General features: G+C 40.2%; 36 protein-coding genes. 12 read left to right on the top strand and 24 right to left on the bottom strand.

What is annotated here, in order from left to right; genetic code table 11:
• Nucleotides 1–519: 519 nt before the first annotated feature.
• From FTT87_RS11185 to FTT87_RS11160, 6 genes are all read right to left on the bottom strand, one after another.
• Nucleotides 520–981, bottom strand: a complete 462-nt coding sequence (locus FTT87_RS11185; RefSeq protein WP_180174869.1) for a Mov34/MPN/PAD-1 family protein — start codon at nucleotides 979–981, stop codon at nucleotides 520–522.
• Nucleotides 971–2,737: an E2/UBC family protein gene (locus FTT87_RS11180; RefSeq protein ID WP_373423522.1), complete on the bottom strand. Its 1,767-nt coding sequence runs from the start codon at nucleotides 2,735–2,737 to the stop codon at nucleotides 971–973. The genes FTT87_RS11185 and FTT87_RS11180 overlap by 11 nt, the downstream gene beginning before the upstream one ends.
• A gap of 4 nt (nucleotides 2,738–2,741) precedes the next feature.
• Nucleotides 2,742–4,043: a cyclic GMP-AMP synthase DncV-like nucleotidyltransferase gene (locus tag FTT87_RS11175; RefSeq protein ID WP_180174868.1), complete on the bottom strand. Its 1,302-nt coding sequence runs from the start codon at nucleotides 4,041–4,043 to the stop codon at nucleotides 2,742–2,744.
• 1 nt (nucleotide 4,044) lies between these two features.
• Nucleotides 4,045–5,145: a CBASS cGAMP-activated phospholipase gene (locus FTT87_RS11170; RefSeq protein WP_180174867.1), complete on the bottom strand. Its 1,101-nt coding sequence runs from the start codon at nucleotides 5,143–5,145 to the stop codon at nucleotides 4,045–4,047.
• A 403-nt stretch (nucleotides 5,146–5,548) separates the two neighbouring features.
• Nucleotides 5,549–6,031 carry a hypothetical protein gene (locus FTT87_RS11165; protein ID WP_180174866.1) on the bottom strand — a complete coding sequence of 161 codons (483 nt, stop codon included), beginning with the start codon at nucleotides 6,029–6,031 and terminating at the stop codon, nucleotides 5,549–5,551.
• 133 nt (nucleotides 6,032–6,164) lie between these two features.
• Nucleotides 6,165–7,037: a hypothetical protein gene (locus FTT87_RS11160; protein ID WP_180174865.1), complete on the bottom strand. Its 873-nt coding sequence runs from the start codon at nucleotides 7,035–7,037 to the stop codon at nucleotides 6,165–6,167.
• Between the two features lie 238 nt (nucleotides 7,038–7,275).
• Here FTT87_RS11160 and FTT87_RS11155 point away from each other — a divergent pair, with 238 nt between their 5' ends.
• Together FTT87_RS11155 and FTT87_RS11150 are read left to right on the top strand one after the other, a co-directional pair.
• Nucleotides 7,276–7,602, top strand: a complete 327-nt coding sequence (locus FTT87_RS11155) for a helix-turn-helix domain-containing protein (protein WP_180174864.1) — start codon at nucleotides 7,276–7,278, stop codon at nucleotides 7,600–7,602.
• A gap of 978 nt (nucleotides 7,603–8,580) precedes the next feature.
• Nucleotides 8,581–9,375, top strand: a complete 795-nt coding sequence (locus FTT87_RS11150) for a ComEC/Rec2 family competence protein (protein ID WP_373423521.1) — start codon at nucleotides 8,581–8,583, stop codon at nucleotides 9,373–9,375.
• 7 nt (nucleotides 9,376–9,382) lie between these two features.
• On the opposite strand, the gene FTT87_RS11145 is transcribed toward FTT87_RS11150, so the two are convergent.
• The gene (locus FTT87_RS11145) at nucleotides 9,383–10,366 is read right to left on the bottom strand and encodes a lysophospholipid acyltransferase family protein (RefSeq protein WP_180174863.1); all 984 of its coding nucleotides are present in this window, start codon (nucleotides 10,364–10,366) and stop codon (nucleotides 9,383–9,385) included.
• Nucleotides 10,367–10,497: 131 nt separating this feature from the next.
• Here FTT87_RS11145 and sppA point away from each other — a divergent pair, with 131 nt between their 5' ends.
• Nucleotides 10,498–11,523 carry a signal peptide peptidase SppA gene (sppA, locus tag FTT87_RS11140; protein ID WP_180081497.1) on the top strand — a complete coding sequence of 342 codons (1,026 nt, stop codon included), beginning with the start codon at nucleotides 10,498–10,500 and terminating at the stop codon, nucleotides 11,521–11,523.
• A complete protein-coding gene (locus FTT87_RS11135; protein WP_180081495.1) occupies nucleotides 11,520–12,323 on the top strand; it encodes an alpha/beta fold hydrolase in 804 nt (267 codons plus the stop codon). The genes sppA and FTT87_RS11135 overlap by 4 nt, the downstream gene beginning before the upstream one ends.
• Before the next feature lie 79 nt (nucleotides 12,324–12,402).
• Here the strand turns inward: FTT87_RS11135 and purN are convergent, their stop codons facing one another.
• Nucleotides 12,403–13,032 carry a phosphoribosylglycinamide formyltransferase gene (purN, locus tag FTT87_RS11130; protein ID WP_086196194.1) on the bottom strand — a complete coding sequence of 210 codons (630 nt, stop codon included), beginning with the start codon at nucleotides 13,030–13,032 and terminating at the stop codon, nucleotides 12,403–12,405.
• Between the two features lie 9 nt (nucleotides 13,033–13,041).
• Nucleotides 13,042–14,109 carry a phosphoribosylformylglycinamidine cyclo-ligase gene (gene purM, locus FTT87_RS11125; protein ID WP_086196193.1) on the bottom strand — a complete coding sequence of 356 codons (1,068 nt, stop codon included), beginning with the start codon at nucleotides 14,107–14,109 and terminating at the stop codon, nucleotides 13,042–13,044.
• A 134-nt stretch (nucleotides 14,110–14,243) separates the two neighbouring features.
• Here purM and cxpE point away from each other — a divergent pair, with 134 nt between their 5' ends.
• The 4 genes from cxpE (at nucleotide 14,244) to FTT87_RS11105 (ending at nucleotide 20,540) form a co-directional block, all read left to right on the top strand.
• Nucleotides 14,244–15,464, top strand: a complete 1,221-nt coding sequence (gene cxpE / locus FTT87_RS11120) for a chloramphenicol efflux transporter CxpE (RefSeq protein WP_180042195.1) — start codon at nucleotides 14,244–14,246, stop codon at nucleotides 15,462–15,464.
• Nucleotides 15,465–15,479: 15 nt separating this feature from the next.
• Entirely contained in the window at nucleotides 15,480–16,184 is a 705-nt protein-coding gene (gene hda, locus FTT87_RS11115) for a DnaA regulatory inactivator Hda (protein WP_086196191.1), read from the top strand.
• 118 nt (nucleotides 16,185–16,302) lie between these two features.
• Nucleotides 16,303–18,105, top strand: a complete 1,803-nt coding sequence (rbtA, locus tag FTT87_RS11110; protein WP_180174862.1) for a rhombotarget A — start codon at nucleotides 16,303–16,305, stop codon at nucleotides 18,103–18,105.
• Between the two features lie 17 nt (nucleotides 18,106–18,122).
• Nucleotides 18,123–20,540 carry a CSLREA domain-containing protein gene (locus tag FTT87_RS11105; protein WP_180081491.1) on the top strand — a complete coding sequence of 806 codons (2,418 nt, stop codon included), beginning with the start codon at nucleotides 18,123–18,125 and terminating at the stop codon, nucleotides 20,538–20,540.
• Nucleotides 20,541–20,600: 60 nt separating this feature from the next.
• Here the strand turns inward: FTT87_RS11105 and FTT87_RS11100 are convergent, their stop codons facing one another.
• The 5 genes from FTT87_RS11100 to FTT87_RS11080 form a co-directional block, all read right to left on the bottom strand.
• Entirely contained in the window at nucleotides 20,601–21,005 is a 405-nt protein-coding gene (locus FTT87_RS11100; protein ID WP_086196188.1) for a DUF3106 domain-containing protein, read from the bottom strand.
• On the bottom strand, nucleotides 20,995–21,315 hold the full coding sequence (locus tag FTT87_RS11095) for a hypothetical protein (RefSeq protein ID WP_180042201.1): 321 nt from the start codon (nucleotides 21,313–21,315) through the stop codon (nucleotides 20,995–20,997). The genes FTT87_RS11100 and FTT87_RS11095 overlap by 11 nt, the downstream gene beginning before the upstream one ends.
• Complete coding sequence (locus FTT87_RS11090) at nucleotides 21,312–21,926, bottom strand: RNA polymerase sigma factor (protein WP_086196186.1); 615 nt, start codon at nucleotides 21,924–21,926, stop codon at nucleotides 21,312–21,314. The genes FTT87_RS11095 and FTT87_RS11090 overlap by 4 nt, the downstream gene beginning before the upstream one ends.
• Before the next feature lie 167 nt (nucleotides 21,927–22,093).
• Entirely contained in the window at nucleotides 22,094–22,870 is a 777-nt protein-coding gene (locus FTT87_RS11085; protein ID WP_180081489.1) for an RNA methyltransferase, read from the bottom strand.
• Between the two features lie 56 nt (nucleotides 22,871–22,926).
• Complete coding sequence (locus FTT87_RS11080; RefSeq protein ID WP_180081487.1) at nucleotides 22,927–23,901, bottom strand: class 1 fructose-bisphosphatase; 975 nt, start codon at nucleotides 23,899–23,901, stop codon at nucleotides 22,927–22,929.
• A 186-nt stretch (nucleotides 23,902–24,087) separates the two neighbouring features.
• Here FTT87_RS11080 and FTT87_RS11075 point away from each other — a divergent pair, with 186 nt between their 5' ends.
• On the top strand, nucleotides 24,088–24,282 hold the full coding sequence (locus FTT87_RS11075) for an NF038105 family protein (RefSeq protein WP_086196183.1): 195 nt from the start codon (nucleotides 24,088–24,090) through the stop codon (nucleotides 24,280–24,282).
• A 38-nt stretch (nucleotides 24,283–24,320) separates the two neighbouring features.
• Here FTT87_RS11075 and pal read toward each other — a convergent pair whose 3' ends face one another.
• The 7 genes from pal to FTT87_RS11040 all read right to left on the bottom strand — a co-directional run bounded on the left by pal (nucleotide 24,321) and on the right by FTT87_RS11040 (nucleotide 30,918).
• A complete protein-coding gene (gene pal / locus FTT87_RS11070; protein WP_180081485.1) occupies nucleotides 24,321–24,890 on the bottom strand; it encodes a peptidoglycan-associated lipoprotein Pal in 570 nt (189 codons plus the stop codon).
• Between the two features lie 56 nt (nucleotides 24,891–24,946).
• Nucleotides 24,947–26,230, bottom strand: a complete 1,284-nt coding sequence (tolB, locus tag FTT87_RS11065) for a Tol-Pal system beta propeller repeat protein TolB (protein WP_180081517.1) — start codon at nucleotides 26,228–26,230, stop codon at nucleotides 24,947–24,949.
• Nucleotides 26,231–26,439: 209 nt separating this feature from the next.
• Nucleotides 26,440–27,735, bottom strand: coding sequence for a cell envelope integrity protein TolA (gene tolA, locus FTT87_RS11060; protein WP_180174861.1), 1,296 nt, complete (start codon nucleotides 27,733–27,735; stop codon nucleotides 26,440–26,442).
• Nucleotides 27,736–27,738: 3 nt separating this feature from the next.
• Entirely contained in the window at nucleotides 27,739–28,188 is a 450-nt protein-coding gene (tolR, locus tag FTT87_RS11055) for a protein TolR (protein ID WP_180042207.1), read from the bottom strand.
• On the bottom strand, nucleotides 28,188–28,886 hold the full coding sequence (gene tolQ / locus FTT87_RS11050) for a protein TolQ (protein ID WP_086196178.1): 699 nt from the start codon (nucleotides 28,884–28,886) through the stop codon (nucleotides 28,188–28,190). Before tolQ ends, tolR begins: the two co-directional genes overlap by 1 nt.
• A 25-nt stretch (nucleotides 28,887–28,911) precedes the next feature.
• Entirely contained in the window at nucleotides 28,912–29,322 is a 411-nt protein-coding gene (gene ybgC / locus FTT87_RS11045; protein ID WP_086196177.1) for a tol-pal system-associated acyl-CoA thioesterase, read from the bottom strand.
• A 240-nt stretch (nucleotides 29,323–29,562) separates the two neighbouring features.
• A complete protein-coding gene (locus tag FTT87_RS11040; protein WP_218954204.1) occupies nucleotides 29,563–30,918 on the bottom strand; it encodes an amidohydrolase in 1,356 nt (451 codons plus the stop codon).
• A gap of 303 nt (nucleotides 30,919–31,221) precedes the next feature.
• Between FTT87_RS11040 and FTT87_RS11035 the strand changes: the two genes are divergently transcribed.
• Nucleotides 31,222–31,803 (top strand): hypothetical protein, encoded by a 582-nt coding sequence (locus FTT87_RS11035; protein WP_180081481.1) that lies wholly within the window; start codon nucleotides 31,222–31,224, stop codon nucleotides 31,801–31,803.
• Between the two features lie 426 nt (nucleotides 31,804–32,229).
• On the opposite strand, the gene ruvB is transcribed toward FTT87_RS11035, so the two are convergent.
• The 3 genes from ruvB to FTT87_RS11020 all read right to left on the bottom strand — a co-directional run bounded on the left by ruvB (nucleotide 32,230) and on the right by FTT87_RS11020 (nucleotide 35,553).
• Entirely contained in the window at nucleotides 32,230–33,237 is a 1,008-nt protein-coding gene (gene ruvB, locus FTT87_RS11030) for a Holliday junction branch migration DNA helicase RuvB (RefSeq protein ID WP_166167252.1), read from the bottom strand.
• Nucleotides 33,238–33,490: 253 nt separating this feature from the next.
• A complete protein-coding gene (gene ruvA / locus FTT87_RS11025; protein ID WP_180174860.1) occupies nucleotides 33,491–34,093 on the bottom strand; it encodes a Holliday junction branch migration protein RuvA in 603 nt (200 codons plus the stop codon).
• A 122-nt stretch (nucleotides 34,094–34,215) separates the two neighbouring features.
• Nucleotides 34,216–35,553, bottom strand: coding sequence for a deoxyguanosinetriphosphate triphosphohydrolase (locus FTT87_RS11020; RefSeq protein WP_180082694.1), 1,338 nt, complete (start codon nucleotides 35,551–35,553; stop codon nucleotides 34,216–34,218).
• A gap of 534 nt (nucleotides 35,554–36,087) precedes the next feature.
• On the opposite strand from FTT87_RS11020, the gene purL reads away from it, so the two are divergent.
• Both purL and FTT87_RS16055 read left to right on the top strand, forming a co-directional pair.
• The gene (gene purL, locus FTT87_RS11015; protein WP_180082696.1) at nucleotides 36,088–39,924 is read left to right on the top strand and encodes a phosphoribosylformylglycinamidine synthase; all 3,837 of its coding nucleotides are present in this window, start codon (nucleotides 36,088–36,090) and stop codon (nucleotides 39,922–39,924) included.
• A 221-nt stretch (nucleotides 39,925–40,145) separates the two neighbouring features.
• Nucleotides 40,146–40,277, top strand: coding sequence for a KGW motif small protein (locus FTT87_RS16055; RefSeq protein WP_257230581.1), 132 nt, complete (start codon nucleotides 40,146–40,148; stop codon nucleotides 40,275–40,277).
• The last annotated feature ends 375 nt before the right edge of the window (nucleotides 40,278–40,652 follow it).

The raw sequence follows: 40,652 nt of genomic DNA, 5'->3' as shown, positions 1-40,652 counted from the left end.
AAGTATTTGGATTGTCACTGCTTGCTCCAAAGTTAACATGTTGAGCAGTCCAAAATGACCGCTATATTAACCAAGGGGGTCAGTTTTTAAATGCCATTAGGGGGTCATTTTTACACTGCCGCTAACATTTATTTTAATTTCTAATTTTTATTTATGGATAATAAAATAATTCGCTAAAGTTTTATTCTCTGTTAATCATGATTTTATTTATCTTTAGTTTCATAGGAAAGTACAGGTTTTTACTGAAAAATACTTTAAGCTTTTGTTTTTTAAATTGATCTATCACTCGATTTAAATATAGATTTTTTTATAGCTAAATACTTTAGTCTGTGATTTATTAATATTTATTTCAAGATAATTAAATTTTAGTAAGATCTTAATAGGACAAAAAATTCTAGAGGAGGTCAAGTAACCTATCATGAAGAGTCTTTGGTCAATGCGATTGAGTGCATAAACTAACTTATAAGTTATAAAAATAGACATTGAGTTTTTATTTTTGTCATACATTGTTACAATTAATTAAATTTGTTTTAATACCTCAAGATTGTTTTTTATTTTTTTTCCTACCCAAAAATGTGTTCGACCAACAATAATTAAAACCAATGGTAAATCTGATTTTAGGTTTTTGTGCCAACTGGTGTAGTCTGTTATGGATGGATTTGGTACATCTTCAGGATGTGTGTGCCACTCACCTAAGTAGTGCAATTCACCATTACTTTTTTTAAAAGCTTCATCAACAGTCTTTTGATGATGTTTGCTGATACGGTCTACCATGAATCTACTTCTAATATCGAACTTGCTAGGCTCTGAAAGGTCTTTTAAGATGATATGAGTATCTCTACGTTCACCGATAAGAACTCCGGCACTTTCAGGGCTAGAGGTGCCTATTTGGCGGTATGAAAATAATATATTCGCAACATTAGGCGAAATGACGAATAGAGATCCATCTAGGGCTTTGAAAACGAGTTCTCTATCGAACATTACAGATGTCACAAAAGTCTTGTTTTTTAATCCAAGTCGGTTTTTTAGTGCGACTGCCCATGAAAATATGTTCTTTATAATTCCAATCCCTATCATGCTCTAAAGTTGATAAAGCTGCTTCTTGGATCAAAGCAGCTGTCATAACACTGACTGCTGCATCATATGGTGTGTATGTATTACCACATGACACTTTCTTTTGGTTAACATCTAATATCTTCTCAAAACGAATATCAGTGCCATTTTTATAGAAAGCCGGATCACCGCATAGGCAGTTATAACAACCATCTGAGCTATCAATGAATACTTTTGATGCGATACCGTTACCATCATTGAATCCATGAACAATGATAGGTCTATCCTTAGCATCAATCTCTCGGATCACTTTTGCTAAGCGTTTTGATACAGGTCCTCGACCAGTGGTATCAATAACGATGTCATAATGTGATAAGAAAGACTTCATAATAGGAAACCCATATTTATGAGCTTTAACATTTGTCGTGAGGTGAGTTGAATCAATAAGCCTATCTTTCAATGCTATTGCTTTGTGATTACCGAAGTCTCTGCTACTCAATGTATGGCGACCAAAATTGTGCGGACCATAGGTATCATGATCATATAAATCTAAACTTTTGGTTCCCATGCCAGCACCGGCCCGAATCAAAAGCTCTGCCAGGTAACCCCCAATGGTTCCGCAGCCAATTAAAGCGATACGCTTTGTCCGCAGATCACCAATCTCAGGTCTAGATCTATTACGTGAGAGGATCGTATCTTTATCCGACTTTTCAAATGCAATTCTTTGGAATTTATTGAAAGCGAATTTACCCATGAGAACGCTACTTGCTCTTTCTAAATCAAATTTTCTTGCCCCTTTACCTTTTTTTCTTGGATTTGCGTAAGTCGTAAACTGTACTGCTTTTAGATTCAGTTCGAGTACTACCCCGAATGTATCTTGTTTATCTACATCCAATACGATCAAATGATGTTTAGTCGCAGGGTGGTCTACAAAATACTGAACTAAATGTGCTTTGGCATTGTGGTCTACTTTAGACAACCATTGAAATAGTGCCTTGGCATCTTTGGGTGGCCAATGAACACCAGAAAGCTTGGTAGGCCTAACCGTAAGACAAAAAACGTTGAGTTTCCGACTGTCAGTTTCTTCAAGTGATCTTTGGCTTAACCATTTTTCTTGAATATCTTTATCGTGGAATCCAAACAATAAGGATTCGGTGCGTTTAGAACCATCCTTAGCAGTGTTTCGAGTTAGATAAGCAACTTCACCATTCAATGAGTTTAGATCGGTCAATGCATAGGTCAGTCGTTCAGCTTTCCAGTAAGCGACAAATTCACCCTCAAGTTCAACCTGATCTACTTTGCCATTCTTTAAAGATTTAATTGAGTTATCTAATGTGCGTTGGATCTGGTGATCGATAGTCCTATATAAATTACTAAGATCATTAGGGTCCCAATCAGCTTCCATTTGTTCAACGTAGCAAAGATTCCCACTATTATTGATATGAGGAAGTAGCATATCGTCAAACTGTGATGGTTTACTGATGATATGCGCCCATGGCAAAATTGTATAAACGTCATAGTTTATTTCTAGAGCAATAGTGAATATCCCCTCAGAAGTCGAAAATTCTTTGAGGTAAACAGGATATTTTTCTGCAATTGAAGATAGAACTTTATATTTTTTTCGTTGCTTGGCTGTCAGGTATTCATACCCACAGCCAAGCATCACAGCATGTAATTCCGACACTCAATCAACCACTTTTCATTGAAGTGCTGATAATGGCAGCTTCTTTTGCTTTAAATGGAGTGCTTTCATAAGCAGGAGCTGCTGCTTGAGACACGATAAGACTTAGATCCTGAACACGATCACCGTATTCGCCATTAAGAATATCTAAAGCATCTTGCTTGGTATGTGCAGCGTATACAGATTCGAGGGAATCAACCAATTGCTTTAGCTTCTGTATAACTTCTTTGTGCTTAGGTTCATGCTCATAGTGTGGAGGGAACAAAGGGCGATCATCATTTTCATCAGGACTCTCTACGCCATTGTGGAAAGCATCTGGAAGTTTTCTTGCAACTGTCAGCATCAATAATCCAAAATCTTTAGAATCAACAGAAGTACGATCTAAGATGTCTACCACTGCTGCCATTAAAGAAATCGATGATGGACCATTACTTTCTTGCCAATCACCAGCATCACGCCATGCTTTAAGAATACGACAAACTTTTCGTAAATGCTGACCAGTCCGTTGACACGCATCTTGGAACCATAAATGGACATCTTTTGGATCGCTTTTAATCCATTTTGCATCATCCTTGCGTACAGCTAGATTTACACAGTCAGTTTCAATTTGATCATAAAGCGCATGATCTGCGGCTATGATACTGTCATACATTTCCATTGATAATCGTGTGTTTGCAGCCTCTTTTAGTAACACTTCTTTTTCTAGGAACTTCTCAAAAGGAATGGCATACATCGGTACATCTATATGGACGCTTTTGGCAGGGATTTTGATGCGTCCACATGTTTCTTTCGCTTCAAATGACCATCCATAACGCTCAACAGCCAAAGATTTAAGAGAAGCATCAACCAAGAGTAATAGAAGTTGATGTCCAATTGCTGGTTTATCTTCAAAGAATTGCATCGGCAGATATGTACCATCATCAATGTCCATTTCTTGAGTAGATTTATATGGACGATTTAACGTGTCATACATGAAGCTACCCTGTGTCCAAAAACGTGGACTTATCTTCATGAATTCTGCCTTTAGATCATCTGACAAATCCATAATAAGTTGGGATAGAGTTTTTTGATCATCTGCTGAAAGGTATTTGAAATGTGTATCGATGAACTCAGCTCGAAATGATAAAGCGGAGTGGTGCTGTTTAGAAGACTTAACAAGTTGTTTAGCTTCGTCAAAAACATCCCGTGTTCGTTCACGTACAATCTGACGTAATGCTTTGAGTGCATCTTTCTCATGATCACTAAGGATTAGCTGACCTATCAAGCCAGTATCACGATTGGTATAATAATTATGAAAATTCCAAGTCATGTCACATCCCCTGTAATAATGATGTATTAGTGTTAAATTTTTTAGCTGGTTTCAGGAAGAATTTTCGTAATTCCTCATTTTCAGTATAGCCTTCGGCACCTAATTTTTTGCCCATACCTTTAAGTTGCCTCAGGCTACTCTCAGAAGCATTATCAAGCGTAATATCGGCAGCAGCTTCGTTTGGAATCGTCTCATCGATTTCAACATAATTTTTCTCAATTCCCATGACTTTAAACTCACGAATTAACATGAACCTCTGCAAATGTTGGTTTGCAGTCATAGTACTCAAAACTAAACGTTCGCCCATGCCCCATAATCCCCAATAACCCTTGTTACATTTTTTAGAAAGAGTTTTGGGACCAATGCAATAATTTTCACTTAATGTTCCAATATTTAAAACAGAAACATCTTCAGGCTTCGCATTTGGAAAATCATTTTTCATATCAATCAGAACTTCACGCACGCCTATGAAGCTAGGATTATTTGCGACTAAACCACCATCAGCAAAATAGTGCCCCGCATCTTTGATAAAGTGAGGTTTGAAATAGGTTGGTGCTGCAGATGTGGCCATTGCAGCATCAATCAATCTGATCTCACGATCATAATTAAAATTAGGATTATGTGGAGTTTTAAAAAACTTTGGTTTTCCTGTAGAAAGATTCAGTGATGTAATCATTACGCGACGTTCCAAATCTTCAAATTTAACAGTATCACCAATCATACTTTTAACTGTTTCATACAATGGATCGCTTTTGTAGATAGGACGAAAAAGCGTCCAAAACTTCTTCCACTTGAACCGATCCAGAGGAAAAATACTAGATGCACTACTTTCAAATTTTTCCAATAACTCACGGGCGCTTTTACCACTTGCCAAACCAAGTGCCAAAATACCACCTATCGAAGTGCCAGTAATCAGATCAAAATAATCACCAATTTTTACACCAGTTCGATTCTCACGTTTTTCGATGATACTTTCGATTTCTGCTAGTAGACTAATCGTGAATAAGCCACGAACTCCACCACCGTTTAAGCATAAGATCTTAATTTTTTCTGAAGTCTCTAGCGATATATTCCCCACGTCAGATTGTTTTAATGTTGTCATTATGTATTCGCAGGTATTGTGATTATTTCGATATTGTGTCGGGAAAAGATATTTCAAGAGCAGTTAAGATTTTTAAAATTTTATTTCTAATACAGAGAAAATACATTGAACTTTTCAACAGTAAATTCGCTTACTTATATTTCATATACATTAGATCTCTTACGTAAGTCAAAAATCGAACAACTTTAATTCTTATTTTATAAGGCATTGTCTGATTTAAAAATAAGTTGAAAGTATTCTTAAGCAAGAGGTCTACCTATTAGATACGTATGATCTCTGCATGGACAGATTATGCACAAACTTAACTGGAATAGTCTGACTAACCAATAGATAAACTTGTAATACTATATCCTTCTTTTTGAGTGATTAGTTAGTCTACAACCACTGAAATCTTATGAAATGATTAATAAATACAAGATTCAATATTTTTAATAATATTTACGATATTGTTTTTTCTTTTTATAATATTTTTGACGTCAAAGTTAATGTTATTGATATATTTTTCTAAACAAAAATCTAATTCAGGAATTTCTTTAATTAGCTCATTAGTTAATTGAATTTCAATTTTTTTATCTAATTCTTGTTGCTTAATTTCAACTAATTTTTGAGTCAATATTTCAGTTGCTTTTAGCTTGCAATGATCAAACCTAAATTCTTCCAATTTGGAAGTTTCTGAATAATATTTTTTACCATTAAGACCAGTAATTTTTGTTAAATAACCATGTTTCACAAGATCTTGGATGAGAAGGTAGGTCTGTTGTTTCACTTGATCGGACACTATATCGAACTGTGTCCAGATTTCTTTAGGTGTAAACATGACTAGAATAGTTTGTCTCTCAACAATATGTAAGAACTGTTTTTTAACAGCATTTTTAATTTCTTTCATATACCTTATCTTGGAAAAAATGGATTAATAATTTTTTGGTTTTAGTGAGCCAAAAACAATATGAAACACAAAAGAATAGGCTAATTAAATAGCTGACTTGTCTAATGACAAGTCAGTCAATAGAAATCACATACTAATACATACAGATATACCAATTTTCCTTGCTATCCCATATCACGCGGCCAGATTCTAATGGAGTTTGTTTATATTGAACATTATTGCCTGAAGCAATTTGATTGTTACTACTCAACCAACCTTTGATGCTAATTTTGATATTGTTGTTGCTAACTGCCTCTAAGCTAGCAATAACTTTGGCACCAGTGACGGTTCTAAATTGAGGCTGACCCAGCACAACCAGACCTGTATATTCTGATATTGAAGTGTCCTTACAGATCGTACGACCAATATCATTTGCTTTGGGTGAGTTCGCTGCAACCATGCGTTGATAATTCTGCTGTTGATTTCTAATCTCTTGGTTACGTCGCTGAATTTGAGCATCAATTTCTTTTTGTTTCTTCAAATCAATCATTAAATAATCGCTTGAAATATTCAGTAGATCACGTGGACTTACTATTTCTGTTTTTAATGTCATAAACGTAAGTTGTTGGGTACGATTATATCTATTTGAAATAGGTTCAATACTTACACCCCATGGTGAGGACGCAGTACAAGTGAAACCACCAATATATGGGAGTGCAATATTTGTAGAGCCCTGAATAGGTTTAGTTAATCTTGAAAATTTTGATTGGTATGTTTGTGAAAAATGTCCTTTTTGAGATTCACAGTATGTCTTTAAATAGGTAAACGGAATTTGGTGTTCTAGTAGGTTAGGAGAAACCATATATTCCTTACCTTTACTATCTTTCCCATTTAAGTGCTTGGATGCGACGACTTCACTCGGGTTTTTGAATTTTGAAACATCAGAGGCTTTTATATGATCGACAGTTACACAACCGATCATATTCGTCAAAAGTGAAAGCCCAATAATAGATTTAATTATATTCATTATATGTCTCTTTAAAATACAGCTTATTTTTACTTGAATTTGTGCTAGGTCTTGTCATGAAACGTCCTCCGCAAAATTATCACGTATAAAAAATTGAAAAGAAAATGGAGTGCCACTTTCCTTTTACTGACTATTTAAAAACTAAGGATTTCTTAGGTAAGCAAATACTAAGGAATCCTTAGTAATAAATCAATTCAAAACTAAGAAGATCTTAGTTTTATGATTTATCTCTGAACTAATGGCTCGACATACCTCAAATATTTTCTCTATACGTTTAAGGCTTGCTCGAAAAGCAAAGAACTTGTCTCAAGAGCGTTTAGGAATACTGGCTGGTATTGAAGAATCCTCGGCAAGTGCACGGATGAATCAATATGAGACTGGAAAGCATGTGCCTGATTTTTTGATGGCGTCCAAAATTGCAGATGTCTTAGACGTTCCTGTCGCTTATTTTTATACTGATAATGATTTAATGGCTAAAATGATTTTAAAAATTCATCTGATGTCGCATCAGCAGAGATTGGAAATTTTAAAATTTATTGATATGTTGGATCAGCATACGAGTTGATTCAAAGAAATAGGGTGAAATAATCATATTATTTTTATGATTGCTAATTATAAAAATATTATATCAATGATCCGCTTAATGGTGAAATAAAATACTTTGTGTTGTTTGGTTGTTTCCAAATATCATAGGTAAAACTTCTATGATTAGACGTGATGTTTGTTCTATATTTTTAAATCTCATAGATGCGCTTTAATTTTCATTACTCGAAGTAAAGATTCTAACTTGTAGGATTATAGGTAATTTTTAATTTATTTTAACTAAGTTTTTGACACCACTTTATTCAAGTAACTATTAAACTATTGATTAGTTATTAATAGTTTTCAAAATTTATTATTCTAATTATAAAGATTAAAGATATGGCTTGAGAATAAATAAGAAGAAGCAGCTCTGAGCAAGAAATGCAGTAAATTTATCAATCTTACCTCAGAACTGGGAGCAGGATTGACTACACACTAAATTTTTACCAATAGACCTCTTGCGAAAGTATGCTTTTACCTAATTTTTGAATCAGCTAAAACCTTATAAAATATAGCTTGAGGCTGTTTAAATTTTGACTAACGCAAGAGGTCTAATGGCCAAATCATAATGAAAACCCCATAGCCTTTGTATTTTCATTATTTAACTTTGTTGTCCCACCAAATATCAAAATATGTTTTTGTGAGTCTAAAGTAATTCTTTTAATACATTGATAGGGAAGAATGGTGTGTACTTTATCATCTTCTGGTTCCTAAATTTGAGTGTCTTAAAGCTTCATGTTTAATAAACATATAGTTGATTTAGGAGCTATATAATTTTTGTATTTTTATAGGCGATAGGATCTAAAGGCTGTTCTTGCACTCGGGATGTTAAATCAGTGGGCTACTCTTAAATAAATTGATGGATGATTATTATTGATATATTAAGTTTTTAATTTGATTATTTTAACTAATTTAACATTAATTCCATATTTTATGAAGTATGGATTCGAAATATCTATATATGAAGTATAGGGTAGGGCAGGCAATTTTTATTCGGGATCAAGACCAGACCATGATGATTGATACTGGTGGTAATTATAATGAAGCTAAATTCAGTATCGGCAAACAAATTATTTTGCCCTTTTTATCGGTGAAGGGTGTGGATCAATTAGATCAGCTGATTTTGACTCATTTAGATCAGGATCATAGCGGGGCGTATGCATCGATTAAACAGGATTTACCCATTAAGTATGTTTATTCAAATGAGCAAGTTCCCATTCCCGATAGTAGCCAGTTTGATTATTGTCATCAAGGGCAGCAATGGTCGTGGAATGATGGGATGAACATAACCGTGTTATCACCCAAAGCAGAGAATTTGGCAAATGCCAAAACTGATCAAAACGAAATGTCCTGCGTGGTTTATGTGCAGGTGAAAAATGCCCAACCCTATCGAAATTTTTTGCTGATGGGAGATGCCGGTTGGCGAACGGAATATCAAATTCTGCAGGATTATCCAGACTTAAAGGTTGATGTGCTGGTTTTGGGGCATCATGGTAGTCGGCACAGTTCAGCCTATACTTTTTTAAAGCAATTAAAACCAAAAATCGTGATCGCTTCGGCTGGCTTTAACAATCGTTATGGACATCCCAGTAAAATGACGTTGCAGCGTTTACAGCAGCTGGATATTCCTGTATTGAGCACAGTACAGCAGGGCAGCATTCAATTTAGCAGACAGGCCAATGGACAAATGCAATTACATTATGCACGTGAACAAAAGCTATGGTTAAAACGTGAAGCAGTAAAGCTTAAATCATAAGGCCTGATTATATGACCTGATCATTTTCTACTGGAAACATTGTATTTTGGTCTGCGGTCTCAGCACGGACTTTTTCGACCAGTGCTAAGGCCTCTGTTTTATTGAGATAATACAGTCCATCCAATTCAGGATTGGCTTTAAAGCGTTTATAGCTCCAATGGTAATGTTCAGGATAACGACGGATCAGGTTTTCAATGGCTTGAAAAATAATACCTGTGCCTTGATTGGTATCAACCGAATAAATACGTTCATCAATTGCTTCAAAATGTAAATCAAAGCCCTGATCATCATTACGCAGTGCATACAAAAATAATGTTTTGGCTTTGGTTTTTTGAATCAGTTTGGCACTTAAATTACTGGTGGCCAAAGGCAGTCCAAAATAAGGAATCATTTCACCGCCAACATTGGGTGTATGGTCTGGCAAAATTACCGTTGTTCCACCTTGCTTTAAGGCCTTGAAAATCTGGCGAACTCCGGATTCATCGGTAGGTACCAATGTTGCCTGTTCGCGACTGCGAGCCTTACGAACGAACTGATCGGCCGCCTCATTTTTGACTGGCTTATACATGATGGTCATTTTGGTAAATTGGGCAATATAGGCATTCATGATTTCCCATGTACCAAAATGCGGAACAATTAAAACCACACCTTTGTTTGCTGCGAGTGCATCCAGCAGCAGCTGCTTACCACGCACTTTATGAATGCGCGCCAGATTGGCCTCATTGCTTGAACCCCAGATACTGAAAAATTCAAAATAAGAGATCAGCTCATTACGGATGGCTTGAGCCGTAATTTTTTCCCGCTCCGTATCGCTCAGTTCAGGCAGCGCAATATTTAAATTCAATTGAATGGTTTCTGACGTTTTGGAAATTTTAAGAGTATTGACCAGACCAGCTAAACCACGCGCTATAAATCGAGAAATTTGAATAGGTTGTCGGCTAATAAATTGCAAAAGACGATAAGTTGTATTCTGGGAGCTTCGATCGGTCATTGTTATATTGTCAATTGCATCAGGAATGGAAAAGATAAATTTATTATAAGGGAAAACAGATAATTTAGACAGATTTAACCCGATCAGTGTATATAATGACTCTAATTTAACTTAACAGTGGATCGTTTTCCATGTCCGATTGGCCACCAAAACCAGAAAATGAAATTCAAAATACACAACATAATTCGCAAAATATAACTGGCAAAGAATGGCATATTTTAGAAAAAGCCGTTTTAGCCTCTGTAGAAGAACAGCGCCGTGCGCGCCGTTGGGGAATCTTTTTTAAATTTCTCACCTTTGCTTATATTCTTTTTATTTTGGTGTTACTGGCTAAAAGCTGCAGTACATCCACGGCAGATCCAACGGCGACCACCAGTTCACATATTGCCGTGGTCGACATTATTGGCACCATTGCTGCAGACAAGCAAAGCGTGAATAGTAACGATACAATCAAAGCACTCAAGAAAGCCTTTGAAAATAAGCAAAGTAAAGCAGTGGTTTTAAATATTAATTCCCCTGGTGGTTCACCTGTGCAATCGGATGAAATCTGGCAAGAAATTCAGTATTTGAAAAAAGCCCATGCAGATAAAAAGCTGTATGCCATTATTGGTGATACTGGTGCTTCAGGTGCTTATTATATTGCTTCTGCTGCGGATGAAATCATTGTTAATCCTTCGAGTCTGGTTGGCTCTATTGGTGTGATTATGCCGAACTATGGCGTGAATGGTTTGATGCAAAAGTTAGGTGTTGAAGACCGTACCATGACATCTGGTGAGAACAAGGCACTTTTATCAATGACTCAGCCAGTAGATGCTACACAAAAGGCTCATGTACAAGGAGTGCTGGATAATGTGCACGACCATTTTATCAATGCCGTAAAACAAGGCCGTGGTAAAAAATTGAAGTCGACTGATCCTGCAATTTTCTCAGGTTTGTTCTGGACAGGTGAACAGGCAGTGAAATTGGGCATTGCAGACCGTACCGGCAGTTTAAATAGTTTGAAACGAGAACTGAAACTGGAAAAAGCAGTAAATTATACCATTGAATATAATCCTTTCGATTCAGTACTAGGACGTATGGGAAGTTCAATTGGACAGGGTTTTGCCAGCTCTATTTCACAGCAAGTCCAATCTGAACAAACGACAAAACTGCAATGAAACCAGTAATCCACTTTGCACACGCCAATGGCGTGCCGTCGAAAGTTTATCAAAAGCTGTTTGATGGACTGAAAGATGAATATGACATTATTTATGTGCCTTTACTGGGTCCCGACAAGCGCTATCCCATAGACAATCACTGGCACAGTCTGACCAATCAAGTGGTTGACAGTATTGTGCGCCAGGCTAATGGCAGCAAAGTCATTGGCCTTGGTCATTCTTTGGGGGCAGTGCTGACTTTTCAGGCAGCCTTAAAACGTCCTGAACTGTTTGAGCAGGTCATTATGATTGATCCGCCTTTAATTATGGGGAAAGACGCCTTTGCTTTGCACGTGGCCAAAACTTTAAAGCTGAAAGCCGTAGATAAAATGTCGCCGGCTTCTTTGTCCTTACGTCGCAGAGATCATTGGGACAGTCGTGAACAAGCAGCTGAATTGCTTCGTCCCAAAGGCTTTTATCAACATTTTGATGAAAGCTGTTTCCAGGCCTATATCGATCATGCTTTAACGGAAGATAAGGTGCGAGGCGGGGTGGAGTTGACCATTTCCAAAATGGATGAGGTGAATATTTTTAGAACCAATCCATCATTATGGTGGCTGCCACAGCCAAAACCTCAAGTGCCTGTCCAGCTGCTGATGGCGGAACAAGGGCCATTTATTGAGCGGGGCTTTCCGCAAATTGCGAAAAAGAAGTTTGGAATTCCCTATACGGTTGTTCCGGGAAGTCATATGTTTCCACTTGAAAAACCGCTAGAGACTGTAGAATTAATTAAACAATTGATTCAACCGCAGCCGGTATAATTTCTGTGTCAGCTCATAAATAAAAAAACAAGCCATAAAAAACGCATCCCCGGATGCGTTTTTTATACGTTAATATTCTTTAAAACTTGCAGAATTGCACCGGCTCTTTCATTGTCTGACCTCGATACAATACACCCTGTTCAGTATGCTGAATGGTTCCATTACAGATCCATTCCACCACTTGCGGGTAAATGACATGTTCAAGTACATGCACACGGTTGGCAAGACTGCTAACGTTGTCATGCAGATTCACTTTCAACACACCTTGAGCCAAAGCCTGACCTGCATCCAGTTCGGCAGTGACATAGTGAACCGTACAGCCATGCAGTACATCACCGGTGTTAAGTACACGTTGATGGGTATGCATACCTTTGTAGTACGGCAGCAGGGAAGGGTGAATGTTGAGCATTTTCCCTTCCCAGGCTTTGACAAATTTGGCACTCAGGATGCGCATAAAGCCTGCAAGTATCACCAAATCAACATCCCAATCCAGCAATTGCTGATGCATGACATCATCAAAGGCTTCACGGTTAGGATATTGCTTGTGTTCAATAACGGTAGTTTGAATGCCCGCTTTTGCAGCACGTTCTAAAGCATATGCTTCAGGTTTGTTGGAAATGACCCCGACAATTTGACCTGAGAGATTGGCATCAATCAGGGCCTGCAGGTTACTTCCACTCCCTGAAACAAGGACAGCAATTTTAATCATGCGAAGTACTTATGCAAAAACTACACGAATTTTTTCGTCTGCACCTTCAACAGATTCAGCATTGTCGACGATATGACCCATGGTCCATGCTTTTTCGCCAAGCTGGTTTAGCAACTCAACAGTTTTGTCAGCATCTGCTGCATCAACAGCAAGTACCATACCTACGCCACAGTTGAATGTGCGGTACATCTCAAATTGTTCAACACCACCTTCTTTTTGAAGAAGTTTGAACAGTTCAGGCCATTGCCAAGAAGATTCATTAATCACTGCTTGAGCACCGTTTGGAAGTACGCGAGGTAAGTTACCTGGCAAACCGCCACCCGTGATGTGTGCCATCGCGTGAACATCAACTTGTTTAAGCAATTCAAGAATTGGCTTCACATAAATACGTGTTGGTTCCATTGCAGCATCTGCAAGTGGACGACCGTCAACAATTTGAGTGAGGTCAACGTTTTTCACGTCAAGAATTTTACGAAGAAGAGAGTAACCATTTGAATGTGCACCTGAAGATGCAACACCCACTAAAACGTCACCCGCTTTAACTTTAGAGCCATCAATAATTTTGCTTTGCTCAACTACACCTACGCAGAAACCTGCAAGGTCATAGTCTTCGCCTTCATACATGCCTGGCATTTCGGCAGTTTCACCGCCTACAAGTGCACAGCCTGCAAGCTCACAACCCGCACCAATACCTGTTACTACATTTGCTGCAACATCAACATTCAAGTGACCTGTTGCATAGTAGTCGAGGAAGAATAATGGTTCTGCACCACATACAAGAAGATCGTTGACACACATTGCCACCAGGTCCTGACCAATTGTGTCATGACGGTTCAAATTCAATGCCAAACGTAATTTTGTACCAACACCATCTGTGCCAGATACGAGAACAGGTTCTTCATAACCTTTAGGGATTTTACAAAGTGCGCCAAAGCCGCCTAGTCCGCCCATGACTTCAGGGCGAGAAGTACGTTTTGCGACAGATTTGATACGATCGACGAGTAAGTCGCCCGCTTCAATGTCGACACCCGCATCTTTATAGCTTAAACCAGTGTTAGGGGAAGTTGAGTTGCTCATAATGAAGTCTCCGCATTCGCGCCGCGATTATACCCGAATATACGAAACTCTTATGTTATTTATGCGCTAAAATGCTATCTTTATTAAAATATTTTACTGTCTAGAACAAATAAACCGAAAAAAGGCGAGTTTCTATGGTCGATCGCACTTCACGACGCATTTTTATACTTGCAGCAATCGCATTTATCCTTTGGGTTCTGTATCTGCTTAAACCGGTAGTATTACCTTTCATCGGGGCATTTTTAATTGCCTATCTGTTTAGTCCTTTAGTAGATAAGTTACATCGTATCGGTTTGCCGCGCTGGGTGTCGATTAGTGTGGTGTTTATAGGGATTGGGGTCGTATTGACTTGGGCAATGTGGTATCTGGTTCCACTGGTCTGGAAACAGCTAATGTATGCCAAAACCAGTATTCCTGCAGGTATGCACTGGGTGAACTATACTTTCCTGCCGTGGTTGTCGCATACATTTAATCTGGTGCCGATGGAAATAGACACCGAGCAGATGTCCTCGGCCATTATGGATTACATTCAAACCAATTACAGTGCAGACAGTATTCAGGCAGTCGTGCTGAAGGTTGCCCAGTCTGGTCTGAATTTTATTCAAATTGGTGGAACAATAATATTAATTCCAATTATTGCCTTCTATTTCCTGCTGGATTGGGAGCGCATGCTGGACAGTTTCCGTAGATTGATTCCGCGTCCTTATGAAAAGGCAACTTTGAAGATTGTCAGTGAATGTCACAGTGTTTTAGGTGCTTTTGTTAAAGGTCAATTTTTGGTGATGTTTTTGCTGGGCGTGGTCTATGCAGTGGGTTTGCAAATGATTGGGCTTGAAGTCGGTCTGATTATCGGCATGATTGCAGGTCTGTCCAGTATTATTCCTTATCTGGGTTTTGCTGTGGGAATCATTGCCGCTGTAATCGCCACACTATTTCAATTTGGTCTGGACTGGACCCATCTTGCCTTGGTGGTTGTGGTTTTCATGGTGGGGCAGATGGTAGAAGGTTATATTCTGCAACCTTTCTTGTTAGGTGATAAAATTGGCCTATCACCAGTTGCTGTAGTGTTTGCAGTATTGGCAGGTGCCCAGCTTGCAGGTTTCTTGGGAATGCTGATTGCCTTGCCTGTAGCCGCCGTCATTGTCGTACTGCTACGTCATGCACGAGAGTATTATGAAAAGAGCCGTGTTTACGGGCACCCTCAAGTGGTGATAGAGAACACTGATATAGGATCGGTTTCAATTGAAAGCGAACAGATTGATATTGATATTGAAGTCAAAAATCATCCTGCAAAAAATCTGCAAGAGACTGAAAAATCGAGTAAGATTGAATCGATAGATAATAAAGAACCTTAAGGTTAAAACCCATATATGCGTCAACTGCAACTCGATATTGAACCTCAACTGGACGCCAGAATTAGTGATTTTTCTGGGCCGGGATGGGGGCATGTAATCGATGCAGTTCGACAACTCCATGCCGGTTTAATGAACCGCTTTTATGTCTATGGTGGTGCAGGATCCGGCAAGAGTCATTTGCTTTCTGCTATTTGTGATTCTTATCTGGAAATAGGCAAGTCTGCAATTCAGGTTTCACTGCTTGAATTGCTGGATGCGCCTACTGAAGCGATTAGCTCATTAGATCAATATGATCTGGTTGCACTGGATGATATCGAAGCGATCAGCGGTGTTCCACATTGGCAAAAAGCAGTTTTTCATTTAATTAATTACAATAATGAAGGTGGTGGACAGCTGGTTTTTTCTTCCCGTATGGCCCCGATTGAATTGAAACTTGAACTTCCGGATTTACAGTCCCGCCTGACTCAGGCAGTCAGTGTCAAGGTACCCTCAGGGAGTTTATATGCTGACCGTTATGCATTGGTGAACTCGGTGTTATCGCGTCGGGGAATTCATATTGACCAGCAGATTATTGATTATTTATTGGCTCATGGGCCTCATCAGACTTCGGTTTTACTGCAAACTTTGGAACAGCTTATTCAGCTATTAAAAGGTGAGAAAACTAAGATTAGTCATGCGAATTTAAGACAAATTTATGCCTTGATCGATGAATATCGGTAAAAAATAAAAAATCTTGAGTAATTACTCAAGCTGTGACAAAGTACAGCAAAATAGTTCGATGTTGCAGGGATGTTGCAACTAAAGAATAAAAAAAATTAAAGAATATAAGGAGACTAATATGCTCAAACGGAGCATAGGTATAGGGATGTTATGCTTTGCAGGACATGCTTATAGTGCAGATATTATCGTAAACACGACTGAAGATACTAAAAAAGATGACAAGGAATGCTCATTACGTGAAGCAATAGAATACGTTAATTTGGGGTTGCCGAAAGAAGGTTTTTATGGCTGTGGAGGAGAAAACTCTACCTCGACTATTCTGCTATATAAATTAAAAGTCTATACGCTGACAAGTAAAATTAATATTACATCAGCACTTAATTTGAAAACTTATTATGAAACCAATGTTAGTGACACAGCTGTTGACGGTTTAAATAACGCCATTATTCGTATGACAGGCCAAGATCAGGTTTTTAATATTGATGATAATGTCAAAGAACGCGTTATAGTAAACATACAAGAAGTCAGTTTTGAAGGTTGTCAAAAGAGTGTCTGTGCCGATCGCGGCGGTATTTTATATAATAATGAAAACTTGGTCTTAAAGTATGTAAAACTCACGGGAGGAATAGCGCGTTTAGGAGGAGCTATTTATAACGTAGGTGAGAATACTGATGCCGATGTATATAGTAGCCGTGTATCGATTAGCAACAGTCTGATTGAAAATAACGAAGCGATGAGTGGTGGTATTTTATACAGTCAACGTCCAAATTTCACCATCACGAATGTTGTTTTTAAAAATAATAAAACCACTTCGGGTACTGCCAACATTTTTAGTGAAAAGAATATTCTAGACCCCTCTAAACTGACCTTTCCTTCTAAGATAAATATGATTACCAACAGTACCTTTGTGAATAACACAGGCTATGCTGTTAATATTCGGGATGGAATAGGCTTAAATAATCTGACTATTGTTGCAAATACTGCAGGTGTGCAGTTTGAAGCACCAAATGCTCAAGGCTATATGGCTAACAGTATTGTGATTGGTAATCCAAATGGAACAAATAATAATTGCCAATTTAGTAGTGATGATAAAAGTATTTTGCAAAATAACTTGGTTACTTCTGAATGTAGAAGTGGTGATGCCAATTATCCGAATGAATTTTGGACTGGCAATAAACTTTTTGCAGGAGACAGTAGCGAGGGCAGTTGTAAATCACTCATTGCAGACCAAGAAGCCTTACTTTGTCCTTATGCAACAGCAAAAGATACCTTTTTAGGATATATACGGCCACGTATTTTATTTAGTGCAAATAACATGTTTGACACGCTCATTTTAAATAAAGGGCGAGTTGATTCAGATACTGAGCATGTTCAGGTGATTTGTGAAGGATTAGATCAGCGCGATAAGAGCAGAACCACTGATAACAGCTGGTGTGACCGCGGTGCTATTGAGATTATTGTACCCACGACCATTGCACGTATTGGTCAGGACTTAAAAGTTGGAGAAATAGCGAAAATCAATATCTTGCAATACTTGGGTGACAGTGACTTATATCCGAAAGAAAAATGTGAAGCGCTATTGGGCAAACATCCCAATGGTGAACAATGGCAAGATGGCTGTGTATATGTTGATCAAACTTTAACGGAGAGCAAAGGTTCACTGACTTTAGATATTGATGGTAATTTGGTTTACACGCCAAATGGTAGTTGGCGCGGTGCAGATATTTTTGAACTGCGTGTCGTTACATCTTCTACGCGTTTTAATGAAAATAAAAAATATCTGGTGCTTAGTGCAAATATGGTGCAAGAGCAAAGTAATGCTATGGATAGCAAGAGCGTCAAAACATCAGGTGGTGCTTTTGGGCTGTTGAATGTATTGGCTTTATTAGGTCTGATTGGTCTGCGTCATTATAAGAAATAAAAAAGTAGGAAAAAGTAATGCACAATTATAAAAAAGGATTGCTCTGCATTATGGTTTTATCTGCTATGTCATTAATGGCAGCGGAGGATAAAATCATTAAGGTCACGACGTTTGCAGACGAAAATGGTGAAAACAGTAATGCATGTTCATTGCGTGAAGCAATCATTACTGCGAAAAAAAATATAGGTTATGGGGGGTGTACAGCTGGAAATACGCTTAATGGTGTAGCAGATAAAATTCAATTAGATGCCGGTACATATAAATTAAGTTCAGAACTCGTGCCGGAATCGGCTTTGGTGATTAGTGGCGTTTCACGTTTTAACTATGATGAAAAAGATAAACTGACACAAAAATATCCTGCATTTGAACAGATAAAAACTATTATTAGCGGTGAAAATCGTTCAAGAATTTTTAATACCAGTATTAGTGAAACCAGTCTAACGCTAAATGATATTCAACTTGAAAAAGGTTATGCTGAAAATGGTCGGGGTGGGGCATTATTACTCGGTGGGGCTTTAAGCTTCAATAAGGGTGCAATTCTAAATTCGAAAGCGGATATTGCAGGGGGTGCAATTTATAATATTGCGCAAAATATTGAAAAAGAAGTCAAGATAAGTAACAGCTTAATTCAAGGGAATCAGGCCAATAAAGGCAGTGTTATTGCAATGGACTGTTACGGCAATCTGGGAGATACCAAACCTGCGGTGACCATTGCTCAAAGCAGTATTATTCAGAATGGTTCGATCGCCAGTGCGAGTGCATTAGATTTTTGTGGTGTTGCAAAGGTAAACTTATCTGCGAATACGATTGCACAAAATATAGCAAACTCAAGTAGCGGTAGTATTTTACGGGCAGTGAGTGACGGTTTAGATCGTTTTAGTCCTTATTCAACTTTAACCGCCATTAGTAATACGATCGTAGAAAATTCAGCATACAGCACCTTTTTATATGATCAATCGGGCAGCAAAGTTTTCGCATTCAATATTCTGGCTTTTAATAATTCGGATAAATCCTGTCGTTATAACTCGGTTAATGGTGTTCCGAGTGAAAAAATGATTTTTGTTGCAAGCAATAATGCCTTGAACTTGGCATCAGGAACAGATCAATGTGTGTTACCTAAAATTACTTTAGAGTCCACGGTTGAAAGTTCGAAAAATTTAGATGTCTCTAGCACCAGTTTTTCTAGCTTACTGTCTAAGATGACGGAATCATCAGCATATAATATGTTCTTGCCTTTATATTATCCAAGAGATAATCAAAGTGCGGCAGATTTAATTGATGTCAATCGTTCAGGTTGTAGTGATTATGATCAACGCGGTTTAAGCCGTTTTTTAGATACAGTTTTACAACTTGAACCAAGCAAAAAGAATAGTTGCGATATCGGTTCGGTTGAACGTATGAATTTATCCGCTATAGATATTACAGATTTAAAAAATAGCTCGATTATTAGTTTACTGGAATTTTATCAGTCCAATATTGATGAACTTAAGGCATTAATTGATGAAGGAGTTAAAAACTCAACCGGAATCAATGATTTCAAAGAGGAATTAGCTCAATACGAAAATCTGTTGAAATATACCAAGCAGCACCAAAAATACCGTGCTATTTATTTTGACCCATTTGTACTGGCGATTCCTGCAGAAGAGCAGGTAAGTGATACATCAGGTGAAGACTATCGCATCAAGAGTTTAAATGCCGATAACTATACTGTTGAGGTTGAGCCTTATGGCATTGGTACACTCACCGTAACCGATGGTAATGCTGTGCTAAAAGGTGAACTAGATGACTTAAAATGCGAATGGAATGCAGATTTCAAACAGATCATGATCTATCGTACAAGTGGTGAATTGCTTAATACTGCTGATTATGCCTATTGTAAATACACGCTTAAAGAAAAGGGTGGTGAAGCCAAGCAGTCTTCAGGTATTTTACAGGCCAGTTTTGTAAATATTACTCCTGTTGCAAAGGATGATATTTATTCTATTAGTTCAAGTTCTAATCTGGAAGTAACCGTTAATCCTCTGGAAAATGACCATGATAATGGTGATGGCCTGACTTCTACTGTAGCTGCAGCAAAACCGGCATTTTACCAAAATAAACAAGGACAAGAGATTCCAATCCAAATTGAGAAGTTACCAGCTGGGTTGACTATGACGGCAGAACGCCAGGGTCCTTGTCCGGGTACTGATGCCAGTAATATATGTTATGGTGGAAAATTGCATTTTGCAGTTAAGAATAATCTCAGTCAATTCGATTATCCGGTGACTTATAAAATATATGATGCTGAGGGATTGGGATCAAATACTGCCACTATTTATCTGAACAACACTGTCCAAAATACCAATTCATCATCGAGTGGTGGTGGGGCATTTGGAGTATATGGTGTATTTGCTATTCTAGGTTTAACTTTATATCGACGTTATCGAATGAAATAATAAAAAAGCCGCTGACTTCAGCGGCTTTTTTGATTTTAATTTTTTAATATCATCAAATAATTAATGATTTTTAGTCGTTTGTGGGAAATATTTACTGATATATTCTTCGCGAATGAGCGGGCGCTCTTCAGGTGTCGCTTTTTGCATACGAATACCCAATTCTTTACGTTCTTGGCTGCTCATTTTCTGCCAGGTTTCACGCATTTTCTGTTTTTCTTGTTCTGGAAGTTGGGTAAACCAATCCATACGCTGCTGTAAAGTAGTGCCTTGTGCTTCGGGTAATTCTTTGAGTGATTGGTAACGTTGAATGAGTGCACGTTGTTCACTATCGGATAATGTTTCCCAGGTTTCTGCAACTTGTGTATCAGCATCTTTGGAAAAAATCCAAAAACGTTCGAAACCAGCAAAACTGGTTTGTAAAAATCCGAGTGCACAAAAAGCAAAGGCTAATTTTTTAGCTGCCATGTGGAACCTTATCCTCACCTAAAACCATTAACATTTCCAAATCTTCAACCATTTGAGGAGATAGTTTTGGGGTCACTACTACTTGATTTTGCGGTTTTTCTGACATTTCAAAGGAGTTTGGCAATACCACGAATCCTGCAATTGCGGCGGCAAGAGCAAAACCTGACATTTTCCAAAGCCCATAACGGGATGTTTCTCGTGCTTGAATTTCTTCAATGACATGATGCATCACCACGGGTTTGGCTTTGTGATGTTGTGCGAGCCCATCGAGTTTGGAAGTAACTTGTTTTAAGAAATCATCTTGTTTCATTCGGATGACCCTCCACGATATGGATTCAAATGTGCTAAAGAAGCTTTGAGGCCTTGAATAGCACGGTGATAATGGGTTTTTACACTCCCTTCACTGCACTGCATGATTTGTGCAGTTGTGTGTGTATCAAAACCTTCCCAAGCACGAAGCATAAAAGCTTGCTGCTGGCGAACAGGAAGCTGAGCGATGGCTTCTTTGATTTCTTCGGCAGTCACGGCTTGATTAAGAAAATCGAATGGACTAGGAGTAGTCTCATCGACAATATCATTTAACTCAAGATCGTCATCATCCAGACTGACTTTCTTGAAAAAAGAAAAAGGTTGCACCCGACGAGCTTCTTTTCTGCGCCAGTCTTGCAGTTTATGGTTTAAGATGGTGTAAAACAGGGGATACCATTCATCAGTCGATTTATCAGCATAAGCTTTGTGCAAGGAAATAAATGCTTCCTGTACCAAATCCATCGCGATACCTTGTTGACCTTGAGTCGCACTTTCCATCATGACCAAGGCACGTCCAGTCACATCCTGCATAAAAGTCTTCAGGCGTTGTTCAGCCGTACTCTTCAGAGTACTTAAATTTTCTGACTGAGACTGTTTTGGTGCTGAATCCATAGAGATGGAAAATCCTGTCATTGGATACCCACCATTATTTCCAATTTCATAGTTTATATAACGTTGAAAATAATGGTTTGGTTGACAAAAATAATATTATTTTTCTAGTGTAGTCTATTTTTTAACATCCATCAGTGATGTTTAAAATAAAGTAACGAAAGATCAGTTTATAAACGCTGACGAACCATTTCAAAGAAACAGACTGAACCCGCAATAGCAACATTCAGGGATTCTTGTCCGCCGGGCTGGGGTATGGAAACGGCTTGTGCATGTGCAAGGGCGTACTCAGAAACCCCTTGACCTTCGTTGCCTAAAATCCAGACACAGGATTGGGTCAAATCTTTCGTATACAAGCTTTCTGATTCATGTGAACTGGTTACATATACCGGAATCTTGAATTGAGACAAAATATCTTCCAGTGTCACATTTTCATAAGTATGCAAGGAGAAATGTGCACCCATTCCGGCACGCAGTACTCGTGGTGACCAAAGCGAAGCTGAACCTTTGGTGCAGACAATTTGTCGAATACCGGCAGCAGCAGCGGAGCGGAGTAAAGTACCGACATTGCCAGGGTCCTGAATATTTTCCAGAATTAAGGTGTCTGCCGTGAAATCTAAAGCATGGCGGGAAGTGGGTAAATCGACGATGGCAAGACAAGCCAGTGTGGTGCCCAGCGTACTTAAATCTTTATACAGGGATTCACCAATGACAAAGACTGCACCTTGGTATTGCTCGGCAATACGGTCAAAATCAGGATGGTTTAAAGCCTGTTCGGTGGTAAAAATAGATTTGATTTTTCTATCTTCAGCTAACCAGGCCAGACACAAATGGGTGCCTTCAAGTACGGTTTGACCTTGTTTTTTGCGATATGAATTCTGCTCAATTAAGCCACGCAAGTGTTTAATTTTGGGATTATCTTTTGATTCTAGAAAAATAGTCGGCATGGGAGAATAAATCCACGGAAGCAAGTTATGAGGACTTACTTCCGCTATAAGAAAAATTAATTATGATAGCCAGTTACGAGGTCAACTTCGTTTTTAGAACCAATCACTACAGGTACACGTTGGTGAAGTTCAGTCGGCTGGATGTCCAGAATACGTACGCGACCAGTGGTAGATGCACCACCTGCCTGTTCCATCAGCATACTCATTGGGTTTGCTTCATACATTAAACGTAGACGACCGGCTTTTTTCGGATCTTTAGTGTCATATGGGTACATAAAGATACCGCTACGGCAAAGAATACGGTGAATATCACCCACCATACATGCCACCCAACGCATGTTAAAGTCTTTTTCACGCGGGCCTGTTTTTCCTGCAAGCAATTCATCAATATAACGTTTTACCGGTGCTTCCCAGTGACGTTGATTCGATGCGTTGATGGCATATTCTTTAGTATCGGCAGCAACCTGAATATTTTCAGAAGTCATTAAAAATTCTTTGCTTTCAGGGTCGAAAGTAAAGAATACTACCCCAGCACCTACAGTTAGCGCCATCATGGTGGATGGGCCATAAAGCACGTAACCTGCAGCAGCCTGGCTTGTGCCGGCTTGCATAAAGTCTTCAGCTTTGGTCACTGCATTTTTAGCAGGCAAAATAGAGAAAATGGTCCCGACACACATGTTGATATCGATATTGCTGGAACCATCGAGAGGATCAAACAATACCAAATATTTGCCGTTTTCTTGTGCAGGAGTGAATTCGTCTAATTCTTCAGAAGCCAGACCACCCACATGTGGATGAACTTTTAAAGCATTAATTAAATAATCATTTGAAATTACATCAAGTTTCTTTTGTTCTTCACCCTGAACGTTTTCGTGTTGTGCACTACCTAAAACACCAGCCAAAGCACCTTTTTGCAATAATTGATCGATGTCTTTACATGTATTGCCAATTGTTTCAATAACTTGAGCCAATTCAGGTGTAAGATTCCCGTTTTGTTGTTGTAAATATTGGGAAAGGGTGAGGTATGACATGACAGGAAAGCTCCAATTAGAAAATGATAAAAAATTATCAAATGAATATGGGCAGCTATTTTAGATGAGAACGCGGCAAAAGAACAATTAAACTCGACTATTTGTCGCGATTTTACTCTTGTAAGTTCTGTGGAAAATGCTATGTTGAGGTCTATAGGTTATGGAAAACGTGATAGGAGCATAATTATGACAACACAAAAGTTTGATGCAACTCCAACCCCAAATGAAGCTATGAGTTTAGATGATATTTCTGCCGAAAAAGTAAAAGAGGCGTGGAAAGCATATGAAGCTAAACCTGAATACAAAAAATTCAACAAGCATGATCTGATTGAATCCATGCAGCATCCGCAAGAAGCATCTCAGGCATCTGAGAAAGCATAAAAAAAGCGCTCAAATTGAGCGCTTTTTTATGCCAACCCCTATTTTAATAAAGGCGGAACGGCTTCGTAGTTAATTTCTACGCGGCGGTTTTCTTTCCATGCATTTTCGTCATGACCTGGATTAACCGGCATTTCCTTGCCATAGCTTACGGCTTCCAACTGGGTTGCAGCTACACCGTTAGTCAGCAAGAAACTTTCTACTGCCTTGGCACGACGTTCGCCCAAGGCCATGTTGTATTCACGGGTACCACGTTCATCGGTATGACCTGTCAAAGCAACTTTTGAGTTGGCATTGGCTACAAGAAATTGGGCATGTGCCTGAAGGGTTTGATAGTCCTCATTTGAAAGTTCACTGCTGTCATAGTCAAAGTGAACCACACGCTTGGCTAGGAATACCTTGTTCGCAGCAGTCACACCTTTAGATGACGCACCTGCCAGGTTTTGTGCATTCAAGGCAGCATCTTCACTTAGACCTTCAGTACTGACGGTAGTGGCTCCGCTCGGATTTTGTCCTGCCTGAATTTCAGCAGCAGGCTTGCGGCTGGCACATCCAGTCATCACCAATGCTGTAGCAAGAATAGGAAGGACCAATAATTGAACTGCTTTCATCTTTATCTCCATGATTATCATTACTTTAGATTAATAAAATTAATTCGCTTGTATTGTTATTTAGGGGCCCAAGCTGGTTCGCGTACTTCACCTTGTTCACTTGGCAAGTTCATGCGGAAACGGCCATCCAGTGACATGATGGACAATAAGCCGCGATTTCCTTCACGGGTTGCATAGACCACCATTTGACCATTTGGAGAGAAACTTGGTGACTCATCCAGACTGGTCGGGGTAAGAATGTTGGTAATACCGGTGTTGATGTCCTGGATGGCCACTTTATAGTTGCTACCACTTGGACGATGGACCAGAGCAATTTTTTTGCCATCTGCACTTAAGGTACCACGGGCATTAAATGCGCCACGGAAAGTTAGACGTTTGGCTGAAGTATTGGCAAAATTATAGCTATAAATCTGTGCTGAACCACCGCGGTCAGAGGTGAAAATAAAGGATTTACCGTCTGGAGCATAACGTGCTTCAGTATCAATGGCACTGTCATTGGTCATGCGCTGTAGTTCACGCGTATCCAGGTTCATTTGATAGATTTCAGGATTGCCATGCATGGAAGCTGTAAATAGCATGCTCTTGCCATCCGGTGAGAAACTTGGCGCACCATTGAGTCCACGGAAGCTGGCCAGCTTTTCACGGTTTCCTGTAGCCAAGTCCTGTACATAAATGGCCGGACGTTTGGTTTCAAATGAAACGTAAGCAATTTTTTTTGCGTCTGGGGTCCAGGCCGGTGACAGGATAGGATCACGGGAAGTCAGAATGGTTCTCGGCTGCTCACCATCGGTATCGGCAATTTGCAGGGTATAGCGTTGTTCCGGTGTTGCTGGGTTACGCAGTACATAGGCGATACGACCGCTGAAATCACCTGGAATGCCGGTCAATGCTTGATAGATGGCATCACTGATCATATGACCAGCTTGACGGATACGTGAGGCAGGTACCGTCAATAATTCATTTAATAGGTATTGATGTTTTTCTATATCATAGAGCTGATAATGAACTTCAAAACTGCCATTATCGGTAGTTTTTACCGTGCCGGTTACCACATAAGGTACACCGGCAGATTTCCATGCTTCTGCATTTGGATTATTCATGCTTGCAGTGGCAGGAAGATTTTTGGAAGCGCTGGAAAATTTACCGGAACGGTTCAGGTCATTTTCGACGATTGGGTAAATACTTTGATCATTATTAAATGGAATAATGGCAATTTTTGGCGCTTCTTCAGGTGCCTTAGCAATCTCCAGATGTAATTGAGCATAGGATTGCGTGGCTAATACCGGGCTTAAAGCGGCCAAAATGGTTAGGCAAAGTAGATGTTTACGCGTCATTTCCATCATCTGCTACGTACTCTAAAAAATATAAATTATTGTGAATCTGCTTGTGTCACATAATGGCATGATTTTGAGTGATTGAAAGCCCATCATGATGACTAAACTGTTATAAGACTGTGAAAAGTGAATAAAATTTTGGCTGTTTTATCGGCTGTCTTAGTTTAAATGTCAAAAAAAGCCACATCAATGAAAATTTGATGTGGCTTTTTATACTATTTCGCCGTAAAGCTTGAAGTAAAGGTTCTTGCTTCACGTCGTGCATCGGGATCTGAAGGCATTGGATAAGGTGCAGCTGCCCGAACAGCAGCTTCTACACTGGCTTTCATGTCAGGGTCGCTCGAGTTGACAATCACCGACTGAACCGAACCGCTATCACTTAAAGTGACTCTGGCAGTGGCTTTTTGACCTGATGAGCCACTTGGGATGTCCCATGCACGTTTGATTTTATTTTCAAAATCACGTTTTGCTGTTGAGGCAATTTTCTTGGCTTCAGCCTTTTTGGTTGCAGCTTCTTCCGCTGCCTGTTTGGCGGCTGATGCTTTGGCTTCTTCCACGGCACGTTCACGTGCTTCCGCATCCGCTTTAGCTTTATTTGCAGCATCGGCTTTAGCTTTTGCAGCGATATCCGCTTTAGCTTTATTTGCAGCATCGGCTTTAGCTTTTGCAGCGGCATCAGCCTTGGCTTTATTTGCAGCATCGGCTTTAGCTTTTGCAGCGGCATCAGCCTTAGCTTTATTTGCAGCATCGGCTTTTGCTTTTGCGGCGGTATCGACCTTGGCTTTATTCGCAGCGTCGGTTTTTGCCTTATTAGCAGCATCTGCTTTAGCTTTTACAGCAGCGTCCGCTTTGACTTTGTTAGCTGCATCTGCTTTGGCTTTTACGGCTGCTTCAGCACGCTGTTTATCAGCTTCCGCTTTTCTTAATGCATCCGCTTTTACTTTTTCTGCTTTTGCACGTTCAGCCTGATCTGCTTTACGTTTGGCATCTGCTTCCACTTTTGCATCGGCATCAGCCTTGGCTTTATTTGCAGCATCGGCTTTGGCTTTCTCGGCAGCATTTGCCTGAGCTTTTGCAGTAGCCTCAGCTTGGGCTTTTAATTTATTTGCTTCGGTAACTTTGGCATTTTCAGCAGCTTGCTGTTCAGCTTTTTGCATCGCTTCAGCAGCAGCCTTCGCTTGCTGTGCAGCTTTATTGCTATCAGGTTTTGCTGGTGTTGGAACAGGTGGTGCAACTGGAATCACAGGAGCAGGTTCAACACTTGGTTCAGCCGTTTGGGTGATTTGTTCAGCGACATTTTTATCTGCTGTTTCATCAAACTCTGTGACTTCAGCTGTGACAGGTTTTAAATCTTCAGGTTTAACTAAAATGGTAGTGATCTTTTTGGGAGGCTCAGGTGGTTGACTCATGCCCAGATAAAGCAAGCCAACCACTGCAATAACATGCACCCCAAGGGTGAAGCCAATCGCAACTGCATTTTGTTTAAAAGGCGGCTTTTTAAAATCTTTCATAAATTATTTTAATGGCTCAGTCAGTAAACCCACTTGAGTTAATCCTGCATCCTGTAAGGCAGACATGAGTTTCATGACTTCACCATAAGGACGAGATTCACTGCCGTTAATCAGTACACTCATTTGTTTTTTCTGTGCTGAAGCTTCACGTTGTGACTCAGTCAGTACAGCTTTTAATTCATCGAGTGTGAGTACATCATTATTATGTGATTTATCTTCAAGTTTAATGGTGCCATCTGTTTCAAGCGTGACAATGGCAGGGCGGTCTTCGGCCTGTATGGGTGTACCATTTGCTTGAGGCAAATCAACTTTTACACCAGTCGTAATCATGGGTGCAGTGACCATAAAAATCACCAACAGCACCAGCATCACGTCGATATAAGGGACAACATTCATGTCACTTTTTAATGGTTTTTTAATACGCTCAAAGCGTCCGGAACGTTGAATTGCCATCAGTCATTTTCCTGTGTAGAACCCACAGTTTGACGTTGTAACAGCGCCACCATTTCTTCAGCAAATAAAGCGCGGTCTGAATAAACTGCTTCACCTTTTGCGGTGTAATGGTTAAAGGCCAAAACAGCAGGAATGGCTGCAAACAGACCAATTGCAGTGGCGATTAACGCTTCGGCAATACCTGGAGCTACGGTTGCCAGCGTAACCTGATCGACCTCTGCCAGACCAATAAAGGCATTCATGATGCCCCAAACCGTACCAAACAGTCCGACATAAGGCGCAACTGAACCAATGCTTGCCAGCGCACCCAAACCTTGTTCAAGATGTCCCTGATCACGGCTAAGACCCACACGCAGGATACGTTCAGTACTTTCAATACTTTGCTGGGCAGGCGCATTGCGTTTTTTAAGTTTGAAAAATTCACCCAAGCCATGATAGAAAATATCTTCCAGACCGACACGTTTGGAATTGAGCTGGGCATTGTTATACAGGGTATTTAATTCAGCCCCCGACCAGAAGATTTTTTGAAAGTGTTGATCTTCGGCCTGGGCTTTTTTATAACTCATATGTAACTTGGCAATCAGATACCAACTATATAATGATGCCAGAAGTAGCAGCAGCATTACCAGTTGAACCACAGGACTTGCTTGTAAAATAAGATCTGATACGTGTAGCGAAGATTCTAGTTGTGTTGCCATAGTTACAATGTGCCAATAAATTTTTTTAGTCTTGTCCTAACTCTTTGAGAATTAGTGTACGGATTTCCTCAGGAAGTCGGGTTGGACGCATACCATCTACGCTGATACATGCCAATTCGACTTCACCAGAGGCAAGCATGATTTCACCACGATAAATATTCTGTTGCAATACAAATGATGTCGCTTTACACGAAACTACACTCGCGGTAACAGTAATCAGGTCATCCATCAGGATAGGGCGTGAATATTTCACGTTAATTTTATGAACGACAAAGTTGTAATCTTTTTGGTGCCAGTAGTGATCTACGCCTGAAGCACGTAGCCATTCGGTACGGGTACGTTCCATAAAACGAATATGGTTTGCATGATAGACAATGCCACCGGCATCGGTGTCTTCAATATATACACGAATGTTGAATTCGAATTTATTCGCCATGATTGTGTCCCATTTTTCAATTCAGTTTTATGGTTTTAGCTGTGCTTTTAGCGGTTTAAAAAAACTGTGAAAATGACGGTTTTTTTGCCAAGAGTCAAGCTGTGTAACGCGTGGCAGTTTATCATTATGAGAATTGAGTCCAATGGCACAAGGTTTCAAATGAAATTTATTCTGTATTCAATCTGCAAAACCTGTAAATACGAAAAGTGAGCAAAGGATGCTCACTTTTTTTAAACGTACTTATTTTTTTGTGGTTTGTCTCTTTTTCCAGTTGGCCTGTACCTGTTCGGCAACTTTTGGATAATCCAGAATAAAACGCACATGGCTTTCTACCCCGGTTTTTAAAGTCTTATTATCGACAATAAATAACGGGTTATGGTTAGGTGCGGCTTTGGTCATGTCCTGATCGGCAGGAGTTGCCCCCACAAAGACAAACAAGGATGGCATCAGCTGACCATAATAGGCAAAATCTTCGCTGGCACTGGCATTGTTGTCCAATACATGCAGTTTATCTTCGCCATTCACCTGAGCCAGCGTGGGTTGCATCAGTTTGGTTAAGGTTTTGTCATTGGTCGTAACAGGCGCGTAGGGTGCAATTTCCACTTTTGCTGTGACCTGATTGGCAGCGGCATTATGTTCTAGCATGTTCGGTAAAGTTTTTAAAATGCTCTGGCGAACATCTTCACTGTTAGAACGAATGGTACCCACCATATTCACCTGATCGGGAATGACATTACCCGTTGTTCCCCCGTGAATACTACCAATGCTGACTACGCCCATGCCTTTGGTCAAATCTGCATTACGACTAATCAAACTTTGCATGTTGTTGATCATTTGCGACGAAGCATAGATTGGATCGCGACCCAGCCAGGGCATGGAACCATGTACCTGCTTGCCGTTGACCTGAATGCGTAAATGATCCGCACTGTTCAGAATGGCACCATCTTTATAGGAGATATTACCGCTTGGCATACCTGCCATTACGTGCATACCAAAAATAACTTCCGGTTTGGGATTGTTCAATGCACCATCGGCAATCATTTTACGTGAACCGATCAAATGACCTTGAGTAAAATTATCAATATCAGCACCGCCTTCTTCAGCCGGTTGGAAAACAAATACCACAGTACCTGCAATTTTATCTTTATTGGCTGCTAAGGCCTTGGCTGCACCCAGTAACATCGCGGTATGAGCATCATGACCACAGCCGTGCATGACATCGGTTTCTTTGCCCTGATAAATGGCTTTGACTTTACTGGCATAAGGAAGTCCAGTTTTTTCTTCAATCGGAAGGGCATCCATGTCGGCACGTAATGCCATCACTGGACCCGGTTTAGCTCCTTTAAGTACCCCGATGACACCGGTTTTGGCATAGCCTTTACGCACTTCTATCCCATAAGATTTTAACTCTTTTTGTACCAGCTCGGAGGTTTTGAATTCCATATTGCCCAGTTCGGGATTTTGATGAATATGCTGTCGAAGCTGAATGGTATGGGCTTCTACATTTTTAACGGAATCATCAATCCAGTCTGCAAGGCTCAGCTGGCTGCAAAGAAAAAGTGGAAGACAAAGGGAGATCTGCTTGTATATGTCCATATATTACCGAATCCTTAAAGGTTGAGATCATTTCAGTGAATCCATAGCATTGCATAATGAAGGAAATTTAGACAAAACTATTTGAGTGCCCTTAATATACTTTTAAGGTATATTTGTTGTTAGTTGCTGGAATACAAAGGTTTTATATGGACTTCGAGACTATAAATACTTTGCGATTTATGTGAAATTAGCTTTTATCAATTTTGTTTATCCCTCTTAATTTTCGGATCTGTGACCCAACAATTTTATTTGATTCAATCCATTATTAGGGCATTACAACACTGCATGACATTCGAGTTTAAAATGAGTCGCTTTTTGAAATATATAATTATTTTTGCCTTGGGGTTTGCACTGTGGAATTACTGGCTGAAACCGGATAAAGGTATTTCAGAGGCTGCTGATTATCAGTCTGCTCAAGGAATTCATCAGTTTGATGGCTATAGGATGAAAAATCTGGAAGCGTATGCTGGCGAGTTTCGGGTTTTATCCAGAGAAGACTATAGTTTTGGACGAGAGGCGGAACTTAGTCCAGTTGATTTTGCTTTGGGATGGGGTAGCATGACCAATCCTGCTGTTTATAAACAGTTATCGATCAGTCAGAGTAATCGCTGGTATTACTGGCGTTATGAAAATGCACCGCCCATACCCGTCAATGAAATTTCAACGCACAGTGCCAATACACACTTGATCCCTGCATCGAAACAGATTGCAAAGCAGCTCAAAGCTATTGATCAAGATGATTTGATTTATTTAAAAGGACAACTGGTTGAGGTCACGGCTGCTGATGGCTGGACTTGGCGTAGTTCTTTAAGTCGTGAAGATACTGGTAATGGTGCTTGTGAGTTGATGCTGGTGGAAGAGGTGAGGGTGATTTCTAAGTCTTAAGTCTTTTATTTTTGATTAAATATTAAATTAAAATCACATATGCATTTTTTAAATTTGTTTTTCATGGTGTTAGTTGATTCATCAAATAGCAGTTATATTCTTTGATTTTTTGCTTGATAAGAGGTTTTGAAATCCTCTTAGTTAAATTATAAAATTTTACTGCCGCAATTTTTCAATAAAATCGAAAGGGATTTGTGTGGGCGAAGTCTTACTTTTGAGAGGCCAAAATGAGGATATCAAACTATATTCTGAGTCCGCAAGAAAAGCCTTTATTACCCATACTCAACATTCTGAGCCAGTTTTAAGCACTGCTTTAAAATGCAGCGCAAGAGATGAGTAACGTGTGGCATCCTTGCCACACTCGTGTATCCAAAGCTTGCTTAAATTTAAGCTATGCGACACTAATAAACCTAAGCTATTTTTAAATTACTTATCCTTCGGCTCAGGCGGAGTCATGCCAAACTGCAAATATGCCATATTAGTAGCAATACGGCCACGTGCAGTACGCATGGTATAGCCTTGCTGAATCAGATATGGTTCAATCACATCTTCTAGCGTGCCTGAATCTTCCGCCATGGCAGCAGCCAAAGCCTCTACACCGGCAGGCCCACCATCAAAACGCTCAAGCAACATACTTAAGTAACGGCGGTCTAAAGTATCCAAGCCATCTTTATCGACATTTAGCATATCCAGTGCACGTTGTGCCATTTCCTGAGTCACTTCGCCTGTACCTTTGACTTGAGCATAGTCACGAACACGACGCAGCAAACGGTTGGCAATACGCGGTGTACCACGGGCACGACGCGCGATTTCTTTTGCACCATCATCCGTCATGGGAACGTCCATTAACGAGGCTGAACGTGAAACAATATGGGTCAGGTCTGCAACTGAATAGAACTCTAAACGCTGCACAATACCAAAACGGTCACGCAGTGGCGAGGTGAGCAAGCCTGCACGTGTCGTTGCTGCAACTAGGGTAAATGGCGGTAAATCCAGTTTGATTGAACGTGCGCCCGGGCCTTCACCAATCATGATATCAAGCTGATAATCTTCCATGGCTGGATACAGAATTTCTTCAATTACAGGAGAAAGACGATGAATTTCATCAATAAAGAGTACATCGCCTTCTTCTAAATTGGTCAGCATAGCAGCCAAATCACCGGCACGTTCCAGAACGGGACCAGAAGTCGATTTTAGATTACCGCCCATTTCGCGTGCGATAATATTGGCCAGTGTGGTTTTACCCAGACCGGGTGGGCCAAAAATAAGGGTATGGTCGAGTGCTTCGCCACGGCCACGGGCTGCGCCAATAAAGATTTCCATTTGCTCACGTACCACCGGTTGACCGATGTAGTCATCGAGGGAAGTGGGGCGAATGGCACGATCAAAATGATCTTCGGGTTTTTCAGAACCACTGATGAGACGGTCTTGCATATTAAGTCAGTTCTATTTTCGTGAATTCGATTATCGCGTTATGGTCATAAATACCACATTTAGTTGCACGGCCGCGAATGATGAAAGATATTCACTACTTTCGCGTAGGCGATGCCTTACTTTTGAAAGATCAAAAGTAACAAAAATCTTTTGTTGGATTGAGGATATGTCCTTATATCCCAATCCAACTTGGCGACATCCATGTCGCCTATCGCGTATCAAACTTAAGGATAGATCGGTTTATCTATTTGAATTACTTGTTCATCGACTTAAGCGCAGCACGGATAATATCACTTGCTTCGGTAAAGTCCGCTTTAACGGCATTAATCAGTTTTTGTGCTTCTAAAGGTTTATAACCTAATGACTGTAACGCTGCTTCAGCTTCTGCCACCGCAGAGTTACCACTAAACTGGATTTGCTCTATAGTAGAATTGCTTGGTGTCGTGCCAGCTGACATGGCTTTGAAGCGGTCACGAAGTTCAATCATCAAGCGTTCAGCTGTTTTCTTCCCAACGCCTGGGACTTTAACTAGTGTATTCACATCTTCATGCTCAACGGTATGAATCAGCATTTCTACACTTAAAGTAGATAAAATGCCGAGTGCCATTTTAGGTCCTACACCGTTGACTTTAAGCAGGGTACGGAAGATGGTTTTTTCTTGGGCATTCAGGAAACCATATAAAAGCTGAGCATCTTCACGAACGGCGAGATGCGTCCATAAGGTAACTTTCTGGCCTTTTTGTAATTGGCAAAATGTTGAAAGCGGGGTATCGATTTCATAGCCCACGCCATTTACATTTAATAATACTGTCGGTGCTTCTAGAGCCAACACCTCGCCAATAAGACATCCAATCATGTTTATTTATTCACTTATCTATCGTTGGTTGCATAGTAGTGAGCATTTGCACGAAAGGCAAAATGCTCAGGTATAATTTTTTAAATCTGGTGAAAATTTTAGCCAGCATATCTGCAACATTTTTACATCAAGCCGGCTTTATTGCCCTGTAACTCTTGCGACAGGTTATAGGCCTGATGGTCTGAGAATTTCGAAATAATATCCAGCACCTGCATAATATTTTCATAGTGATTACTTTGAAAATTGACACCGGCACGTTGCAGCATCGACATTAAGCGCTGTTCTTTAAAGCTCAAGGTTTTATGTGGTGTGGTCAGCGGAATAAAGGCATCCAGAATATTTTGCAGACTTTGATGGGCAATAATCTCTAAACCAGCCTTTTGCGGATGTTCAAAAATCTTGTCACGGGCTAAATTTTTGGCTCGTTCAATCCCCCATTCAATATCTTCAGAACAATATTGCAATAAACTGCCTTTGAGTTGTCCTGATAAAATTTCAAAGTGATGTTTGGTAAAAGCAGTGGTCACTTCATCCACAAGACGTTTCATCACCCGGCCGCGTAAAGCAGCAATTTTTTGCTGCCAGGTGGTTGGTATGGATAATTCTTCAGGCCTGCCATAATCTGCAATCAGGTCGAGGAAAACCGGTTCGACTTCTTCATAAGACAACATATTTAAAATAATGCCATCTTCCAGATCAATCAGGGCATAACAGATGTCATCCGCAGCTTCGAGTAAATAGGTCAGCGGATGACGGCAATACTGATATTCACCAAGCTGAATTAAACCGAGCTGCTCTGCAATTTGCTTGAGAGTCTCTTTTTCAGACTGGTAACAGCCAAATTTTGCCCGCTGATTGGCAGGGCGATCCCCTTGTGAGGCAATGGTTTTCGACAGCCACGGATATTTTAAATAAGCGCCTAAAGTGGCGTAAGTTAGACGCATGCCGCCATCATTGGGATGATAGTCAATTTTGGTTAGTAAACGTAAACCTTGGGCATTGCCCTCAAACTGGCGTACATCGGCCTGCTCTTCCGGGGTGAGTTTTTTTAAAAAATTGCCATGTGAAGCATCATCAAACCATTCGCGAATGGCATATTCACCGGCATGTCCAAAAGGTGGATTACCAATATCATGTGCCAGACACGCAGCCTGAATAATGGCACCGACATCGGCAGGGGAAATCCATACTGGTAGTTCATCCTTAATTTTTTCCGCTGCCAGCATGCCCAATGAACGGCCAATACATGATACTTCGAGCGAATGGGTTAAACGGGTGTGAATACCATCGTGCTGGGTCAGGGGGTGGACTTGGGTTTTACGGTTGAGCTGGCGGAAACTTTGCGAAAAGATAATGCGGTCATAATCTTTGTGAAATGGGCTACGTGCCTGTTCTGAACTTTGTTTTTTGCTACCAATACGAACTGTCGAAAGCAGTTCCAACCAACGCATTTGTTCCATTTATCGTTATTCAATGAAGAGCTGAATTCATCATGCCAAAAAAAAGTCCAAGCGACTAGAGTAGGGCGACATGATTTGTCTTTCTGATAATGCACTGAGCTGGGTACTAGTGTTTGAGCTCAATCATTTACTCAAGAGATCTCTTTCATGAATCCAATACCTGCTAAAATCTATTTTTTCTTTTGACTTTACGAACAGCTTATAGTTATTGAAAAATGATTTATGAAAGAACGCTAAGACATCAAGAATGAAAAGATGCAGAATTATGTAACACTGGCTAAAAGATACGGAATTGAGCATAAGCTGTAATATTGAAATAATATTTAGAAACAAGATAGTGCAGGCTTAAATTTATATAAGATTCAAAATTTTTATCTGAAAAATAAAATATTCTTCCATGTTCTTGAAAGAATAGATGGCACATTCGTGAATTTCTATCTAGCTGATTTTGCCAATACACAGTAGAATATGCGCTCTCTCTAAGTCACATTGGCGGTAGGGTCCAATAGACCTGCCCGTGGAGCCAAAATCAGCATGTTTATCGTGGCCGGTGCACCAGCACACTCTTCTTTTAAGAAAACTCAACTCTTAAACCGTCTCGCGTCAATGAGTTCTGTTCAATCAATTGAAAGTCAATGGATTTATCTGTTTGATCAAGCGCTCAACGAACAGCAGCATCAATCTGCATTACAATTATTAAATGATGGTGCTTCTTTTGAAGTTCGTCAGGCAGCAAGTGATGAAATTCAGATTCTTGTAACGCCACGTCTAGGCACGATTTCTCCGTGGTCTTCTAAAGCGACTGATATTTTTGCCAACTGTAATACCCCGATACACCGCCTTGAACGCGGTGTTTTGTTTACTTTAAAAGGTATTTCTGAAGTATCCAATGAAGTTAAACAGGTTTTACATGACCGTATGACTGAAAGCGTGTTCAATCATATTGATGACGCTGCAGCTTTATTTGTTGAAACTGCACCAAAACCTTTAAATAGCATTGATATTTTAGGTCAGGGTAAACAAGCACTGGTTAAAGCCAACTCTGAATTTGGTTTTGCCTTGTCAGATGAAGAAATTGATTATTTAACCGCAGCATTTAACAAGCTGGGTCGTAACCCGCACGACATCGAATTGATGATGTTTGCTCAAGCCAACTCTGAGCATTGCCGTCATAAAATCTTCGGTTCAGAATGGACAATTGATGGTGAAAAACAGCCATTATCATTGTTCCAAATGATCAAGAATACTTATAAAGAATCTCCAACAGACGTATTGTCCGCTTATAAAGATAATGCTTCTGTCATCGTGGGCTTTGATACACAGCGTTTCTATCCTAAAAAAGATAATGAAACAGGTCACCACGTTTATAAATACAAGAGCCAAGCTGCTCACATCCTCATGAAAGTGGAAACCCACAACCATCCAACAGCGATTGCACCATTTGCTGGTGCTGCGACTGGTTCGGGCGGTGAAATCCGTGATGAGGGTGCAACTGGTCGTGGTGGTAAACCAAAAGCTGGCTTAACCGGTTTCACGGTGTCTAACCTGAACATTCCGGGTTTTGAACAACCTTGGGAAGAAAATTACGGTAAACCATCACGTATGGCATCTCCACTTCAAATCATGATTGAAGGCCCATTGGGCGGTGCTGCGTTTAACAACGAATTTGGTCGTCCTGCCTTAAATGGTTACTTCCGTACTTTCGAACAAAACGTCAATGGTGAAGTGAAAGGTTTCCACAAACCAATCATGATCGCTGGTGGTTACGGTAACATCCGTCCTGACCATGTGGAAAAAGATGCCATCCAGCCGGGCGATTTGTTAATCGTGCTTGGCGGTCCTGCAATGCTGATTGGCCTTGGTGGCGGTGCAGCATCTTCTGTAGATAGCGGTAAATTGGGTGAAAACCTGGATTTCGCTTCGGTACAACGTGAAAACCCGGAAATGGAACGCCGTTGCCAAGAAGTGATTGATGCTTGCTGGCGCATGGAAGATTTCAACCCGATCGTGTCTGTACATGATGTCGGTGCGGGCGGTATCTCAAATGCCATGCCTGAGCTTGTGAATGATCACGAATTAGGTGCAGTGCTTGACCTTCGTAAGATTCCTTCATTAGAGCCAGGTATGTCTCCAATGGAAATCTGGTCGAACGAAGCACAAGAACGTTATGTTTTAGCGATTCGTCCAAGTTCTTTAAGCCTGTTTGAATCATTGTGTGCACGTGAGCGTTGTCCGTTTGCGGTGTTGGGTGAAGCGACTGAAGCACGTCACTTAACTGTTGAAGATCCATTGTTTGAAAATAAAGCCGTGGATATGCCAATGCAGGTGATGCTGGGTGGGACACCACGCATGAGCCGCTCTTACGAGACGATTGAACGTAAAGGCGATGACTTTGATGCAGCTAAAGTCACTGATTTGAAAGATGCGATTTTCCGTGTTCTGAAAAACCCGACAGTTGCTTCTAAATCGTTCCTGATTACGATCGGTGACCGTTCAATTACCGGTATGGTTGCGCGTGACCAGATGGTGGGTCCTTGGCAAGTTCCTGTAGCAGATGCTGCAGTCACTACAACAAGCCTTGTCGGTTACACGGGTGAAGCGATGGCGATGGGTGAACGTCCACCAGTTGCGCTTTTAAACCCTGCTGCATCTGCACGTTTGGCTGTAGCTGAATCAATCTCGAACATCATGTCTGCAAAAATCGAGCAGATTAGCGACATTAAATTGTCTGCTAACTGGATGGCAGCAGCAGGTCAACCAGGTGAAGATCAGGCATTGTTCGAAGGTGTTAAAGCCATCGGTATGGAAATGTGTCCTGCGCTGGGTATTGCAATTCCTGTTGGTAAAGATTCATTGTCTATGCGTACCACCTGGAATGACGAAGGTGAAGACAAGTCTGTAACATCTCCAATGTCTGGCGTGATTACTGCTTTTGCACCGGTGACTGATGTACGTCAAACATTGACTCCTGAACTGAAAAATGAAGATTCAGTACTGGTACGTATCGACTTGTCTAAAGGTCAGTTCCGCCTTGGTGGTTCGATCCTGGCTCAGGTGTATAAAGCCATCGGTTCGGTAACACCTGATGTTGATAGCTTCGAAGATTTCAAAGCATTCTTTGCATTGGTACAAGATTGGAACAACCGTGGCCTGATCAAGGCTTACCATGACATCGGTGATGGTGGCTTACTCGCGACTGTTGCAGAAATGATGTTTGCTTCACGTCTGGGTGTAGCACTGGAAGATCAATCGACAGAAGCTTTATTTGCTGAAGAAATTGGTGCAGTACTTCAAATCGCAACTAGCGATTGGGAAGCATTACAGGCAGAAATCGCTGAATCTTCACTTAAAGATGCTATCTCTGTAGTAGGTAAAGTGAACAATACTGACCAATTGACTATCAATGGTTTTGTACTTGAACGTGCTGATTTGCAAGTGGCTTGGACTGAAGTATCTCATCAAATTCAACGTTTGCGTGACAACTCTGAAACTGCGGATTCTGAGTTTGCTTTAATCACTGACAAGAACCACAAAGGTATCATCGCACAGCCGACATTCGATCTGAATGAACCGGTTGAAGCACCGTTTATTAATTCACGTCGTCCCAACATGGTGATCTTGCGTGAACAGGGCGTAAACGGTCATGTGGAAATGGCTGCGGCATTCGATAAAGTCGGCTTCAACACTGTTGACGTACACATGAGCGACTTGCTTGCTGGCCGTATCAGTCTGGATGACTTTGAAGGTATTGTGGCTTGTGGTGGTTTCTCTTACGGTGACGTAATGGGCGCAGGCGGTGGCTGGGCGAAATCAGTATTGTTTAACCCTAAACTGCGTGACCAGTTCGAGAAATTCTTCCATCGTCAAGAAACCTTCTCTTTGGGTATCTGTAACGGTTGTCAAATGTTGTCGCAATTGGCTCCACTGATTCCGGGTGCGGAAAACTGGCCTCGTTTCCACCGCAACACTTCAGAAGTATTTGAAGCGCGTGCAGTCAACGTACGTGTGGAAAAATCTCACTCGATTTTGTTAGATGGTATGGAAGGTTCGATTCTTCCAATCGCGGTAGCACATGGTGAAGGTCGTGTAGTTGCCACTGAAGACAAAATTGCTGCGTTAAATGCCGGCAACCAAGTCAGCTTACGTTATGTAGACAGCTTGGGTAATCCTACACAGCAATATCCATTGAACCCGAACGGTTCACCTGAAGCGATTACTGGTGTGACATCTACTGATGGTCGTGCAACGATTATGATGCCGCATCCTGAACGTAACTTCCGTGCTGTTCAGCATTCATGGAAACCTGAAGAATGGACTGAAGATGGTGCATGGTTACGCATGTTCCGCAATGCACGTAAGTTCATTGGTTAATTCTGAAGTGTTTTGAAAAAAGCCACCTTCGGGTGGCTTTTTTATTTTGTATCTATTTTTTATTTTATTTTTATTTCTCCCGCTGGACTTGGTTTGGATTTTGCTTTTATATTTGTGTGAAAGATGATTTGTATGTTTTATGCACAATCATGATGCAATATGGAAGAAAGATGGTTCACTAAATACAAGTTCAGGATTGAATCTCTAAGCGAGGTGACACAATGCCAAAAACTGCAATCTATACAAATGTTCATAAAGCGACTTTACGTAAGAAAGGGTGGATGTTTTTTATGGTAGTCGTAGGGCTACAAATGTTGTTCTTGATCGGTAGTTATTTGTTGCAAAGTTCTTAATTTTTAAATTGAAAAAGCCACCGTGAGGTGGTTTTTTTGTGTTGAATATTTTAATAAAGTCACAGCTTCGGTGATTGTGCGAAATTTTAATCAATAACGCGTAAGCAATGTTTTACTTTTGATGCAGCAAAAGTAACAAAACTGCTTTGTTTGCTAGATGATACATCCTTGTATCCTCTAGCAAACGAGCGACATCCATGTCGTAAAGAGATGGATCCGGAAATTTGAACAACTCCTATAAGTGATACTCTGCTCCTCAAATGATGTTATAAACATCAATATATGGAGTATTTTATGGCACGTAGACCAAGAAGAAATCATTCAAATGATTTTAAAGCTAAGGTAGCACTTGCTGCGATTAAAGCAGAAAAAACA

Source organism: Acinetobacter sp. YH01022 (genome assembly GCF_013420235.1).
Classification (GTDB): Bacteria; Pseudomonadota; Gammaproteobacteria; order Pseudomonadales; family Moraxellaceae; genus Acinetobacter.
The sequence above is the reverse complement of the archived record's forward strand: the minus strand, read 5'-3'. Positions and strand labels throughout refer to the sequence as shown.

Bases quoted from the DNA above. Each gene is read 5' to 3' on its own strand.
- pal (WP_180081485.1), bottom strand. From the start codon at position 24,890: ATGAAAGCAGTTCAATTATTGGTCCTTCCTATTCTTGCTACAGCATTG.
- FTT87_RS11165 (WP_180174866.1), bottom strand. From the start codon at position 6,031: ATGAAAGAAATTAAAAATGCTGTTAAAAAACAGTTCTTACATATTGTT.
- FTT87_RS11185 (WP_180174869.1), bottom strand. From the start codon at position 981: ATGTTCGATAGAGAACTCGTTTTCAAAGCCCTAGATGGATCTCTATTC.
- hda (WP_086196191.1), top strand. From the start codon at position 15,480: ATGCGTCAACTGCAACTCGATATTGAACCTCAACTGGACGCCAGAATT.
- FTT87_RS11075 (WP_086196183.1), top strand. From the start codon at position 24,088: ATGACAACACAAAAGTTTGATGCAACTCCAACCCCAAATGAAGCTATG.
- ybgC (WP_086196177.1), bottom strand. From the start codon at position 29,322: ATGGCGAATAAATTCGAATTCAACATTCGTGTATATATTGAAGACACC.
- FTT87_RS11150 (WP_373423521.1), top strand. From the start codon at position 8,581: ATGAAGTATAGGGTAGGGCAGGCAATTTTTATTCGGGATCAAGACCAG.
- rbtA (WP_180174862.1), top strand. From the start codon at position 16,303: ATGCTCAAACGGAGCATAGGTATAGGGATGTTATGCTTTGCAGGACAT.
- FTT87_RS11105 (WP_180081491.1), top strand. From the start codon at position 18,123: ATGCACAATTATAAAAAAGGATTGCTCTGCATTATGGTTTTATCTGCT.
- FTT87_RS11175 (WP_180174868.1), bottom strand. From the start codon at position 4,043: ATGACTTGGAATTTTCATAATTATTATACCAATCGTGATACTGGCTTG.
- FTT87_RS11020 (WP_180082694.1), bottom strand. From the start codon at position 35,553: ATGGAACAAATGCGTTGGTTGGAACTGCTTTCGACAGTTCGTATTGGT.
- purM (WP_086196193.1), bottom strand. From the start codon at position 14,109: ATGAGCAACTCAACTTCCCCTAACACTGGTTTAAGCTATAAAGATGCG.
- FTT87_RS11160 (WP_180174865.1), bottom strand. From the start codon at position 7,037: ATGAATATAATTAAATCTATTATTGGGCTTTCACTTTTGACGAATATG.
- ruvB (WP_166167252.1), bottom strand. From the start codon at position 33,237: ATGCAAGACCGTCTCATCAGTGGTTCTGAAAAACCCGAAGATCATTTT.
- FTT87_RS11170 (WP_180174867.1), bottom strand. From the start codon at position 5,145: ATGACAACATTAAAACAATCTGACGTGGGGAATATATCGCTAGAGACT.
- purN (WP_086196194.1), bottom strand. From the start codon at position 13,032: ATGATTAAAATTGCTGTCCTTGTTTCAGGGAGTGGAAGTAACCTGCAG.
- FTT87_RS11135 (WP_180081495.1), top strand. From the start codon at position 11,520: ATGAAACCAGTAATCCACTTTGCACACGCCAATGGCGTGCCGTCGAAA.
- FTT87_RS11040 (WP_218954204.1), bottom strand. From the start codon at position 30,918: ATGGACATATACAAGCAGATCTCCCTTTGTCTTCCACTTTTTCTTTGC.
- FTT87_RS11095 (WP_180042201.1), bottom strand. From the start codon at position 21,315: ATGAAACAAGATGATTTCTTAAAACAAGTTACTTCCAAACTCGATGGG.
- FTT87_RS11090 (WP_086196186.1), bottom strand. From the start codon at position 21,926: ATGGATTCAGCACCAAAACAGTCTCAGTCAGAAAATTTAAGTACTCTG.
- FTT87_RS11035 (WP_180081481.1), top strand. From the start codon at position 31,222: ATGAGTCGCTTTTTGAAATATATAATTATTTTTGCCTTGGGGTTTGCA.
- FTT87_RS16055 (WP_257230581.1), top strand. From the start codon at position 40,146: ATGCCAAAAACTGCAATCTATACAAATGTTCATAAAGCGACTTTACGT.
- FTT87_RS11100 (WP_086196188.1), bottom strand. From the start codon at position 21,005: ATGGCAGCTAAAAAATTAGCCTTTGCTTTTTGTGCACTCGGATTTTTA.
- tolQ (WP_086196178.1), bottom strand. From the start codon at position 28,886: ATGGCAACACAACTAGAATCTTCGCTACACGTATCAGATCTTATTTTA.
- FTT87_RS11145 (WP_180174863.1), bottom strand. From the start codon at position 10,366: ATGACCGATCGAAGCTCCCAGAATACAACTTATCGTCTTTTGCAATTT.
- sppA (WP_180081497.1), top strand. From the start codon at position 10,498: ATGTCCGATTGGCCACCAAAACCAGAAAATGAAATTCAAAATACACAA.
- cxpE (WP_180042195.1), top strand. From the start codon at position 14,244: ATGGTCGATCGCACTTCACGACGCATTTTTATACTTGCAGCAATCGCA.
- FTT87_RS11155 (WP_180174864.1), top strand. From the start codon at position 7,276: ATGGCTCGACATACCTCAAATATTTTCTCTATACGTTTAAGGCTTGCT.
- FTT87_RS11080 (WP_180081487.1), bottom strand. From the start codon at position 23,901: ATGTCATACCTCACCCTTTCCCAATATTTACAACAACAAAACGGGAAT.
- tolB (WP_180081517.1), bottom strand. From the start codon at position 26,230: ATGGAAATGACGCGTAAACATCTACTTTGCCTAACCATTTTGGCCGCT.
- purL (WP_180082696.1), top strand. From the start codon at position 36,088: ATGTTTATCGTGGCCGGTGCACCAGCACACTCTTCTTTTAAGAAAACT.
- tolR (WP_180042207.1), bottom strand. From the start codon at position 28,188: ATGGCAATTCAACGTTCCGGACGCTTTGAGCGTATTAAAAAACCATTA.
- ruvA (WP_180174860.1), bottom strand. From the start codon at position 34,093: ATGATTGGATGTCTTATTGGCGAGGTGTTGGCTCTAGAAGCACCGACA.
- tolA (WP_180174861.1), bottom strand. From the start codon at position 27,735: ATGAAAGATTTTAAAAAGCCGCCTTTTAAACAAAATGCAGTTGCGATT.
- FTT87_RS11085 (WP_180081489.1), bottom strand. From the start codon at position 22,870: ATGCCGACTATTTTTCTAGAATCAAAAGATAATCCCAAAATTAAACAC.